Annotated in this window: 54 protein-coding genes and 3 tRNA genes (1 of these 57 only partly in view); 39 read left to right on the top strand and 18 right to left on the bottom strand. The window is 59.2% G+C overall.

Translation table 11 applies throughout. The annotated features are described in order from the left end of the window. Nucleotides 1-2165: the 3' portion of an esterase-like activity of phytase family protein gene (locus ACQZ5F_RS06965; protein ID WP_448739315.1), read on the top strand. Its footprint begins 34 nt before the window's first position; the window shows 2165 of its 2199 coding nt (coding positions 35-2199); its start codon lies off the left edge, out of view; its stop codon occupies nucleotides 2163-2165. Between the two features lie 191 nt (nucleotides 2166-2356). Here the strand turns inward: ACQZ5F_RS06965 and ACQZ5F_RS06960 are convergent, their stop codons facing one another. Both ACQZ5F_RS06960 and ACQZ5F_RS06955 read right to left on the bottom strand, forming a co-directional pair. Then, a complete protein-coding gene (locus ACQZ5F_RS06960; RefSeq protein ID WP_156393987.1) occupies nucleotides 2357-2494 on the bottom strand; it encodes a hypothetical protein in 138 nt (45 codons plus the stop codon). A gap of 320 nt (nucleotides 2495-2814) precedes the next feature. Beyond that, a tRNA-Val gene (locus tag ACQZ5F_RS06955) sits at nucleotides 2815-2890 on the bottom strand. Nucleotides 2891-3110: 220 nt separating this feature from the next. Here ACQZ5F_RS06955 and ACQZ5F_RS06950 point away from each other — a divergent pair. The 20 genes from ACQZ5F_RS06950 (at nucleotide 3111) to ACQZ5F_RS06855 (ending at nucleotide 20489) form a co-directional block, all read left to right on the top strand. After that, nucleotides 3111-3248 carry a hypothetical protein gene (locus tag ACQZ5F_RS06950; RefSeq protein WP_156316040.1) on the top strand — a complete coding sequence of 46 codons (138 nt, stop codon included), beginning with the start codon at nucleotides 3111-3113 and terminating at the stop codon, nucleotides 3246-3248. Nucleotides 3249-3336: 88 nt separating this feature from the next. Further along, nucleotides 3337-3413 (top strand) — tRNA-Asp (locus tag ACQZ5F_RS06945). Between the two features lie 42 nt (nucleotides 3414-3455). Beyond that, nucleotides 3456-3532: transfer RNA gene (locus tag ACQZ5F_RS06940), tRNA-Asp, on the top strand. A gap of 436 nt (nucleotides 3533-3968) precedes the next feature. Then, a complete protein-coding gene (locus ACQZ5F_RS06935; protein ID WP_046800315.1) occupies nucleotides 3969-4334 on the top strand; it encodes an NADH-quinone oxidoreductase subunit A in 366 nt (121 codons plus the stop codon). Further along, nucleotides 4325-4909, top strand: coding sequence for a NuoB/complex I 20 kDa subunit family protein (locus tag ACQZ5F_RS06930; RefSeq protein WP_003512655.1), 585 nt, complete (start codon nucleotides 4325-4327; stop codon nucleotides 4907-4909). Before ACQZ5F_RS06935 ends, ACQZ5F_RS06930 begins: the two co-directional genes overlap by 10 nt. 20 nt (nucleotides 4910-4929) lie before the next feature. Beyond that, nucleotides 4930-5532, top strand: a complete 603-nt coding sequence (locus ACQZ5F_RS06925) for an NADH-quinone oxidoreductase subunit C (protein ID WP_046800314.1) — start codon at nucleotides 4930-4932, stop codon at nucleotides 5530-5532. Then, nucleotides 5529-5957 carry a GFA family protein gene (locus ACQZ5F_RS06920; protein WP_046800313.1) on the top strand — a complete coding sequence of 143 codons (429 nt, stop codon included), beginning with the start codon at nucleotides 5529-5531 and terminating at the stop codon, nucleotides 5955-5957. The genes ACQZ5F_RS06925 and ACQZ5F_RS06920 overlap by 4 nt, the downstream gene beginning before the upstream one ends. 1 nt (nucleotide 5958) lies before the next feature. Beyond that, complete coding sequence (locus tag ACQZ5F_RS06915) at nucleotides 5959-7149, top strand: NADH-quinone oxidoreductase subunit D (protein ID WP_020012326.1); 1191 nt, start codon at nucleotides 5959-5961, stop codon at nucleotides 7147-7149. Then, on the top strand, nucleotides 7149-7409 hold the full coding sequence (locus ACQZ5F_RS06910; RefSeq protein ID WP_046800312.1) for a hypothetical protein: 261 nt from the start codon (nucleotides 7149-7151) through the stop codon (nucleotides 7407-7409). Before ACQZ5F_RS06915 ends, ACQZ5F_RS06910 begins: the two co-directional genes overlap by 1 nt. Nucleotides 7410-7425: 16 nt before the next feature. Next, nucleotides 7426-8523, top strand: a complete 1098-nt coding sequence (locus ACQZ5F_RS06905; protein ID WP_225339915.1) for an NADH-quinone oxidoreductase subunit E — start codon at nucleotides 7426-7428, stop codon at nucleotides 8521-8523. 10 nt (nucleotides 8524-8533) lie between these two features. Next, nucleotides 8534-9838 (top strand): NADH-quinone oxidoreductase subunit NuoF, encoded by a 1305-nt coding sequence (gene nuoF, locus ACQZ5F_RS06900; RefSeq protein ID WP_046800311.1) that lies wholly within the window; start codon nucleotides 8534-8536, stop codon nucleotides 9836-9838. 150 nt (nucleotides 9839-9988) lie between these two features. Continuing rightward, nucleotides 9989-12070: an NADH-quinone oxidoreductase subunit NuoG gene (gene nuoG / locus ACQZ5F_RS06895; protein ID WP_052818539.1), complete on the top strand. Its 2082-nt coding sequence runs from the start codon at nucleotides 9989-9991 to the stop codon at nucleotides 12068-12070. A gap of 13 nt (nucleotides 12071-12083) precedes the next feature. Continuing rightward, complete coding sequence (nuoH, locus tag ACQZ5F_RS06890) at nucleotides 12084-13130, top strand: NADH-quinone oxidoreductase subunit NuoH (protein WP_046800309.1); 1047 nt, start codon at nucleotides 12084-12086, stop codon at nucleotides 13128-13130. A gap of 36 nt (nucleotides 13131-13166) precedes the next feature. Next, the gene (nuoI, locus tag ACQZ5F_RS06885) at nucleotides 13167-13658 is read left to right on the top strand and encodes an NADH-quinone oxidoreductase subunit NuoI (RefSeq protein WP_003512679.1); all 492 of its coding nucleotides are present in this window, start codon (nucleotides 13167-13169) and stop codon (nucleotides 13656-13658) included. A gap of 136 nt (nucleotides 13659-13794) precedes the next feature. Continuing rightward, nucleotides 13795-14409 (top strand): NADH-quinone oxidoreductase subunit J, encoded by a 615-nt coding sequence (locus ACQZ5F_RS06880; RefSeq protein WP_052818538.1) that lies wholly within the window; start codon nucleotides 13795-13797, stop codon nucleotides 14407-14409. Nucleotides 14410-14436: 27 nt separating this feature from the next. After that, nucleotides 14437-14745 (top strand): NADH-quinone oxidoreductase subunit NuoK, encoded by a 309-nt coding sequence (gene nuoK, locus ACQZ5F_RS06875; protein ID WP_003521516.1) that lies wholly within the window; start codon nucleotides 14437-14439, stop codon nucleotides 14743-14745. A gap of 7 nt (nucleotides 14746-14752) precedes the next feature. After that, on the top strand, nucleotides 14753-16750 hold the full coding sequence (nuoL, locus tag ACQZ5F_RS06870) for an NADH-quinone oxidoreductase subunit L (protein ID WP_052818537.1): 1998 nt from the start codon (nucleotides 14753-14755) through the stop codon (nucleotides 16748-16750). After that, entirely contained in the window at nucleotides 16750-18261 is a 1512-nt protein-coding gene (locus ACQZ5F_RS06865) for an NADH-quinone oxidoreductase subunit M (protein ID WP_046800306.1), read from the top strand. Before nuoL ends, ACQZ5F_RS06865 begins: the two co-directional genes overlap by 1 nt. 18 nt (nucleotides 18262-18279) lie before the next feature. Then, nucleotides 18280-19722: an NADH-quinone oxidoreductase subunit NuoN gene (gene nuoN, locus ACQZ5F_RS06860; protein ID WP_052818609.1), complete on the top strand. Its 1443-nt coding sequence runs from the start codon at nucleotides 18280-18282 to the stop codon at nucleotides 19720-19722. Between the two features lie 26 nt (nucleotides 19723-19748). Further along, a complete protein-coding gene (locus ACQZ5F_RS06855) occupies nucleotides 19749-20489 on the top strand; it encodes a biotin--[acetyl-CoA-carboxylase] ligase (protein ID WP_052818608.1) in 741 nt (246 codons plus the stop codon). Between the two features lie 35 nt (nucleotides 20490-20524). On the opposite strand, the gene ACQZ5F_RS06850 is transcribed toward ACQZ5F_RS06855, so the two are convergent. Then, on the bottom strand, nucleotides 20525-20737 hold the full coding sequence (locus tag ACQZ5F_RS06850) for a hypothetical protein (protein ID WP_225244328.1): 213 nt from the start codon (nucleotides 20735-20737) through the stop codon (nucleotides 20525-20527). A 59-nt stretch (nucleotides 20738-20796) separates the two neighbouring features. Here ACQZ5F_RS06850 and ACQZ5F_RS06845 point away from each other — a divergent pair, with 59 nt between their 5' ends. The 6 genes from ACQZ5F_RS06845 (at nucleotide 20797) to dnaE (ending at nucleotide 31184) form a co-directional block, all read left to right on the top strand. Further along, the gene (locus ACQZ5F_RS06845) at nucleotides 20797-22464 is read left to right on the top strand and encodes a ribonuclease J (protein ID WP_448731083.1); all 1668 of its coding nucleotides are present in this window, start codon (nucleotides 20797-20799) and stop codon (nucleotides 22462-22464) included. Between the two features lie 264 nt (nucleotides 22465-22728). Continuing rightward, nucleotides 22729-23034 (top strand): DUF1467 family protein, encoded by a 306-nt coding sequence (locus ACQZ5F_RS06840; RefSeq protein WP_052818535.1) that lies wholly within the window; start codon nucleotides 22729-22731, stop codon nucleotides 23032-23034. Nucleotides 23035-23736: 702 nt separating this feature from the next. Further along, the gene (gene proS, locus ACQZ5F_RS06835) at nucleotides 23737-25059 is read left to right on the top strand and encodes a proline--tRNA ligase (RefSeq protein WP_046800376.1); all 1323 of its coding nucleotides are present in this window, start codon (nucleotides 23737-23739) and stop codon (nucleotides 25057-25059) included. Between the two features lie 127 nt (nucleotides 25060-25186). Further along, on the top strand, nucleotides 25187-26494 hold the full coding sequence (locus ACQZ5F_RS06830; protein WP_046800303.1) for a lipoprotein-releasing ABC transporter permease subunit: 1308 nt from the start codon (nucleotides 25187-25189) through the stop codon (nucleotides 26492-26494). Between the two features lie 15 nt (nucleotides 26495-26509). Continuing rightward, a complete protein-coding gene (locus tag ACQZ5F_RS06825; RefSeq protein ID WP_052818533.1) occupies nucleotides 26510-27193 on the top strand; it encodes an ABC transporter ATP-binding protein in 684 nt (227 codons plus the stop codon). A 487-nt stretch (nucleotides 27194-27680) separates the two neighbouring features. After that, complete coding sequence (gene dnaE, locus ACQZ5F_RS06820) at nucleotides 27681-31184, top strand: DNA polymerase III subunit alpha (protein ID WP_225339914.1); 3504 nt, start codon at nucleotides 27681-27683, stop codon at nucleotides 31182-31184. Between the two features lie 23 nt (nucleotides 31185-31207). Here the strand turns inward: dnaE and ACQZ5F_RS06815 are convergent, their stop codons facing one another. The 3 genes from ACQZ5F_RS06815 to ACQZ5F_RS06805 form a co-directional block, all read right to left on the bottom strand. Further along, nucleotides 31208-32446, bottom strand: coding sequence for a L,D-transpeptidase family protein (locus tag ACQZ5F_RS06815; protein ID WP_448731082.1), 1239 nt, complete (start codon nucleotides 32444-32446; stop codon nucleotides 31208-31210). A gap of 171 nt (nucleotides 32447-32617) precedes the next feature. Continuing rightward, nucleotides 32618-33901 (bottom strand): DNA polymerase IV, encoded by a 1284-nt coding sequence (locus ACQZ5F_RS06810; RefSeq protein WP_225339912.1) that lies wholly within the window; start codon nucleotides 33899-33901, stop codon nucleotides 32618-32620. Nucleotides 33902-33969: 68 nt separating this feature from the next. Beyond that, nucleotides 33970-34278 (bottom strand): DUF3572 domain-containing protein, encoded by a 309-nt coding sequence (locus ACQZ5F_RS06805; protein ID WP_225339911.1) that lies wholly within the window; start codon nucleotides 34276-34278, stop codon nucleotides 33970-33972. 131 nt (nucleotides 34279-34409) lie between these two features. Between ACQZ5F_RS06805 and ACQZ5F_RS06800 the strand changes: the two genes are divergently transcribed. Then, the gene (locus ACQZ5F_RS06800) at nucleotides 34410-34781 is read left to right on the top strand and encodes a response regulator (RefSeq protein ID WP_003496409.1); all 372 of its coding nucleotides are present in this window, start codon (nucleotides 34410-34412) and stop codon (nucleotides 34779-34781) included. Nucleotides 34782-34799: 18 nt separating this feature from the next. Next, entirely contained in the window at nucleotides 34800-36170 is a 1371-nt protein-coding gene (locus ACQZ5F_RS06795) for a PleD family two-component system response regulator (RefSeq protein WP_225339910.1), read from the top strand. Between the two features lie 832 nt (nucleotides 36171-37002). On the opposite strand, the gene rpmG is transcribed toward ACQZ5F_RS06795, so the two are convergent. The 6 genes from rpmG to topA form a co-directional block, all read right to left on the bottom strand. Then, nucleotides 37003-37170, bottom strand: a complete 168-nt coding sequence (gene rpmG / locus ACQZ5F_RS06790) for a 50S ribosomal protein L33 (protein WP_003496403.1) — start codon at nucleotides 37168-37170, stop codon at nucleotides 37003-37005. Nucleotides 37171-37259: 89 nt separating this feature from the next. Next, on the bottom strand, nucleotides 37260-38423 hold the full coding sequence (locus tag ACQZ5F_RS06785) for an MFS transporter (protein ID WP_162249009.1): 1164 nt from the start codon (nucleotides 38421-38423) through the stop codon (nucleotides 37260-37262). 17 nt (nucleotides 38424-38440) lie between these two features. Next, a complete protein-coding gene (locus ACQZ5F_RS06780; RefSeq protein ID WP_225339909.1) occupies nucleotides 38441-39109 on the bottom strand; it encodes an NUDIX hydrolase in 669 nt (222 codons plus the stop codon). A 20-nt stretch (nucleotides 39110-39129) separates the two neighbouring features. Further along, nucleotides 39130-39573 carry a DUF983 domain-containing protein gene (locus tag ACQZ5F_RS06775; RefSeq protein WP_046800295.1) on the bottom strand — a complete coding sequence of 148 codons (444 nt, stop codon included), beginning with the start codon at nucleotides 39571-39573 and terminating at the stop codon, nucleotides 39130-39132. A gap of 45 nt (nucleotides 39574-39618) precedes the next feature. After that, on the bottom strand, nucleotides 39619-41973 hold the full coding sequence (rnr, locus tag ACQZ5F_RS06770) for a ribonuclease R (RefSeq protein ID WP_448731081.1): 2355 nt from the start codon (nucleotides 41971-41973) through the stop codon (nucleotides 39619-39621). Further along, entirely contained in the window at nucleotides 41970-44648 is a 2679-nt protein-coding gene (topA, locus tag ACQZ5F_RS06765) for a type I DNA topoisomerase (RefSeq protein ID WP_225339907.1), read from the bottom strand. The genes rnr and topA overlap by 4 nt, the downstream gene beginning before the upstream one ends. Nucleotides 44649-44907: 259 nt before the next feature. Between topA and ACQZ5F_RS06760 the strand changes: the two genes are divergently transcribed. Continuing rightward, on the top strand, nucleotides 44908-45138 hold the full coding sequence (locus tag ACQZ5F_RS06760) for a hypothetical protein (protein WP_046800292.1): 231 nt from the start codon (nucleotides 44908-44910) through the stop codon (nucleotides 45136-45138). On the opposite strand, the gene dprA is transcribed toward ACQZ5F_RS06760, so the two are convergent. Genes dprA through ACQZ5F_RS06740 form a run of 4 tightly spaced genes read right to left on the bottom strand, consistent with a single transcriptional unit; the run spans nucleotide 45094 to nucleotide 49151 of the window. Next, nucleotides 45094-46233: a DNA-processing protein DprA gene (gene dprA, locus ACQZ5F_RS06755; RefSeq protein ID WP_225339906.1), complete on the bottom strand. Its 1140-nt coding sequence runs from the start codon at nucleotides 46231-46233 to the stop codon at nucleotides 45094-45096. The genes ACQZ5F_RS06760 and dprA overlap by 45 nt on opposite strands. Before the next feature lie 21 nt (nucleotides 46234-46254). Beyond that, a complete protein-coding gene (gene plsY / locus ACQZ5F_RS06750; RefSeq protein WP_225339905.1) occupies nucleotides 46255-46872 on the bottom strand; it encodes a glycerol-3-phosphate 1-O-acyltransferase PlsY in 618 nt (205 codons plus the stop codon). Between the two features lie 48 nt (nucleotides 46873-46920). Next, a complete protein-coding gene (locus ACQZ5F_RS06745) occupies nucleotides 46921-48213 on the bottom strand; it encodes a dihydroorotase (RefSeq protein WP_448731080.1) in 1293 nt (430 codons plus the stop codon). Then, on the bottom strand, nucleotides 48210-49151 hold the full coding sequence (locus ACQZ5F_RS06740; RefSeq protein WP_003502441.1) for an aspartate carbamoyltransferase catalytic subunit: 942 nt from the start codon (nucleotides 49149-49151) through the stop codon (nucleotides 48210-48212). Before ACQZ5F_RS06740 ends, ACQZ5F_RS06745 begins: the two co-directional genes overlap by 4 nt. A gap of 261 nt (nucleotides 49152-49412) precedes the next feature. On the opposite strand from ACQZ5F_RS06740, the gene ACQZ5F_RS06735 reads away from it, so the two are divergent. From ACQZ5F_RS06735 to ACQZ5F_RS06700, 8 genes are all read left to right on the top strand, one after another. After that, the gene (locus ACQZ5F_RS06735) at nucleotides 49413-49535 is read left to right on the top strand and encodes a hypothetical protein (RefSeq protein ID WP_263647295.1); all 123 of its coding nucleotides are present in this window, start codon (nucleotides 49413-49415) and stop codon (nucleotides 49533-49535) included. A 136-nt stretch (nucleotides 49536-49671) separates the two neighbouring features. Continuing rightward, complete coding sequence (locus tag ACQZ5F_RS06730; protein ID WP_046800287.1) at nucleotides 49672-51324, top strand: acyl-CoA dehydrogenase family protein; 1653 nt, start codon at nucleotides 49672-49674, stop codon at nucleotides 51322-51324. Nucleotides 51325-51461: 137 nt separating this feature from the next. Beyond that, on the top strand, nucleotides 51462-52073 hold the full coding sequence (locus ACQZ5F_RS06725; protein WP_225339903.1) for a GNAT family N-acetyltransferase: 612 nt from the start codon (nucleotides 51462-51464) through the stop codon (nucleotides 52071-52073). A 63-nt stretch (nucleotides 52074-52136) separates the two neighbouring features. Beyond that, complete coding sequence (locus ACQZ5F_RS06720; RefSeq protein ID WP_052818522.1) at nucleotides 52137-52433, top strand: type II toxin-antitoxin system ParD family antitoxin; 297 nt, start codon at nucleotides 52137-52139, stop codon at nucleotides 52431-52433. Next, nucleotides 52430-52810 carry a type II toxin-antitoxin system RelE/ParE family toxin gene (locus ACQZ5F_RS06715; protein ID WP_225339902.1) on the top strand — a complete coding sequence of 127 codons (381 nt, stop codon included), beginning with the start codon at nucleotides 52430-52432 and terminating at the stop codon, nucleotides 52808-52810. Before ACQZ5F_RS06720 ends, ACQZ5F_RS06715 begins: the two co-directional genes overlap by 4 nt. 158 nt (nucleotides 52811-52968) lie before the next feature. After that, a complete protein-coding gene (locus ACQZ5F_RS06710) occupies nucleotides 52969-53613 on the top strand; it encodes a TetR/AcrR family transcriptional regulator (protein WP_046800284.1) in 645 nt (214 codons plus the stop codon). Nucleotides 53614-53863: 250 nt separating this feature from the next. Further along, nucleotides 53864-54025 carry a hypothetical protein gene (locus ACQZ5F_RS06705; protein WP_156393988.1) on the top strand — a complete coding sequence of 54 codons (162 nt, stop codon included), beginning with the start codon at nucleotides 53864-53866 and terminating at the stop codon, nucleotides 54023-54025. Beyond that, nucleotides 54022-54339: a DUF6105 family protein gene (locus tag ACQZ5F_RS06700; RefSeq protein WP_046800283.1), complete on the top strand. Its 318-nt coding sequence runs from the start codon at nucleotides 54022-54024 to the stop codon at nucleotides 54337-54339. The genes ACQZ5F_RS06705 and ACQZ5F_RS06700 overlap by 4 nt, the downstream gene beginning before the upstream one ends. Here ACQZ5F_RS06700 and ruvX read toward each other — a convergent pair. After that, nucleotides 54291-54770 (bottom strand): Holliday junction resolvase RuvX, encoded by a 480-nt coding sequence (gene ruvX, locus ACQZ5F_RS06695; protein WP_225339901.1) that lies wholly within the window; start codon nucleotides 54768-54770, stop codon nucleotides 54291-54293. The two genes, ACQZ5F_RS06700 and ruvX, sit on opposite strands and share 49 nt — an antisense overlap. Before the next feature lie 14 nt (nucleotides 54771-54784). Further along, nucleotides 54785-55087 carry an alkylphosphonate utilization protein gene (locus ACQZ5F_RS06690; RefSeq protein WP_052818518.1) on the bottom strand — a complete coding sequence of 101 codons (303 nt, stop codon included), beginning with the start codon at nucleotides 55085-55087 and terminating at the stop codon, nucleotides 54785-54787. Between the two features lie 189 nt (nucleotides 55088-55276). Between ACQZ5F_RS06690 and ACQZ5F_RS06685 the strand changes: the two genes are divergently transcribed. Further along, nucleotides 55277-55981, top strand: coding sequence for a metal-dependent hydrolase (locus ACQZ5F_RS06685; RefSeq protein WP_052818517.1), 705 nt, complete (start codon nucleotides 55277-55279; stop codon nucleotides 55979-55981). Nucleotides 55982-56040: the final 59 nt, after the last annotated feature.

Genomic DNA, 56040 nt, shown 5'->3' with positions numbered 1-56040 from the left:
CCGCGCTGCTGACATCCGCAGCCTTCCCGGCCGTTGCCGAGCCGGTTTTCAACCGTATCGCATCTTTCCCGGTGGCGAAAAACCTGCCTGCGGACAAGGATGCCAAGTCCGTCACGTCGGCTGAAATCGTCACCGCCAGCGAAGACGGCATGACGCTGATCTATTCGGACAGCCCGCTTGGCGGCATCGGCTTCATCGACATCACCGACGCCAAGGCCCCCAAGGCCGGCGGTGCTTTGCTGCTCGAAGGCGAGCCGACCTCGGTCGCCGTTGCCGGCGTCAAGGTTCTCGCCGGCGTCAACACCTCTGAAAGCTTCGTCAAGCCATCAGGCAAGCTGGTAACGGTCGATATCGCCACCAAGAAGATCGAGGCAAGCTGTGATCTCGGTGGCCAGCCCGATTCGGTTGCCGTCTCTCCGGACAAGACCTTCGCCGCCATCGCGATCGAGAACGAGCGCGACGAAGAGGTGAACGAAGGCGCCCTGCCGCAGATGCCGGCCGGTTATCTGGTGACGGTCGCTCTGAAGAACGGCGTTGCAGACTGCGCGACACTGAAGAAGATCGACGTGACCGGTCTTGCCGAAATCGCCCCGGAAGATCCGGAGCCGGAATTCGTTTCGATCAACGCCAATGGCGAGATCGCGCTCACGCTGCAGGAAAACAACCATATCGTTATCATCGACGGCAAGACCGGCACGGTGAAGACGCATTTCTCCGCCGGCAAGGTCGATCTTGAAGGTATCGACACCAAGAGCGACGGCCAGCTGAAGTTCACCGACAAGCAGGAAGGCCGCAAGCGCGAGCCGGACGCCGTGAAGTGGGCGGACAATGACCGTCTCGTCATCGCCAATGAAGGCGACTGGCAGGGCGGTTCGCGCGGCTTCACCATCTTCGACAAGACCGGCAAGCTTCTCTATGAAGCTGGCTCTTCGCTTGAGCATGCGGTTGCGGCCATCGGCCACTATCCGGAAAAGCGCTCCAAGGCCAAGGGCATTGAGCCGGAAGGTCTGGAAGCGGCAACATTCGGCGACCAGAAATATTTCTTCGTGCTTGCCGAGCGCGCCTCTGTCGTCGCTGTCTACAAGGACACCGGCAAGGAGCCGGAACTGACCCAGCTCCTGCCTTCGGGCGTTTCGCCGGAAGGCGCAGTCGCCATCCCGTCGCGTAATCTTCTTGTCACGGCGAACGAGGTGGATCTGGTCGAAGACGGCGGCGTTCGCTCGCACGTCATGCTTTATGAGCGCGCTGAAGGCGAAGCAGCCTATCCGCAGCTGGTTTCCGCCACCGTCGACGGCGCACCGATCGGCTGGGGCGCTCTTTCCGGCCTGGTCGGCGATGCCGAGAAGCCTGGCATTCTCTATGCCGTTTCCGACTCGGTTTATGGCAACCAGCCGTCGATCTACACCATCGACGCAACGAAGAAGCCCGCCACCATCACCAGCGTCCTGCGCGTCAAGCGTGATGGTATCGCCGCCCAGAAACTCGATATCGAAGGCATCACGCTGGACGGCAAGGGCGGCTTCTGGCTCGCTTCTGAAGGCGACAGCGCCAAGCTCGTTCCGCATGCGCTCTACAACGTCAACGCCAAGGGTGAAATCAAGGCTGAGATCGCGCTGCCGAAGGAACTGCTTGCCGGCGATACCCGCTTCGGTTTCGAAGGCGTGACCATGATCGGCAAGGGCGACGACGCGACGCTGTGGATGGCCGTGCAGCGTGAATGGGGCACGGACGAGAAGGGCTTCGTCAAGCTCGTCTCCTACAACCCGAAGTCCAAGGAATGGGGCGCCGTGCGTTACCCGCTCGACAAGACCGAGGCGGGCTGGGTCGGCCTTTCTGAAATCACCGCACAGGGCGAATATGTCTATATCGTCGAGCGTGACAACCAGATCGGCGACAAGGCCAAGATCAAGAAGCTCTACCGCGTTGCGATCGCAGACCTGAAGCCGGGCAAGATCGGTGGCGAACTGCCGCTGGTGGCCAAGCAGGAAGCGCATGACTTCCTGCCCGACCTCAAGGCCCAGACCAACGGTTATGTCGTTGACAAGCTGGAAGGCTTCACCTTCGACAAGGCAGGAACGGCCTATGCCGTGACCGACAATGACGGCGTCGACGATTCGTCCGGCGAAACGCTGTTTTTCACCGTCAATCTGAAGGCGATCAACTGATCGCCGCAGATGGTGCCACAAATGAGAAAAAGCCGGGCATAGCCCGGCTTTTTTATGCGGCAGAGGTAACCCGCCTGTTTGGTGCGATATCTCACAATGCAGGCTGTTAAGCTGACATTGCCGCTTCGGCATCGGTCATCGGTGATTTGTCGGGGGACATGGTGCAAAAGCCGAGGACCGGTCGCAAGGGATCATCGCCCCATGGAATTCTTGCTTTTGGGAGTATTGTCTTTTTCCGAGTCCTGCTGGACCCAGCGGAAAAAAATATAAACGGGCAGCGCAATGAGCGCGAGTGTTACAAACGCGTCGACCATGGTTTCATCCATCATTTCTACCGCTCATCATGAAACGGCTTGAAAACAATGCCTGAAATCCATTTAAAAAGTCTGAATCTGCTTGTTTTCCGGTATGTTGCAGGGTGGAACACAGTCCAGCCGGGGCTGTCGTAATATGAAGCAGCAGTGCCGATTTGGCATGGACGCAAATAGGAAAAAGCGATTCCGCCTGTCCAGAAGCTCAGCCCGGTTCCGCTAAATCGCATTGGCGAGGGTAGGGGGATGATTCTCGATGCCGGAAATTAACGGCACACAAAAGCGCGATCCGGAAAGCGCCCGTCTTAAACTGCACGAAGATTTGGTGATTTGAAGAATGGTGGGCGATGAGAGACTCGAACTCCCGACATCCTCGGTGTAAACGAGGCGCTCTACCAACTGAGCTAATCGCCCTTCGCGTGCTTCGGATCATGTCCGCCGCGTCGGTGGCCGTGATGTATTCGGATCGGAAAAAAACCGCAAGGGCTTTTGTGAAGTTTTTTTGTTTTTTTTGCCGACGGCTTTTTGCTTCTTCGGAGGTTGGTGGCGAAAAGCCGGGAACTGTGGGCTTTCCGGTGAAAAACGAATCCCCAGCTGCCTCAAGCGACATGCGGAAAACCAGCCCGAGGCGCCCATGGCTGTGGACAAGTTTTTTGTTTTCGTTGGGAAAAGCCCGCAGAACAAGGCATTTGCGCCAGCACCCGTCAAAGGCTTCTCAGTTTTTCCCGATCAAAATGCAGAAGCTTATTCTTTTGTCGTGAAACCTGCTTGACACCCCCGCACGAACGCCGTAGTTAGCCGCTCAACGAACAGCCGAGGCTGGTTCGTACGGCGGGACAAGGTCCTGTCCGTCAGGAGATGCGGGTGTAGCTCAGTTGGTTAGAGTGCCGGCCTGTCACGCCGGAGGTCGCGGGTTCGAGCCCCGTCACTCGCGCCATCCTGTTCCTCGGAAATAAACGCAGATGAATATCTGCGATGCGCGGGTGTAGCTCAGTCGGTTAGAGTGCCGGCCTGTCACGCCGGAGGTCGCGGGTTCGAGCCCCGTCACTCGCGCCATTTCTTTTCCTGAAATGACTCCTGAAAAAAGCCAACCGAAGCGCCAGCCGGGCGCCTTGGCATTGGCGATTTCGCCGCCTGATTCCGACCCGCGCAAGCATGATTTTTCCTGCCCTTTTCAGTCAAGTTTCGATTTCTGAAAATCGTCACTTCGTTGCCTTTTTGACATAAAATTCGTGTGACTTTTTTGCGGTTGCGTCCTTCAATCGATTATTATTGTATTTGAGGGGCTTAGGTCGGAATTGTGGCCCAAATTTGCGTCAGTTCCGGCAATATTGTTGCCAATCAATGCGGCAGGTGTCTTGAAATGGTGCCTAAACTCTTGCAGAGAGGGCGCGGCTGCGCTAACCACTTTGGCGTTGCAACATATTTGTGCGCCTTGAGACTTATCAGTCGCAAAGGCAGGTCCGGCACCCGGCCGGGCAAGGAAGAGACCATGACTGAACTCCTCAGTTCCTACATTCCGATCGCAATATTCATCGGTATCGCTCTTGTCATTGGCCTGGCGCTTCTCATTGCGCCGTTTGCTGTCGCTTACAAGGCGCCGGACCCAGAAAAGCTTTCCGCTTTCGAGTGCGGTTTCAATGCCTTCGATGATGCCCGCATGAAGTTCGATATCCGCTTTTACCTGGTGTCGATCCTCTTTATCATCTTCGATCTGGAAGTGGCCTTCCTGTTCCCCTGGGCGGTGTCCTTCGGTGATATGGGCTGGTTCGGTTTCTGGTCGATGATGGTGTTCCTTGGCGTCCTCACCATCGGCTTTATCTATGAGTGGAAGAAGGGAGCGCTGGAATGGGCATGAGCCAGAACAACAGCACGCTCGTTGCGCCGCAGCCGAAGGGGATCATCGATCCCGCGACCGGCAAGCCGGTTGGCAGCAACGATGCCTACTTCACGGAAATCAATGACGAACTGGCCGACAAGGGCTTCCTCGTCACCTCGACCGACGAGCTGATCACCTGGGCCCGTACCGGCTCCCTGATGTGGATGCAGTTCGGTCTCGCCTGCTGCGCCGTCGAAGGCCTGATGCAGGCTTCCGGTCCGCGTTATGACATGGAGCGCTTCGGTGTCGCCCCGCGCGCTTCGCCGCGCCAGTCTGACGTGATGATCGTTGCCGGCACGCTGACCAACAAGATGGCGCCGGCGCTGCGCAAGGTCTATGACCAGATGCCTGAGCCGCGTTACGTCATCTCCATGGGCTCCTGCGCCAATGGCGGCGGTTATTACCACTATTCCTACGCAGTCGTGCGCGGTTGCGACCGCGTCGTGCCGGTGGATATTTACGTTCCGGGCTGTCCCCCCACGGCGGAAGCGCTGCTTTACGGCGTCCTTCTGCTGCAGAAGAAGATCCGGCGTACCGGTACGATCGAGCGCTAAGGGCAAAGGACGGATAGATAATGAGCGAAGCTCTCAACGATCTTGCTGCTTACGTTAAGGAAGCGCGCGGTTCTCTCGTGGTATCTGCCGATATCGCCTATGGCGAGTTGACGCTGAACACGACCACTGAAAGCGTGATCGCGCTTTTGACCTTCCTGCGCGACGACGTGCAGTGCGGTTTCGTCAACATCATCGATATTTGCGGCGTTGACTGGCCGCAGCGCGAGAAGCGTTTCGATGTCGTCTACCATCTTCTTTCGCCGCGCCAGAACCTGCGCGTGCGCATCAAGCTGCAGGTGGCGGAAGACGAAGGCGTTCCTTCATCGACCTCCGTCTACATGGGCGCGGAATGGTTCGAGCGCGAAGCCTGGGATATGTATGGCATTCCTTTCGAGGGCCATAAGGACCTGCGTCGCATCCTCACCGACTATGGTTTCGAAGGCCATCCGCTGCGCAAGGATTTTCCGGTTACCGGCTTTGTTGAAGTGCGTTACGATGACGTTCTGAAACGGGTTCTTTATGAGCCGGTCGAACTGAAGCAGGAATTCCGTAACTTCGACTTCCTTTCCCCTTGGGAAGGAACCGAATATGTTCTCCCGGGTGACGAAAAGGCCAAGCAATGAGCCAAGCCCCCGCGACAGAGCATGGACAATGTCTTTGCGGCGCCGTTGGCTTCAATGCCGGCATTGGCGCCCGCGAATTCGGCGTTTGCCATTGCTCCATGTGCCGCCGCTGGTCCGGCGGTGCGTTCATGGCTGTCGAATGCGTTGATATCGCTTTCGAAAACGAAGAGAATCTCGGCGTCTATTCCTCGTCGGAATGGGGCGAGCGCTGTTTCTGCAAGACCTGCGGCAGCACGTTGATGTGGCGTTCCAAGGATGGCAAACATTTTGCAGTTTCGCTGCAGGCTTTCGACAACCCTTCCAGCTTCACCTTCGCGCAGCAGATTTTCACGGATGAGAAGCCTTCGAGCTACTCGTTCGCGCAAACCACGCAGAACATGACCGGCCCCGAATTCATCGCCATGATCACCTCGGCGGAGCACTAGAATGACTGAGCATAACGTCCGCAATTTCACGATCAACTTTGGTCCGGAACATCCGTCCGCGCACGGCGTGCTGCGTCTGGTTCTGGAACTGGACGGCGAAATCGTCGAGCGCGTCGATCCGCATATCGGTCTTTTGCATCGCGGCACCGAAAAGCTGATCGAGACCAAGACCTATCTTCAGGCCGTTCCCTATTTCGACCGTCTCGACTATGTCGCGCCGATGAACCAGGAACATGCTTTCGCGCTCGCCGTTGAAAAGCTGCTCGGTCTCGAAATCCCGATGCGCGGCCAGCTGATCCGCGTGCTTTATTCGGAAATCGGCCGCATCCTGTCGCACATCATGAACGTCACGACGCAGGCCATGGACGTTGGCGCGATGACGCCGCCGGTCTGGGGTTTCGAAGAACGCGAAAAGCTGATGGTGTTCTATGAGCGTGCCTGCGGCGCCCGCATGCACTCTGCTTATGTTCGTCCGGGCGGCGTGCATCAGGACCTGCCGCCGGAGCTGGTGGACGATATCGGCAAATGGTGCGATCCGTTCCTCACCGTTCTCGACAATATCGAGGGCCTGCTGACCGATAACCGCATCTACAAGCAGCGTAACGTCGATATTGGCGTCGTCTCGCTCGAAGATGCCTTTGCCTGGGGCTTTACGGGCGTGATGGTGCGCGGTTCCGGTGCTGCCTGGGATTTGCGTCGTTCGCAGCCTTACGAGTGCTATTCCGATCTGGAATTCGACATCCCCGTCGGCAAGAACGGCGACTGCTATGACCGTTACCTGATCCGCATGCAGGAAATGCGCGAATCGGTAAAGATCATGAAGCAGTGCGTCGATCTTCTGTCCGGCAAGCACCGCATCGGCCCGGTTTCCTCGCTTGACGGCAAGGTGGTTCCGCCCAAGCGCGGCGAGATGAAGCGCTCGATGGAAGCGCTGATCCACCATTTCAAGCTTTACACCGAAGGTTACCACGTTCCCGCCGGCGAAGTTTACGCCGCCGTCGAAGCGCCGAAGGGCGAGTTCGGCGTCTATGTGGTCGCGGACGGTTCCAACAAGCCCTACCGCTGCAAGATCCGCGCTCCGGGTTACGCACACCTGCAGGCCATGGATTTCCTGTGCAAGGGCCATCAGCTTGCTGACGTTACAGCCGTTCTCGGCTCCCTCGACATCGTGTTCGGGGAGGTCGACCGCTGATGCGTCTGCCGCTGGCCATATTGGCTTTTCTTGCTGCGATGTCTGCCCCCGTTCTCGCCCAGACGGCGACGGGCGAGGGTGGCGTGTCGCTGTCAAGCGGCGGCGGTTCTACCATCAAGCAGCTTCTGTCGTCTGGATACGAGATCAAGGCCTCGGTTCCGAACGGCAGCAAGTTCATTGTGTTCATGCAAAAAGACAAGGCGGCTTACGCCTGCGAATTCGTCACGGTGGCGAGATCGCGTTGTGAGACGTTAAACTGAAAAGGCGTGAGGAAGTATGTCCGTTCGTCGACTAGCCGAAGATCAGTTCCAGCCCGTGGCGTTTGCCTTCAATGCGGAAAATACCGCGTGGGCGGAAAAGACGATTCTGAAATATCCTGAGGGACGCCAGCAATCGGCGGTTATCCCGCTGCTCATGCGTGCGCAGGAGCAGGACGGCTGGGTTACCCGCGCCGCCATCGAAAAGATCGCCGACATGCTGGATATGGCCTATATCCGCGTCATGGAAGTGGCGACCTTCTATACGCAGTTCCAGCTTAAGCCGGTCGGCACACGCGCCCATGTTCAGGTCTGCGGCACCACGCCCTGCATGCTGCGCGGCTCCGAAGCGCTGATGGATGTCTGCCGCAAGAAGATCCATCACGATCCGCTGCACACCAATGAGAGCGGCACGCTGTCGTGGGAAGAAGTGGAATGTCAGGGCGCCTGCGTCAACGCGCCGATGGTCATCATCTTCAAGGATGCCTATGAGGACCTGACGCCCGAGCGCCTGGAAGAGATCATCGACACGTTCGAGGCGGGCAAGGGCGACACCGTCAAGACCGGCCCGCAGATCGACCGACACGAGTCGGTTCCGGTCGGTGGATTGACGACGCTGACGGAAGAGATCAAGCCGGATCGCTCCAATCTCGACAAGCCGGCCGAAGTGGCGGCGGATGCCGCACCGGTTCCGCCGGCCAACGCCGCAAAGCCGAAGACCGATGCGCCGGAAACCGATCCGAAGCTGAAGACACCGGCAAACGAGCCGAAGGCTGCTGAAGCCAATGTGAAGGCCGCCGAAAAGGAAGCTTCGGGATCTGCGAAGCCGTCGCTCGATTCCAAGGATCGCCCGGCCGGCATCGAAAAGCCCGCAACGCCTGATGACCTGAAGCTCATTTCCGGCGTCGGTCCGAAGATCGAAGGCACGCTGCACGAGCTCGGCATCTTCACCTTCGCGCAGGTCGCCGACTGGAAAAAGGCCGAATGCGACTGGGTCGATGGTTATCTGAATTTCAAGGGCCGCATCGAACGCGACGAGTGGATCAAGCAGGCTGGGGCGCTCGCCAAGGGTGGCGAAGCCGAGTATATCAGGGTCTTCGGCAAGAAGCCGCGGTAAGAGGTGAAGCATGTTAAAAGATCAGGATCGCATCTTTACCAATCTCTACGGCCTCAAGGATAAATCCCTGAAGGGCGTGAGAGCGCGCGGCCATTGGGACGGCACCAAGCAGATCATCGAAAAGGGCCGTGACTGGATCATCAACGAGATGAAGGCGTCCGGCCTTCGCGGTCGCGGCGGCGCAGGCTTCCCGACCGGTCTCAAGTGGTCCTTCATGCCGAAGGAAAATGACGGCCGTCCGCATTATCTCGTCGTCAACGCCGACGAATCCGAGCCCGGTACCTGCAAGGACCGCGAAATCCTGCGCAACGATCCGCATACGCTGATCGAAGGCTGCGTGATCGCCGGTTTCGCCATGGGCGCGCATACCGCCTATATCTATGTTCGCGGCGAATATATGCGCGAGCGTGAGGCGCTGCAGGCGGCCATCGACGAATGTTACGATGCCGGCCTGCTCGGCAAGAACAACAAGAACGGCTGGGATTTCGACATCTACGTCCATCACGGCGCGGGTGCCTATATCTGCGGCGAAGAGACGGCTCTGCTTGAAAGCCTTGAAGGCAAGAAGGGCCAGCCGCGCCTTAAACCCCCGTTCCCGGCCAATATGGGCCTCTATGGCTGCCCGACGACCGTCAACAACGTTGAATCGATCGCTGTTGCGCCGACCATCCTGCGCCGAGGTGCTGCATGGTTCTCGTCCATCGGTCGTCCGAACAATGTCGGCACCAAGCTGTTCATGGTCTCCGGCCATGTCGAGCGTCCCTGCACCTTCGAAGACGCGCTGGGCCTGTCCTTCCGCGAGCTGATCGAAACCCATTGCGGCGGCATTCGCGGCGGCTGGGACAATCTGCTCGGCGTCATCCCCGGCGGCGCATCCTGCCCCATCGTTCGCGGTGAGGACATGAAGGACGCCATCATGGACTTCGACGGCATGCGCGAAGTGAAGTCTTCCTTCGGCACCGGCGGCATGATCGTCATGGACAAGTCCACCGACGTCATCAAGGCGATTGCCCGCATCGCGGCCTTCTTCAAGCATGAAAGCTGCGGCCAGTGCACGCCGTGCCGTGAAGGTACCGGCTGGATGTGGCGCGTGCTGGAACGCATGGTCAAGGGCAATGCCCAGAAGCGCGAAATCGACATGCTGTTCGAAGTGACGAAGCAGATCGAAGGCCACACCATCTGTGCGCTCGGCGACGCCGCCGCATGGCCGGTACAGGCGCTGATCCGCAATTTCCGTCCGGAAATCGAAAAGCGCATCGACCAATATACCTACAGGGCCATGGATGATGGCGCTGTTCTGGAAGCCGCTGAATAAGCATCAAAGGCTTCGAGCGGAGCCGGAAATATCCGGCCCCGCAACACCATGAAACGTCTGGCAAACCTTCTGGATGCCGGGCGCGATTAAGGATTTGTTGCGGACCGTGTGAGACATGGGACGAACAGGCAACAGGACGTAAGTAGGACCATGGCAAAGCTCAAGGTTGACGGTAAAGAGATCGAGGTTCCGGATCATTTCACGCTGTTGCAGGCGTGCGAGGAGGCTGGTGCCGAAGTTCCGCGCTTTTGTTTTCATGAGCGCTTGTCGGTCGCGGGTAACTGCCGCATGTGTCTCATCGAGGTAAAGGGCGGACCGCCCAAGCCTGCCGCCTCCTGCGCCATGGGCGTGCGCGACGTTCGCGGTGGCCCGAACGGCGAATTGCCTGAGGTTTTCACCAACACGCCGATGGTCAAGAAGGCCCGCGAAGGCGTGATGGAATTCCTGCTCATCAACCACCCGCTGGATTGCCCGATCTGCGACCAGGGCGGTGAATGCGACCTGCAGGACCAGGCTATGGCCTTCGGTATCGCCGGTTCGCGTTACGCGGAAAACAAGCGCGCGGTTGAAGACAAATATATCGGCCCGCTCGTCAAGACGGTCATGAACCGCTGCATCCACTGCACGCGCTGCGTCCGTTTCACCACGGAAGTTGCCGGCATAGCCGAACTCGGCCTCATCGGCCGCGGCGAGGATGCCGAAATCACCACCTATCTCGAGCAGGCGATGACCTCGGAGCTGCAGGGCAACGTTGTTGACCTCTGCCCGGTCGGCGCGCTCACCTCCAAGCCTTTCGCCTTCACCGCCCGTCCGTGGGAACTGAACAAGACCGAAACCATCGACGTGATGGATGCGCTCGGTTCGGCCATCCGCGTCGATACCCGTGGCCGCGAAGTCATGCGCGTCATGCCGCGCGTCAACGAAGCGATCAATGAAGAGTGGATTTCCGACAAGAGCCGCTTCATCTGGGATGGTCTGAAGACGCAGCGCCTCGACCGGCCTTACGTCCGCAAGGATGGCCGTCTGCAGCCGGCAAGCTGGGGCGAAGCCTTCGGCGCGATCAAGCAGGCTGTTGCCGCAACGTCGGGCAACAAGATCGGCGCAATCGCCGGTGACCTGGCTTCCGTTGAAGAAATGTTCGCGCTGAAGTCGCTTCTCGCGTCGCTCGGTTCGGCCAATGTCGATTGCCGTCAGGATGGCGCAGCGCTCGATCCTTCGCTCGGCCGCGCCAGCTACATCTTCAATTCCACGATCGAAGGCATCGAGCAGGCGGACGCACTGCTGATCGTTGGCGCGAACCCGCGTTTCGAAGCGGCTGTCCTCAACGCCCGCATCCGCAAGCGCTGGCGTCGCGGCGGTTTCCCGATCGGCGTGATCGGCGAAGCTGGTGAACTGCGCTACAATTATGAATATCTCGGCTCGGGTGCTGAAACGCTCTCCGATCTGGCCAATGGCTCGCACAGCTTCGTTGACAAGCTGAAATCCGCCAAGAACCCGCTGATCATCATCGGCCAGGGCGCTCTTGCGCGCGCCGATGGTGCAGCCGTGCTCGCTGCTGCTGCAAAGCTTGCCGTGTCGGTTGGTGCTGTCACCGAAGAGTGGAACGGTTTCTCTGTTCTGCACACCGCAGCTGCCCGCGTCGGCGGTCTCGATATCGGCTTCGTGCCGGGCGAGGGCGGTGTTGCCGCCGCTGAAATGGTCGCGTCCATGGATGTTCTGTTCCTGCTCGGCGCTGATGAACTCGACCTCTCGAACAAGGGTGCCAAGTTCACCGTCTATATCGGCAGCCATGGCGATCTGGGCGCGATGAACGCCGACGTTATCCTTCCGGGTGCGGCCTATACCGAAAAGTCCGGTATCTGGGTCAACACCGAAGGCCGCGTGCAGCTGGGCAACCGCGCCGGTTTCGCACCGGGCGAAGCCCGTGAAGACTGGGCGATCCTGCGTGCGCTTTCCGACGTTCTCGGCAAGAAGCTGCCGTTCGATTCGCTGTCGGCGCTGCGCGGTCAGCTTTATGTCGCGCATCCGCATCTGGCGGAAACCGACGAGATCGCCGCCGGCAACGGTAAGGATATCGAGGCTTTGGCCGGCAAGACCGGCTCGCTCAACAAGTCGGCGTTTGCTTCGCCGGTAAAAGACTTTTATTTGACGAACCCGATTGCGCGCGCATCCGCCGTCATGGCCGAGTGCTCCGCATTGGCCCGCAACAATTTCCAGGCTGCGGCAGAGTAAGGGTAGGGGATTTATGGAACAGTTTTTCTGGAGCTACGTCTGGCCCGCGCTGATCATGGTCGGCCAGTCCCTGCTGCTTCTCGTTTGCCTTCTGGTGGCCATCGCCTTCCTGCTGCTCGCCGACCGCAAGGTCTGGGCAGCCGTGCAGCTGCGCCGTGGTCCAAACGTCGTTGGTCCCTTCGGTCTCTTCCAGTCCTTCGCCGACCTTTTGAAGTTCATCCTCAAGGAACCGGTCATTCCGGCCGGCGCCAACAAGGCGGTCTTCCTTCTGGCGCCGCTGGTTGCCGTGACGCTGGCGCTCGCCACCTACGCGGTCATCCCCTTTGCGGATGGCTGGGTCGTCGCCAATATCAATGTCGGCATTCTCTATATCTTCGCGATTTCCTCGCTTGAAGTGTACGGCATCATCATGGGCGGCTGGGCTTCGAACTCGAAGTATCCCTTCCTCGGCGCGCTGCGTTCGGCGGCGCAGATGGTGTCCTATGAGGTGTCGATCGGTCTGGTCATCGTCACCGTTCTGCTTTGCGTTGGCTCGCTGAACCTGACGGACATCGTGCTTGCCCAGAAGACCGGCCTCGGCACCATGCTCGGCCTGCCTGCCTCGTTCCTTGACTGGCACTGGCTGTCGCTGTTCCCGATGTTCATCGTGTTCTTCATTTCGGGCCTTGCCGAAACCAACCGTCCGCCCTTCGACCTTCCGGAAGCGGAATCGGAACTGGTTGCCGGTCACATGGTCGAATATGGCTCCACGCCTTACATGATGTTCATGCTCGGTGAATATGCTGCGATCGTTTTGATCTGCTGCCTGACGACGATCCTGTTCATGGGCGGCTGGCTGCCGATCGTGGATGTGTGGTTCCTCAACTGGGTTCCGGGCATTGTCTGGTTCGCATTGAAGGGCTGCATGGTCTTCTTCATGATCGCGCTCACCAAGGCCTTCGTTCCGCGTTACCGTTATGACCAGCTCATGCGTCTCGGCTGGAAAGTGTTCCTGCCGCTGTCGCTCGCCATGGTCGTTATTGTTGCATTCGTATTGAAGCTGACGGGGTGGGCCGGTTGATGTCCGTACTCCTCGCTCAGAAATCTGGAGTTTGAGATGGCAAGCCTTTCCCAAGCCGTCAATTCACTGTTCCTCAAGGAGTTCGTCGGTGCGATCTTCCTGACGATGCGCCACTTCTTCAAGCAGAAGGCGACGGTGAACTATCCTTTCGAAAAGGGTCCGGTCTCTCCGCGCTTCCGTGGTGAGCACGCTCTGCGCCGTTATCCGAACGGTGAAGAACGCTGCATCGCCTGCAAGCTGTGTGAAGCGATCTGTCCCGCTCAGGCGATCACCATCGAAGCCGGCCCGCGCCGCAATGACGGCACCCGCCGCACGGTGCGTTACGATATCGACATGGTGAAGTGCATTTATTGCGGCTTCTGCCAGGAAGCCTGCCCGGTCGACGCCATCGTCGAGGGTCCGAACTTCGAATTCGCGACGGAGACCCGCGAGGAGCTTTATTTCGACAAGCAGAGGCTTCTCGACAATGGCGACCGCTGGGAGCGTGAAATCGCGCGCAACCTCGCACTGGATGCACCTTACCGTTAAGGTGCAACCGTCTTTCCGGGGGAGACCCCGGAAAGCGATGAAAAGTAAAATGCCTGCGCGGTTTTCGCCGGCGGGGACGAAACGGGTGAGGGGGCTTGAAGCCATCTTCTCCCGATGAGGACAAGAAGGCACCAAGATGGGTCTGCACGCTGTATTCTTTTATATATTCGCTTTCGTCGCCGTGGCGTCTGCGTTCATGGTCATCGCATCGAAGAACCCTGTTCATTCGGTGCTCTTCCTGATTTTGACCTTCTTCAACGCAGCCGCGCTGTTCCTGCTGACGGGGGCCGAATTCCTCGCCATGATCCTGCTGGTGGTCTATGTCGGCGCGGTCGCGGTGCTCTTCCTCTTCGTCGTCATGATGCTGGATGTGGATTTTGCCGAGCTGCGCTCCGGTGTGCTGCAATATGCCCCGGTCGGCGCGCTCATCGGTGTCATTCTGGCGGCTGAGCTGATCGTTGTGGTCGGCGGCAGCGTGCTGAACCCGGTTGCGGCAAAATCGATCACCATGCCGATCCCACCGGCGGCGGAGCGCACCAATACGGCTGCACTCGGCGATGTGCTCTATACCAATTACGTCTACTTCTTCCAGCTCGCCGGTCTCGTGCTGCTGGTGGCCATGATCGGCGCCATCGTGCTGACCCTGCGTCATCGCACCGACATCAAGCGGCAGGATATCTCCACGCAGGTCGGCCGCGACCCGAAGACCGCCGTCACCACGGTCAAGGTCAAGCCGGGCCAGGGCATCTGAAGGCGAACGGATCCAAGGAAACAGAATATGGAAATCGGTCTTTCCCACTACCTGACGGTCAGCGCCATCCTCTTCACGATTGGCGTCTTCGGCATCTTCCTCAATCGGAAGAACGTCATCGTCATCCTCATGTCGATCGAGCTTATCCTTCTGGCGGTCAACATCAACATGGTGGCCTTCTCGGCCTTCCTGAACGATATTGTCGGCCAGGTCTTCGCTTTGTTCATTCTGACCGTCGCAGCTGCCGAAGCGGCCATCGGTCTTGCAATACTCGTTGTCTTCTACCGCAACCGCGGATCGATCGCCGTTGAAGACGTCAATATGATGAAGGGCTGATAAGGCTATGATCTACAAGGCTATCGTCTTTCTTCCACTGATCGGCTTCCTGATCGCCGGCCTGTTCGGCCGCTCGATCGGCGCCAAGGCGTCGGAATATGTCACCACCGGTCTGATGATCGTGGTCGCCATCCTGTCGTGGATCGTCTTCTTCACCGTCGCGCTTGCCCATGGTGAGCCGGGCGAGGTGATCAAGGTTACTGTCTTGCGCTGGATCCAGTCCGGCGGCATCGACGTCGAATGGGCGTTCCGCATCGATACGCTGACGGCCGTCATGTTCGTCGTCGTCAACACGGTCTCGACGCTGGTGCACCTCTATTCGATCGGATACATGCACCACGATCCGCATCGTCCTCGTTTCTTCGCCTATCTGTCGCTCTTCACCTTCGCGATGCTGATGCTGGTGACCTCCGATAACCTGCTGCAGATGTTCTTCGGCTGGGAAGGCGTGGGTCTGGCGTCCTATCTGCTGATCGGCTTCTGGTTCAAGAAACCATCGGCCTCTGCTGCCGCCATGAAGGCCTTCATCGTCAACCGCGTCGGTGACTTCGGCTTCATCCTTGGCATATCAGGCGTCTTCGTGCTGTTCGGCTCGATCAATCTCGAAACCGTCTTCGCCGCCGCCAGCACCTATCTGCCGGCAGAAGGTGCCGCCTCGACGGACACCGTGATCAACCTCTTCGGCATGCAGCTCGACAAGGCCAACGCCATCACCGGCGTCTGCCTGCTGCTGTTCATGGGCGCCATGGGTAAATCGGCGCAGTTCCTGCTGCACACCTGGTTGCCGGACGCGATGGAAGGCCCCACCCCGGTGTCGGCCCTTATTCACGCCGCAACCATGGTCACCGCCGGCGTCTTCCTCGTCGCCCGCATGTCGCCGCTGTTTGAATTGTCGCCGGATGCGCTGACCGTCGTGACGCTGATCGGCGCGATCACCGCTTTCTTCGCGGCGACCGTCGGTCTTGTGCAGAACGATATCAAGCGCGTTATCGCCTATTCGACCTGCTCGCAGCTCGGTTACATGTTCGTGGCGCTCGGCGTCGGCGCTTATGGCGCTGCCGTGTTCCACCTCTTCACGCACGCCTTCTTCAAGGCCCTGTTGTTCTTGTGCGCCGGCTCGGTCATCCATGCCGTCGATGGCGAGCAGGACATGCGTTACATGGGTGGCCTGCGCAAGCACATCCCCATCACCTTCTGGACCATGACCGTCGGCACGCTTGCGCTGACCGGCGTCGGTATTCCGGGCACGATGATCGGCTTTGCCGGCTTCTTCTCGAAGGACGTCATCATCGAATCCGCTTACGCGTCCCATTCGGTGCTATCAGGTTTCGCCTTCACGCTTCTGGTCATCGCCGCGCTGTTCACCAGCTTCTATTCCTGGCGTCTGGCCTTCATGACCTTCTTCGGCAAGCCGCGCGCTTCGGCCGACGTCATGCACCATGTGCATGAATCGCCGATGGTCATGCTGATCCCGCTCTTCATCCTCACCATCGGCGCGATCTTTGCCGGTGTGGCCTTCGAAGGTTATTTCTTCGGCCATGAATATGCCGAGTTCTGGAAGGGCGCGCTCTTTACGCTTCCGGAAAACGAAATCCTCGAGGAATTCCACCACGTTCCGCTGTGGGTCAAGTGGAGCCCGTTCTTCGCCATGGCCCTTGGTTTCGTGACCGCCTGGTACATGTATATCAAGTCGCCCGAGACGCCGAAGCGTCTGGCCGAGACCCATCGCGGCCTCTACCAGTTCCTTCTCAACAAGTGGTACTTCGACGAACTCTACGACTTCCTCTTCGTTCGTTCCGCAAAGGCGCTTGGCCGCTTCCTGTGGAAGAAGGGCGACGTTGCCGTCATCGACCACTATGGACCGAACGGAATTGCAGCGCGTGTGGTTGACGTGACCAACCGCATGGTCCGCCTGCAATCCGGTTACCTCTATCATTATGCCTTTGCGATGCTGATCGGCATCGCGGCGCTTGTCACCTGGATGATGCTCGGGAGTGCCCTCTGATGACCGATTGGCCCATTCTTTCAACGGTCACCTTTCTGCCGCTCGTCGGCGTGGTGCTCCTGCTCTTGACCAATGAGAACGGCCCCTATGGTCGCCGCAACATTCTCAATGTCTCGCTGCTGACGACCGTTTTCACCTTCCTGGTGTCGCTGTTCATCTGGATCGGTTTCGACAATTCGAATCCCGGTTTCCAGATGGTCGAAAAACACGCCTGGTTCGGCAACATCGCCGCCTACCATCTGGGCGTCGACGGCATCTCCATGCTGTTCGTCATCCTCACCACCTTCCTCATGCCGTTTTGCGTGCTGGCAAGCTGGGAATCGATCGAGAAGCGCGTCAAGGAATACATGATCGCCTTCCTGCTTCTGGAAGTCGTCATGATCGGCGTCTTCGTGGCGCTGGATACGGTTCTTTTCTACGTCTTCTTCGAAGCGACGCTGATCCCGATGTTCATCATCATCGGCGTCTGGGGCGGCAAGGATCGCGTCTACGCATCCTACAAGTTCTTCCTCTACACGCTGCTCGGTTCGGTTCTGACCATGCTCGCCATCATGGCCATGTACTGGCAGGCCGGTACGACGGACATGACCGAACTCTTGAAATACGGCTTCCCGGCCGGCATGCAGACCTGGCTATGGCTTGCCTGTTTTGCGGCCTTCTCGGTCAAGATGCCGATGTGGCCGGTGCATACCTGGTTGCCCGACGCCCACGTTCAGGCGCCGACCGCTGGTTCCGTCATTCTTGCCGGCGTCATGCTGAAGCTTGGCGGTTACGGTTTCATCCGCTTCTCGCTGTCGATGTTCCCCTTGGCCTCGGATTATTTCGCACCCTTCGTCTTCACGCTGTCGGTTCTCGCCATCATCTACACCTCGCTGGTGGCGATGATGCAGGACGACATCAAGAAGCTGATCGCCTATTCCTCCGTCGCCCACATGGGTTACGTGACCATGGGCATCTTCGCCGCCAACGTGCAGGGCGTGCAGGGCGCGATCTTCCAGATGCTGTCGCACGGTATCGTATCTGGCGCGCTCTTCCTCTGCGTCGGCGTTGTCTATGACCGGCTGCACACCCGCGAGATTTCCGCCTATGGTGGTCTCGTCAACAACATGCCGAAATATGCGGTCGCCTTCATGATTTTCACCATGGCCAATGTCGGTTTGCCCGGCACCTCCGGCTTCGTTGGCGAATTCCTGACGTTGGTCGGCGTCTTCCGCGCCAACACGCTGGTCGCACTGTTTGCGGCAACCGGCGTCATCCTCTCGGCCGCCTATGCGCTGTGGCTTTACCGCCGCGTGATCTTCGGTGCGCTGGAGAAGGAAAGCCTGAAGGCGATGCTCGATCTGTCGACCCGCGAAAAGGTCATCCTTTATCCGCTGGTTGCGCTGACGATCTTCTTCGGTGTTTATCCGGCACCGGTGTTCGATGCGACAGCCGCATCGGTCGATCTTCTGGTAAACAACTATTCGGCTGCATTGCAGGCGGCGCAAAATGTTGCGCTCACTATGAATTGACGACAGGACCCGTTGGACATGACCGCTGAAATCCTCTTTGCCAGTCTGCACATCGCGACGCCCGAGCTGATCCTTGCGGTCGGCGCGCTGGCGCTGCTCATGATTGGCGTCTTCTCGGGCGACAAGTCGACAACGACGGTCACCGGCCTTGCCGTTGCCCTCCTGCTCGTCGTCGGTCTCTGGATCATTTTCGCCCCGGCGTCGGGCGTTGCCTTCGGCGGTGTATACATCGCCGATTCCTTCGGTAACTTCATGAAGGTGCTGGCGCTGATCGGTTCCATCACCGCCATGATCCTCGCTGTCGGCCAGGGCCGCTTCGAGCCGATCGGCCGTTTCGAATATCCGGTGCTGCTGGTTCTCGCGACGCTGGGCATCCTGCTGATGATCTCGGCCAACAACCTGATCTCGCTCTACATGGCGCTGGAACTGCAGTCGCTGGCGCTTTATGTCGTCTGCGCCATCAACCGCGAGAGCCTGCGCTCCACGGAAGCCGGCCTGAAGTACTTCGTTCTCGGCGCGCTCTCCTCCGGCATGCTGCTTTACGGCATGTCGCTGGTTTATGGGTTCACCGGCAATACCGGCTTTACCGAAATCGCCCAGGTTCTGGCGTCGGAAACCCGTTCGCTTGGTCTGGTTTTTGGTCTGGTCTTTGTTCTCGCCGGCCTCGCATTCAAGATTTCGGCCGTGCCGTTCCACATGTGGACGCCGGACGTTTATGAAGGCGCGCCGACCCCGGTCACCGCCTTTCTTTCGGCGGCACCCAAGATCGGCGCCATGGCGATCTTCGTGCGCATCGTCGTTGAAGCTTTCCAGCCGGTCTTTGCCGACTGGCAGCAGATCGTCGTCTTCATCTCCATCGCTTCGATGCTGCTCGGCTCGTTTGCCGCGATCGGCCAGAAGAACATCAAGCGCCTGATGGCCTATTCCTCCATCGGTCACATGGGTTATGCACTGGTCGGTCTTGCCGCCGGCACGCAGGCAGGCATTTCGGGCGTCATCCTCTACATGACCATCTACATGGTCATGACGCTCGGCACTTTCGCCTGCATTCTCTCCATGCGCCGCAAGGAAATCGGCAATGTCGAAAATGTCGAGGACCTGGCCGGGCTTTCGTCCACCAACCCGTTCATGGCGGTGGTTCTGACGATCCTGATGTTCTCGCTTGCCGGCATTCCGCCGCTCGCCGGCTTCTTCGGCAAATATTACGTCTTCCTTGCAGCCATCGAAGCCAAGCTCTATCCGCTCGCCGTCATCGGCGTGATCGGCTCGGTTGTCGGCGCTTATTATTATATCCGCATCGTCAAGGTCATGTGGTTCGATGAAGCCAAGGGTAGCTTCGAGCGTCCGGCGGGCGAGCTGAAGGTGGTTTATGCGCTTTCGGGTCTGTTTGTTGTCGCTTTCGTCGTCTTCGGCGGTGCGCTTGGCAACGCGGTCACGGTTGCAGCAAAGACGTTCTTTTGATCGACACGCCGCAGCATACGGGCCGGATGTCCATCGATGACTTCCGGCACGAGGCGATGGTGGAAACGCCATCGACCAACATAGAATGTTTCGCCCGTGCAAGGGCGGGTGATGGCGGCAATCTGTGGATTACCGCCATCCGCCAGACCGGTGGGCGCGGGCGTCGCGGTCGGCCCTGGGTTTCCGAACCCGGTAATCTATATGCGTCTCTTCTTCTCATCGATCCTGCGCCGATGGACCGTATCGGCTCTTTGCCGCTTGCCTTTGCGCTGGCTGTCTATCGCGCCATCCGGGCGGTCCTGCCGACAGGCGGCGCGCCGCTTGAGATCAAATGGCCGAACGACGTGCTGATTGGCCGTCAGAAGACCTGCGGCATTTTGATGGAAGCGGAACTCCTGCCGGATGGGCGGCGGGCAATCGTCATCGGCATCGGTATCAATATCGCCCATAAGCCGGACAATCCGCTTTATCCCGTCACCATGCTGTCCGAACACGGCTCTTCCTGCTCTCCCGACGAACTTTTCGCCCATCTGTTCCGCGAGACGGCCGATGTGCTGCGAGACTGGGATGAGGGCAGGGGTGTGGCCGGTGTCATGGCCGGCTGGCGGGCGGCGGCCTGCGGCATCGGCGAACATATCACGGTCAACTTCCCCGATCGCTCGATCGGCGGGCGTTTCGTCGGAATTGATGATAATGGTTATTTGCTGCTGGATGAGGATGAGGGCGCAAGGCGTTCCATTGCCGCCGGCGATGTGTTTTTCGGATGAGAGCATTTCCAGTAAAAGTGCGTAGCGGTTTTACGTCAGGAAAATGCGTAAAAACAAAAAGGTAGGGCATTTTCGCGTTTCGGAGAAAAGCGAAAATGCTCGAGGTGAACGGTGCGGACCAAGGACCCGCGCCGAACCGGATCCCACAGGTTGGAGTTTTCCTGCAGCTCAAAAAAAGCAGGATGGCAGACCGGCTCCGCATCGGCCCGGTCGATCAGATGGTTTAACAGGCCCGATGCTGCAAACATGCGCGGGGCGCGGCAAAGTGCCGTCGTCCACGCGCGCACGCGAATGGATAAGAAAAACAATGGCTAAACAGGACGAACTGGTCTTCCTGCCGCTTGGCGGCGTCGGTGAAATCGGCATGAATCTGGCGCTTTACGGCTACGGTCCGGCAAGCAAGCGTGAATGGATCATGGTGGATTGCGGCGTGACCTTTGCCGGTCTCGATCTGCCGGGCGTCGATCTGGTGCTGCCCGACATCACCTATATCGCCGAACAGAAGAAAAACCTCAAAGGCATCATCATCACCCACGCCCATGAGGACCATTACGGCGCGCTGAACGATCTGTGGCCGGGCATCAACGTGCCGGTCTATGCCTCGGGTTTCACCGCCGGCATGCTGGAAGCCAAGCGCGCCTATGAGGGCAGCCGCGCCGAAATTCCGATCACGCCCTTTAAGGCTGGCGACCGCATCAATGTCGGTCCGTTCGAAATCGAAGCCGTCGGCGTCAACCACTCCATCCCGGAGCCGATGTCGCTGGTCATCCGCACACCGCTCGGCAACGTCATCCATACCGGCGACTGGAAAATCGATGAAGCGCCGTCGCTCGGTCCGTTGACGGATGAAGCCCGCTTCCGCGCCATCGGTGAAGAGGGTGTTCTGGCGCTGATGTGCGACAGTACCAACTCCGTCCGTGATGGCGTTTCGCCCTCCGAACACGAGGTTTCCGAAGGCCTGCGGCAGATCATTGAGAATGCTGAAGGCCGAGTGGCCGTTACCACCTTCTCCTCCAATGTCGGGCGTATCCGCTCGATTGCGCAGGCCGCAGAGGCCGCGGGCCGTGAGGTGCTGCTGCTTGGCTCGTCGCTGAAGCGCGTCGTCAACGTCTCGCAGGACCTCGGCATCATGGAAGGCATCAAGCCATTCCTTGCCGAAGATGAATATGGCTATATTCCGCGCGACAAGGTGGTGCTGATCCTGACCGGTTCGCAGGGTGAGCCGCGTGCCGCCCTTGCCAAACTCTCGCGTGACGAGATGCGCAATGTGGCGCTCGCTTCCGGTGACACGGTGGTGTTTTCGTCTCGCGCCATTCCCGGCAATGAAAAGGCCATCATCGACATCAAGAACGGCCTGATCGAGCAGGGTGTCCATATCATCACCGACAACGAAGCGCTGGTCCATGTTTCCGGCCATCCGCGCCGCAACGAACTTCTGAAGATGTATGAATGGACGAAGCCGCAGATCGTTGTGCCCGTCCATGGCGAGGCGGCGCATCTGGTGGCGCAGAAGGAACTTGCCGAACAGGCCGGCATTTCGCAGGTGCCGAAGGTGCGCAACGGCAATGTTCTGCGTCTGGCCCCCGGTCCTGCGGAAGTCATCGATGATGCGCCGCATGGCCGCGTCTTCAAGGACGGCAATCTCATTGGCGACATGGACGAGATGGGCATCAGCAACCGCCGCAAACTCTCCTTCGCCGGTCACGTCTCCGTCAATGTCGTGCTGGATAGCCGTTACGACTTCCTCGGTGATCCCGATGTCGTGCCTTTCGGCCTGCCGGAATTCGATGACGAGGGCGAGGACATGGAGGACACGCTTTATGACGCCGTTCTCGGCGCTGTGGAGAGCATTCCCCGCGCCCGCCGCAAGGATCTGGAACTGCTGCGCGAAGCGGTGCGCCGCGCCGTTCGCGCCGCCGCCAACCAGACCTGGGGCAAGAAGCCGATCGTAACGGTTTTCGTCACAAAGGTTTGAGCGGGGAGGCAAGAGCTTTCGGGTGACCGTATCATCCGCACCCTGTCACCCCGGACTAGATCCGGGGTCCAACGGGAGCCCTCGATCGCTTGAAGACTCGTCTCACGGCGCAGACGCGGCATGGCTGGGATGTTGGATCGAGTCCGGCATGACGGAGGATAGGTCGTTCGCCTTGGTCCACGGTCTGAAAGCGCCTGCTCAAAGCACGGTTCTGTTCTTCCTTCCAAGGCTTTTTGCGGAGAAGTGATTCCGCTTTACGGATGAATGCGTTACAAGAAGCCAATTGTGCAGGAGGATCACATGCCGCTTCTTTCGGTCTTCGCCGTTTATTTCATCGTCTGGTGGACGGTGCTTTTTGTTGTGTTGCCGATTGGACTTCGCACCCAGGCGGAAGACGGCGACGTGGCGCTTGGCACCATCGCCAGCGCGCCATCCCGCTTCCGAGGCGGCCGCATCGTTCTGTGGACAACACTGATATCTGCCCTGATCTGTGGTGTGTGGTACGGCGGATCCTGGTGGTTCGGCTTCAGCCTCGACGATCTCCCGAGAATTGTTCCCGTTTACGACTGAAGTCTCGAAGCTTCATTCCACTGAGTTCGTGACCTGGAAAACGTCACTCCGTTACGTTTACAACGTATCGAGTGCATTCCACCTCAAAACCGGGATGACTGAAAATACGGCAGCTCTGTCCGTGTCGCCGCAAGGCGTATCTGAGGGTGTCATATGGATGTCATCTCTGTCGTGCACACAGCATAAGCGTATTGGGCGGCTGATTCACCGTCACAATTTTACCGGAATAGCCCGCCGGGGCATTGTCGTGTGCTGAGATCAAAAAAAAACAAGGCCTTTCAGCCTTGTTTTTCAGGTTTCGCGTGATCTGTAACCGTTGCCGGGGCAGCGACGAGCGCGCCTAAGATCTGATCCTCCCAAGACTGACCGCGAAAATGACAAGAATTTAAACTTCTTGCCTCTTTTGTAAGCTAAAGCTAGCTCAATCACCCATGCTTGTCATCTCATTTTTTGCATATTTGTTACAGTCGGCAAAAAATTCTCTGTGGTGCAATTTGTCGCACCGGATCAAGAATAATATTCCGGTCAAAGCGTTTTGACGCGAATTAGCTATCTCGAAAATGCCACGAAATCGCCTTCAACCCTCTTTTCATGGCGGGTTTTCTTCTTGGCGGGAAACGGCTATATCCGGCGCCAATATCCCTTTATTCGGGGCGATTCCCGCGCCTTTGCGCGCCGTCGTCCACATCAATGGAAGCCGTCATGCGTCTCAGCCGTTATTTCATGCCCATCCTGAAGGAAAATCCCAAGGAAGCGGAGATCGTCTCCCACCGCCTGATGTTGCGTGCGGGCATGATCCGGCAGCAATCGGCTGGCATTTATTCCTGGCTGCCGCTCGGCAAGCGCGTGCTGGACAAGGTCAATAGGATCATCCGCCAGGAGCAGGACCGTTCCGGCGCCATCGAGCTTCTGATGCCGACCCTGCAGACCGCCGAGCTCTGGCAAGAAAGCGGCCGTTACGATGATTACGGCAAGGAAATGCTGCGCATCAAGGACCGCCAGGACCGTCAGATGCTCTACGGCCCCACCAATGAGGAGATGATCACCGACATCTTCCGTTCCTACGTGAAGTCCTACAAGAACCTGCCGCTGAACCTTTATCATATCCAGCTGAAGTTCCGCGACGAGGTGCGTCCGCGTTTCGGCACCATGCGTTCGCGTGAGTTCCTGATGAAGGACGCCTATTCCTTCGACTTGACCAAGGAAGACGCGATCCACTCCTACAACAAGATGTTCGTGGCTTACCTGCGCACCTTCGAGCGCCTTGGCCTGCGCGCCATTCCCATGCGCGCCGATACCGGCCCGATCGGCGGCAATCACAGCCACGAATTTATCATTCTGGCCGATACCGGCGAATCCGAGGTCTTCTGCCACAAGAGCTTCCTCGACCGTGCCATTCCGGCTGAAAATACCGATTTCGACGATGTCGCAGCCCTTCAGGGTGTATTCGACGAGTGGACGGCCGATTATGCCGCCACCTCCGAAATGCATGACGAAGCAGCCTATGATGCCATTCCCGATGGTGAGCGTCTTTCCGCACGCGGTATCGAAGTTGGCCACATCTTCTATTTCGGCACCAAATATTCCGAGCCGATGGGCGCGAAAGTGCAGGGCAAGGACGGCAAGGAACACCCTGTCCACATGGGTTCCTATGGCATTGGCCCGACACGCCTTGTTCCCGCCATCATTGAAGCATCGCATGATGAGAACGGAATCATCTGGCCGGCCTCGGTCGCGCCTTTTGATGTTGTCATTATCAACATGAAGGCTGGCGATGCGGCCTGTGATGCGGCTTGCGAAAAGCTGTATTATCAGCTCTCCAACGCCGGCAAGGATGTTCTTTACGACGATACCGACGACCGCGCGGGCCAGAAATTCGCCACCGCCGATCTGATCGGTGTGCCGATGCAGATCATCGTCGGCCCGCGTTCTGTTGCGAACGGCGAAGTCGAAGTGAAGGACCGCAAGACCGGCGAACGTGAAACCGTCACAATCGAGGCGGCAATGAACAAGGCGCTTGGCTAAGCGCGAACGGAAAGATGGGAGCGGCCTTCATGCGAAGACCGCTCCGGTTTTATGGCGCAGGCGCCGCTACGATTGGGACCGATCTTTGGAAAAGACCGATCTTGCAAATTGAGATCAGGGAGACGACATGGCAAAAGCCGATGCTGACAAGGGTGCGGCTCCTTCCGCCCGGGAAAAGACCGCCCGGCCTTTTTCCGCTTTCGAACGCATGGTGGCATGGCGCTATCTGCGGTCGCGGCGCAAGGAAGCGTTCATTTCCGTCATCGCCGGTTTTTCTTTTGTCGGCATCATGCTGGGCGTTGCAACGCTCATCATCGTCATGGCTGTCATGAATGGTTTCCGTACCGAGCTGATTTCGCGCATTCTCGGCATTAACGGCCATATGATCGTCCAGCCGATCGACCAGCCCTTCAATAATTATGATGAGCTGGCGAAGAAGTTTTCCGCCGTGCCGGGCGTCACCATGGCCCTGCCGCTGGTGGAAGGCCAGACCTTGGCCTCCGGCCGCGGCGGCGCAGGCTCCGGCGCGCTGGTGCGTGGCGTGCGCCAGGAGGATATCGACAAGATCAAGGAAGTCGCCAGCAACATCAAGACCGGCGATCTCGTCGGCTTCATGGCAGGCGATGGCGTTCTGGTCGGCTCCAGGCTTGCGGCGCAGCTTGGCGTGACGGCGGGAGATGACATCACCCTCATTTCGCCGGAAGGCGACGTGACGCCGATGGGCGTCAATCCGCGCGTCAAATCCTACAAGATCTCAGGCGTCTTCGAGATCGGCATGTCGGAATATGATGCGTCGATGATCTATATGCCGCTGTCCGAAGCCCAGCTTTATTTCAATGCCGACGGCATCGTGCAATCCATCGAGCTTTATGTCAGCCGCCCTGATGACGTTGACGGCATCCGGCCGCTGGTGGAGCAGGCGGCAGAACGGCAGATTTATATCACCGACTGGCGACAGCGGAACCAGACCTTCTTTTCCGCCCTGCAGGTGGAACGAAACGTGATGTTCATGATCCTGACGCTCATCGTTCTGGTGGCGGCGCTGAACATCATTTCCGGCCTCATCATGCTGGTGAAGGACAAGGGCAGCGATATCGCCATTCTGCGCACCATGGGGGCCAGTTCCGGCGCGGTCATGCGCATCTTCTTCATGACCGGGGCGGCCATCGGCACGGTCGGCACCTTTGCCGGGGTGGCGCTGGGCGTCATCGTCTGCCTCAATGTGGAATCCATCCGGCAGTTCTTTTCCTGGATATCCGGCACGGTTCTGTTTGACCCGCAGCTTTATTTCCTCAGCCAGTTGCCGGCCGAAATGGATTTGAGCGAGACCATCACCGTCGTCATCATGGCGCTGACGCTTTCTTTCCTGGCAACGATCTTCCCAGCATGGCGGGCCTCCAAGCTCGATCCGGTGCAGGCCCTGCGTTACGAATAAGGACCGCTTCGCAATATGGCAAAAAAAACAGTGCTGCGGCTTACCGGCGTGGAACGGACCTATGGTCAGGGTGAAACGTCGCTTTCCATTCTGCGCAAGGCCGATTTTGAATTGAGAAGCGGTGAGATGGTGGCGCTCGTCGCCCCCTCCGGTACCGGAAAATCCACACTGCTTCATCTGGCGGGGCTTCTGGAACATCCTGATGCGGGTGAGGTTTTCATCAACGGCGCGCCATGCAACGGGCTTCCGGATGAAACCCGCACGGCGATCCGTCGCAGCGATATCGGCTTCGTTTATCAGTTCCATCACCTGCTGCCGGAGTTTTCGGCGGTGGAAAATGTAATGATGCCGCAGCTCATCGCCGGTCTGACGCAGGCTGAGGCGCGCAAGCGCGCGAGCGCCCTGCTGGATTACATGCGCGTCGGCCATCGCGGCGAACATCGCCCGGCCGAACTTTCCGGCGGCGAGCAGCAGCGTGTGGCGATCGCGCGCGCGGTTGCCAATGCGCCGCTTCTGCTGCTTGCGGATGAGCCGACCGGCAACCTCGATCCCGAGACCGCGCATTATGTTTTCGATGCGCTGGAGGCCCTGGTGCGCCAGTCCGGCCTTGCGGCGATGATCGCCACACATAACCACGACCTCGCTGCCCGCATGGACCGACGGGTAACGCTTGCAGACGGCAAGATCGTCGACTTCTGATCGTGACGGCATAAGGCGACCGTCGCGAAGCCTTGTGCGATCTGCTCCGAAGCGGTGAGTCTCTTCGCCCTTGCGTCTTCGGGAAGACCCGCTCGTCCTTCCACAGTTGAATTTTTGAGAACCCGGAGGTGTTTTTTCCTTCGGGTTTTTTTGCTTTGGAGTCAGGGGCTTGCCGATCATGCGAGCGGAACCGCAGCTGATTCTGCGGCGTTAACAAGAGGAATACCAGCAAAACCCTGTTGACAATCGAACAAAATGAGAACAAAGTTGGAACATAACGAGTAAGGAGAGACCAATGACTGATTTCATCCGTGACGTTGCCGCTTTCGCTTCCATCGCTGTCTTTGTTGCCAGCTTTTCGGTGATCCTCACTGCCCTGTGAAGGAAACACCGGCGCAGAAGCCTGTATGGAGGCCGCAAGGCTGTAGACTTTAAGCGCCGGAAATCGGAAAATCGCCCCCTCGATTCAGAATGACAGGACGACGATATGGGCGATACGGTTGTGCGTGGAGAAAACTCTGACGAAACGCTGAAAACGCCTGGTTTCGTCCATCTGCGGGTTCATTCCGCTTACTCCCTGCTTGAGGGGGCGTTACCCCTCAAGAAAATCATGTCCAAGGCCGTCGCGGACGGCCAGCCGGCAATTGCCATCACCGATACCAACAATCTTTTCGTTGCGCTGGAGTTTTCCGAAAAAGCGCGCGACGAAGGTTTGCAGCCGATCATCGGTTGTCAGGTGTCGATCGACATGCAGGATGCGGCGGAGGACCGCCGCAATCATAACAGTCATCTTGCAAAACTCCCCGCCATCGTGCTTCTGGCCGCCAATGCCGAAGGTTACGAGCGACTGGTGGACCTGATCAGCCGCGCCTATCTGGAAGGCGAGGGTAGCGGCGGACATTCCGTGCATATTACCCGCGCATGGCTGGAAGAAGCCTCCAATGCCGGGCTCATCGCGCTGACGGGCGCCACTGGCGGTCCTGTCGATATGGCGCTGAAGGAAGGCCATGCCGCACAGGCCAAAGAGCGCCTGCTGGCGCTGAAGTCGCTCTTCGGTGACAGGCTCTATATCGAATTGCAGCGCCAGTCCGGTTATGACCGCTCCCATGAGCGACGCATTATCGGCCTTGCTTATGACAATGATATTCCGCTGGTCGCTACCAACGAGGCTTTTTTCCCTTCCAAGGCCGATTATGAGGCGCATGACGCACTGATGGCGGTGGCCCATAATGCCATCGTTTCCGATGACAGCCGCTTCCGCCTGACCCCCGATCATTATCTGAAAAGCCGGCAGGAGATGACGGCGCTGTTTGCCGACATTCCCGAAGCGCTGGAAAACACTATCGAGATTGCGCTCCGCTGCTCTTATGTCCTGAAGAAGCGCGGACCCATCCTGCCGCGTTTCACCGGCGCCAGCGAAGACCCGGAAGCGGCGGAACATGCCGAAACCGAGGAGCTTCGCCGCCAGGCGGTGGAGGGGCTGGATCAGCGGCTTGCCGCGCTCGGCATGTCGCCCGGCTATACGGAACAGGATTATCGCGAGAGACTGGATTTCGAACTCGGCGTCATCTCGCGCATGAAGTTCCCCGGTTACTTCCTGATCGTTGCCGACTTCATCAAATGGGCCAAGCAGCAGGATATTCCGGTCGGCCCTGGCCGTGGTTCGGGCGCCGGCTCGCTTGTGGCTTATGCACTGACCATTACCGATGTCGATCCGTTGCGTTTCTCATTGCTGTTCGAGCGATTCCTCAATCCCGAACGTGTATCGATGCCTGACTTCGATATCGACTTCTGCCAGGACCGGCGCGAAGAGGTGATCCGCTACGTGCAGCGCAAATATGGCCGCGAACAGGTGGCGCAGATCATCACCTTCGGTTCGCTGCAGGCGCGCGCGGCGTTGCGCGATGTCGGCCGCGTGCTGGAAATGCCCTATGGGCAGGTGGACAAGATCTGCAAGCTGGTGCCCAACAACCCGGCCAATCCGACACCGCTGTCAAAGGCCATCGAGGAAGAGCCGCGCCTGCAGGAAGAGGCGGACAAGGAACCCGTCGTCGCTCGCCTCCTGGATATCGCCCAGAAGATCGAGGGGCTTTATCGCCACGCTTCCACCCACGCCGCCGGTATCGTCATCGGCGACCGGCCGCTGTCGAAGCTGGTGCCGATGTATCGCGATCCGCGGTCCGATATGCCGGTTACCCAGTTCAACATGAAATGGGTGGAAAGCGCCGGTCTCGTCAAATTCGACTTCCTCGGCCTGAAGACGCTGACGGTATTGAAGGTCGCCGTGGATTTCGTCGCCAAGCGCGGCATCAAGGTCGATCTTGCCGCCATTCCGCTGGAGGACACGAAAACCTACGAGATGTTGTCGCGCGGCGAGACCATCGGCGTGTTCCAGGTGGAAAGTGCGGGCATGCGCAAGGCGCTGATCGGCATGCGCCCGGACTGCATCGAGGATATCATCGCGCTGGTGGCGCTTTATCGTCCGGGCCCGATGGAAAACATCCCGGTCTATAATGCCCGCAAACATGGCGAGGAGGAGCTGGAGTCCATCCATCCGACCATCGACCATCTCCTGAAGGAAACGCAGGGTGTTATCGTCTATCAGGAACAGGTGATGCAGATCGCCCAGGTCCTGTCAGGTTATTCGCTTGGCGAAGCCGATCTTCTGCGCCGCGCCATGGGCAAGAAGATCAAGGAGGAGATGGACCAGCAGCGCGAGCGTTTTGTCGATGGCGCCATCAGGAACGGCGTGTCGAAACCGCAGGCCAACACCATCTTCGACCTTCTGGCGAAGTTCGCCAATTACGGCTTCAACAAGAGCCACGCCGCCGCCTACGCCATCGTGTCCTACCAGACCGCCTATATGAAGGCGCATTATCCGGTGGAGTTCCTGGCGGCGTCCATGACGCTCGATATGGCGAACACGGAAAAGCTCAACGATTTTCGGCAGGATGCCGGCCGCCTCGGCATCGAGGTCGTCGCGCCTTCGGTACAGACGTCTTTCCGCCAGTTCGAGACCGGTGAAAACCGCATCTATTATTCGCTGGCCGCCATCAAGGGCGTCGGCGAGGGCGCGGTCGAACATATCGTCGAAGTGCGCGGCGACAAGCCGTTCACGAGCCTTGAGGATTTCTGCCTGCGTATCGATCCCAAACAGATCAACCGGCGTGTTCTGGAAAGTCTTATCAATGCCGGCGGCTTCGACTGTTTCGGCCGCGATCGCGCCGAACTGATTGGCGGGCTCGACCGTATCATCGGTTATGCGCAGATGGCGCAGAACAACCGCACCATCGGCCAGTCGGACATGTTCGGTTCAGGTGGTGGAAACGGCCCGGAAAAGCTGGTGCTGCCGGCCTTCCAGCCGTGGCTCGCCTCGGAAAAGCTGTTGCGTGAATATCAGGTGCTCGGGTTCTACCTCACGGCCCATCCGCTCGACACCTATCGCCCCGTGCTGGAAAAGTTGCGCGTGCAGAATTTCGCGGATTTTTCGGCGGCGGTGAAGCAGGGTGCGACCGCCGGGCGTCTGGCTGGCACCGTCACCGGCAAGCAGGAGCGCAAGACCCGCACCGGCAACAAGATGGGTATCGTCACCTTCTCGGATGCGTCAGGGCAATATGAGGCGGTGCTGTTTTCCGAAGGGCTCGCTCAGTTCCGTGATCTGCTCGAGGTCGGCAAATCGCTTGTCATCACCGTGCAGGCGGAAGAACGTCCGGAAGGCATCGGTCTGCGCATCCAGACGGCTCAGTCGCTGGAGGAGAAGTCGGTGCAGATGCAGAAGGCTCTGCGCGTCTATGTGCGCGATTCCGGCCCACTGAAAACCGTCGCCCGCCACCTCAACACCAAGGGTGACGGGTCGGTCTATTTCATCGTCATCAAGGATGAAGGCAGCCGCGAAATCGAAGTGGAACTGACGGAGAAATACCGCATTTCACCAGAAATCGCCGCAGCACTTCGCGCCGCTCCCGGCGTCGTTGATGTGGAACTGGTTTAAGAGTTCAGACGCTCACGCGTTCCTCAAACCGGCCCTTCCTTCGTCACGGTAATGAAATCCGTCCCGGTTCCTGTCTCCATCTGGTGACTGAGGTCGGAAACGGTGATCGAGCTGCCGGTTGAAAGCTCCTGTTCAATGCGGGAGCGAATGTCTGTCGGTATGTCGAGACGGCCAAGCACGGCACTCAATTGATCGAAGCCGCCCGGCGCTTCGGCAATGGTAATGCCAAGTCGCTTTCGGGCTGCGTTGGGCAGATGGTTTTCGAGCGTCACGCCGTTCCACTCGGCGGTTCCGGCTGCGCGATCCAAGGTAACAGCCTCGAAGAAATGGGTTCCGAGCGCAACTTCGGGATCCCTGATGTCGATGGGCGCCTCAAATAGCGGTTTGAAATCCTGCCGCACCATGATCTGGCCATTCGGTGGGTGGTTTTCGCTGGCGGATTCGTAAAGCGCCGTCACGAAGGCGTCGGTCAGAAGCGGCCCGGTGGTTTTTAATCCCTTCCAGCGCTTGAAACCGTTCACGGCGCTCACCGTCATCTCCCCGGCATAACCATCCGCTGAGCCGGCGTCGAAGCCAAGACGGGTCAATACGGCCTGAATATCCATCACCTTTTCCCGCTCGCCGCGCCGGGTGATGAGTATGCGCAGGGGCGAGGCGGCCTTGGCCTTCACCGCCGGTTTAAGCGCCTGCGTCTTTTCATTGATGGCGACTTCGACGGTGCCCAAAGCCGCATCGAAGGTCGCCGGGCGCAGTTCCACATCCGATAAAAGCAGCTTGCCGTCATCAGCATCGTCACGTGGTTCAAACAACGCCGGATGCTGCACGAAACGCAGTGAAACCGGGCGGTCGGTGATGATGACATGCACGCCGGCCTGGGTGTCGCCAAAAAGTGACTTGGCGAATTTCGAAGGCAGGCGCACGCAGCCATGCGAAGCTGCATAGTTCGGCACCTTGCCTTCGTGCAGCGCAATGCCGGACCATGTCAGCCGCTGCATGAAAGGCATGGGTGCGGCCGAATAGATATTCGACTCGTGGTATTTACGTTTTTCCAGAATGGAGAATATGCCGCTCGGCGTCTCGTGCCCGGCCTTGCCGGTGGAGACTTTCGAGGTGGCTATGATTTCGCCGTTTTCGTAAAGCGAAAGCGACTGGTCGCTTTTCGAAACGAGGATCTGCAGCGACCTGTTATCGGCGGCAAGTGCCGGGAAGGCAAGAATGCTGGCCGACAGCATGCCGGTCAGAAGACGGAGGCGGAGGGACATGACGCAATACACCACATGCACAAAACTTGCTCCACTCAACCACGCGAAGTTTAATGAAGCTTAAGGACGGTGCGGCTGCAACATCACTAATTTGTGTAAAATCTAAAATACATTGGCATCAAGTGGTGCAAGGGGCCCGATGCGCGGTTCCCAAGGCCCACGATCAAACCGCTATTTGCGTGTGCCAAACGTGTAGCCGGTCTCGACGCTGCCTTTGCCGAACTTGTCGCGCAGCTTGTCCATCGCCGCTTCCGCCGCCGCTCGCCGCCCGGCCTGCCTGTCGACGAGATCAGGAGGATCGGCAAGGCCCGCATCGCGCAGATCGCTGACGCCGATGCCGAGCAGGCGGAATTTCGTGCCGTCGGTTTCCTTCTCCAACATCGAGAGACCGGTGCGGAAAATCCGGTCGGCAAGCTGGGTGGGGTCATCAAGCTTGCGGTTGCGGGTACGGATTTTAAAGTCGGCCGTCTTCATCTTCAGCACCACGGTCTGGCCGGCAATGCCGTTCTTCTTCAACCGCCATGCGACCTTTTCGGAAAGCGAGCGCAGGATCGGCACCAGATCCTCATGGCGGGAAATGTCGTTGAAGAAGGTCGTCTCGGAAGACACGCTTTTGACCGGATCGTTATTGTGTACATGCCGCTCGTCAATGCCGCGCGAAAGCCTGAAGAGCCGTTGCCCCATCACGCCGTAACGGCGCATCAGATCGCCTTCTTCCATTTCCTGCAGCTGTGCGATCATGCGGATGCCGTCCGCCTCCAGCGTCGCAGCAAAGGCTCTGCCGACGCCCCAGATTGTGGTTACGGGCCGCGTCGCCAGAAAGACAAGCGCTTCTGCCTCGCCAATCACCGAAAAACCGCGCGGCTTGTTGAGGTCGGATGCAACCTTGGCCAGAAACTTGCAGTAGGAAAGCCCGGCCGAGACGGTTACGCCGACTTCCTTTTCCACGCGCTTTGCAAATTTCGCCAGCACGCGCGCTGGCGGGTCATGATGCAGCCTCTCTGTGCCGGCGAGATCAAGAAAAGCTTCATCAATGGAAAGCGGCTGCACAAGCGGCGTCAATTCCTGCATCATCGCGCGGATTTCGCGCCCGACACGGGCATATTTCTCCATGTCGGGCTTGATGACCACCGCATCCGGGCAGGCTTCCAGCGCTTTGAACATCGGCATGGCGGAACGCACGCCCTGAATGCGGGCAATATAGCAGGCGGTCGAAACCACGCCCCGCTTGCCACCGCCGACGATGACCGGCTTGTCGGCCAGCTCCGGATTGTCGCGCTTTTCAACGGATGCATAGAAGGCGTCACAATCGATATGGGCGATGCTGAGATCGTAAAGCTCGTCATGATAGACGAGACGCGGGCTGCCGCAGGCGCGGCAACGCCTCAAACCCGCTGGCTGGCCAGCCAGGCAGTCGCGGCAGAAACCGGGATCATAGCGGTGCGACGTGGACATGGGGCGAAAACAAAACCAGAACATCGCCGACCTTACTCCGGCGGTGGCCGCGGCTCAAGGGGTGACCGTCAATACTCCCCTGAATCCAGTCCCGGGCCGGAAAAATGACGCCAGGCGGCGGCCACCGTTTCGGGTGAGGTGTCGGTTGCCGCACAAAACGCCATGAGGTCCGGCTCGTGGCTCATCAGAAAATCGGTGAGGCCCGCCAGAAAGCCGGGATCGTTGACGGCCTGACGCAGCATGTTGGCCTGCAAGCCGCTCAGCGCCAGGAAACGCGCCAGCATGTCCGGTTCGTTTGCCAGCCAGCCAAGTATGGCGGCCGCCGTTTCTTGCGGATCTTTGCCGGCATTGCCTTTGTTTTTCGTATCGCGCAGCATTTCTTCCCCGAAGTTACCTATTTTGAAACCAAATCCCTCTAGCCTTGCGCAACAAATGGACGATGGAATCGGTTCTCTGGCAACTTATATGTCTGGATGAAGGTTTCAAAGCGAAACGGGGACTGCCCACCATGCCCAAACAGGTCATGATAGTCGAAGACAACGAGCTGAACATGAAGCTCTTTCGCGACCTGATCGAGGCGTCTGGTTATACGACGATCCAGACGCGCAACGGCATGGAAGCGCTGGACCTTGCCCGCAAGCACCGGCCGGACCTCATCCTCATGGATATTCAGCTGCCGGAAGTGTCGGGGCTGGAGGTGACGAAATGGCTGAAGGAAGATGACGAGCTGCACGTCATCCCGGTCATCGCCGTCACGGCCTTTGCTATGAAGGGCGATGAGGAACGGATTCGTCAGGGTGGATGTGAAGCCTACGTATCAAAGCCGATTTCCGTCCCGAAATTCATCGAAATCATCAAGACTTATCTGGGCGACGCCTAAGGCGGCTGGGGAACGGTTATGACGGCGAGAGTTCTGGTTGTTGACGACATTCCTGCCAATGTGAAGCTTCTCGAGGCGCGGCTTGTGGCGGAATATTTCGATGTCGTCACCGCCGAGGATGGTTTTAAGGCGCTGGCGATCTGCGACGAGGAGCAGGTCGATATTATCCTGCTCGACATCATGATGCCGGGCATGGATGGTTTCGAGGTCTGCGAGAAGCTGAAGGCCAACCCGAAGACGGCGCATATTCCCGTCGTCATGGTCACTGCGCTCGATCAACCTTCCGACCGGGTGCGCGGCCTGAAAGCCGGCGCCGATGATTTTCTGACCAAGCCGGTCAACGACCTTCAACTGATTGCCCGTGTCAAAAGCCTCGTGCGTCTGAAGGCTGTCAGTGACGAATTGCGGCTGCGCGCTGAAACCGCAAGGCAGATCGGCATCGAAGAGATGCTGCGCGCCGACGGCCTGATGCAGACGCCCGGCCGCGTGCTGGTCGCGGATGGCCGCGCAAGTTCGCAGGAACGGATCGTCAGGGCGCTGAAGCCGATCGCCGAGGTCGATGCCGTCACCGATCCGCAGGCGGCGCTGCTGAAAGCGGCGAGCAGCTCTTTCGAGCTTGTCATCGTCAATTCCAATTTCGAGGATTACGATCCGCTGCGATTGTGTTCACAGCTTCGCTCGCTGGAGCGCACCCGTTTCCTGCCGCTGCTTCTGGTGGCGGAGCAGGGGGCGGACGATATGGTGGCGCGTGCGCTCGATCTCGGCGTCAATGACTATATTCTGCGCCCGATCGATCCCAACGAACTTGTGGCCCGCTCACTGACACAGATAAGGCGCAAGCGTTACAACGAACACCTGCGGCTCAACCTGCAGCACACGATGGAACTTGCCATTGTCGACGCGTTGACCGGCCTCAACAATCGCCGTTATCTCGACAATCATCTCAAGATACTCTTTGACCGTGCCGCCGTGCGGGGTCGCCCGATTTCCATCTGCATGACCGACATAGACCGGTTCAAGCTGGTCAATGACACCTACGGCCACGATGTGGGCGATGAAGTGCTGCGCGAATTTGCAGCGCGCATCCGCAGCACGGTGCGCGGCGCTGATCTTGCCTGCCGTTACGGTGGCGAAGAATTCGTCGTGGTCATGCCCGACACGCCGATGGAGCTTGCCACGAGCGTCGCCGAGCGTCTGCGGGCGATCGTCGAAGACAAGCCTTTCTACGTTCGCTCCATCGACCGTGAACTGAGCATCACCGCCTCTCTTGGTATCGCCACCAGCAGCGGCGCTTTCGGGATGCCGGACGAGCTATTGAAACAGGCCGACCGGGCGCTCTATGAGGCGAAACACGCCGGGCGCAACCGGGTGGTGGCTGCCGCCGCCTGAAAGCGGTCCGCATGCGTCTGACGCTGAAAACCATGTCGTCTTTTCGGGTTTATCGTCGTTCGAGGTGCTGAAAAGTCACCTTGGGAGGCTCAAGCCCCTGACCTCGCCTGTATTTTATCTTATTGCAATGAATAGGCGAAATTCTGCGGCTTTAATACAGTTCAAGTTGAAAAATATATTGAATTCAATCTCGCAGGAAACTATAGTGTGCCAGCGTTGTATATTTAACCATGTTTTCCGGGTTATGTATCGCTGGCTTAAGAATTTGTTGATTTTTATTTTACTTCTGCGCACACTCATTATCGAGAATAACAGTTCTTCCGGCGGTTTTTCCGTCTTGTGATGATGGAATGATGGCGGCTCATGCCGCTGCGGTTTCGCTCGTCAGGGGCTGGTATTGCGTATTTCGAATGCCCCATGATGCTCAGGTCCGCCGCATCTCCTGAATCGTGGGGTCGGTCGGCTGACGATGTCCGAATCGGTTCCTCGTGCCGTAATCACATCGTTGGCCGACCGCCTTATCCCGAAAAGCTTGTCTGACTGAGAAACAGGTTTACCCAGCGGCCCTGTGTTGTGGCTCCACGCCGTTAACGGCCACGCATCTATGGCGGAGGAGGGGTGAAGCGCAGGATCGCGGCGCGAGAAGCTTTGCCGGATTTGAGGAGCCTCTCGGCTGCCTTCCACATCTCCACATTACGCATTTTCCTGACGCCAAAGCGTCACGCATTTTCGCGGGGAATGTCTTTGCCATCCACACCAACAAAGACCCGTCCATACAAACAAAAAACGCGCCCATTGGGCGCGCTTTTGCCGGAGAACCCGATCAAGAAAATTACTTGATCTTGGTTTCCTTGAATTCAACGTGCTTGCGTACAACCGGGTCGTACTTCGTCTTCGTCATCTTGTCCGTGAACGTACGGCTGTTCTTGGTGGTGACGTAGAAGGTACCGGTGTCGGCTGTCGACAGCAGCTTGATCTTGATTGTTGTAGCTTTCGCCATGGTCGTCCTGCCTTTAAACAAAAGAGAAGCCGCAGGCGCTTCTCACCTCGGCTAAATCTGGCGCGAAACTACGTATCGCGCCTGAAAAGTCAAGTCTGTTTTGCCCGGAAAACAAAACGGAACCCATAAAGCACCACGTAAAGCCCGAAAAATACGGCAAGCGCCCAGGCGAAACCGTCAGTGCCCGCGACATCCATGGAAATGCCGACGGCCTGCGGTCCCGCAATCGTACCCATGGCGTAACAGAAGATAAAGGCGGCATTGGCGGAGACCAGATCCGCGCCCTTTAGCCGTGATCCAAGGTGAGTGAGGCCGACGGTATACATGCCGGAGACAAGGCCGCCCCAGAACAGCAGGAGGGCCGCCACGAGGATCCAGCTGTCCACCAGCAGGGGCAGCGCCAGCGTGCCGCAAACGCCCGCAAAGGCCATCAGCGCCAGCATGGTGCGCCGATCCTTCATGCGGTCCGACAACAGGCCGATCGGTATCTGGAAGACCATGTTGCCAATGCCCATCACGGTCAGCAGCAGTGCGGCCTGCGATTCGTTGAAGCCTTCACGCGTGGCATAGATGGGAAAGAGCGACAGGCCACCGGCCTGCACCGAACCGAACACGAAAGCCGCCGCCGACGCCATCGGCACCAGCCAGACATAACGGGCGAAATGGTGGTTGGGCCGCTCGTCCAGCTCCGGACTTTCACCGCGCGCCATGAAGATCGGGATCGCGGCCAGAAGGATGATCGCCGCTCCGACGATAAACGGCAGGATGCCCTCGCTGCCGACCACGGAAAACAGTAACGGGCCGACCGCAAAGCCGACCGCAAGGCCGGTGGCGTAGATGCCGAGCACCATGCCGCGTTTTTTCGGCGGTGCGGTCATGTTGATCCAGTATTCGGACAGGATGAACAGCGTCGTGGTGGCGCCGTGGAAAACGATTCGCAGTGGAAACCACATCCAGAAGGCGTCGGCGAAATAAAAGCCGAACGCGCTCACCGCTGAAATAACCACCGCAAACAGCATGGTTCGCGCCACGCCGAAATCATGGGCGATCTTGGAGGTCAGGGGGGCGGCCATCATCGCCGCGACGCCGGCCATCGCCGAATTCACCCCGATCATGGTGGAGGAGATGCCACGCTTTTCAAGGATGATCGACAGGAGCGGCAGGCCAAGACCGATGGCGACACCGACCGCACTGATGGCGGAAATCGCAGCGATCAGTGAGGGCCAGTGAATGGCGTCCGCTTCGCATTTCATTTGTGACATGACGGCCTTTATACAAACTCTCGAATGAAGCGGCCGTGGCGCGTGACATAGAGCCGCGCGGGGCTTTCAAAGGGCAATGACGGATCACCTATCATGAATTTTGTGACATCTTCGAGAACCGTGCGCGTGATTTTCGGCATGTTCAGACCGGAAAGGCCTGTCATGTCAAGCCATTGCACATCGTGCAATTCTTCGGAATCCCGGATTAGCCGGGTATCCAGCCGCAATTCGTCGGCATAACAGCAAAAGAATCGTGTGTCGTAGCGCCTGATATTGCCGGGCGGGGTGATGGCGCGTGCCACATAGCGGAAACAGGAAAGGTCCGGACCATCAGCATTCAGCCCCATATCCACGCCGGTTTCCTCGACAAGCTCGCGCGCAGCGGCAAGCGCCAGCGCCCTCGCGCCTGCAACGCTCAGGCGGCGCGAGGCCGAGGCGGTGAGGCGTTCGAGGACCGCGGGGTGCAGGTCGCCGGAAAAGGGAAGCGCGTGGTCGCGTGGATCACGTTTGCCGCCGGGAAAGACGTAAGCGCCGGGCATGAAGACATGGGCATGGCTGCGCTGGCCCATCAATACGCGGATTGTCGGGCCGGAACGGTCGAGCAGAATGATGGAGGCGGCATCCCGCGGCCGCAGGGGCGGGCTCGCAACCTCGGCACTCTTGCGGGGTTCGGTCACGCGCACGTCGCCGCCTGTCGTCAGTGGGAGGAGCCGTCTATCTGCACTGTCGGCTGCTTTCCGTCAAAGCCATGCATGCGCAGAGCCCATTGCAGGCCGATGACGCCGCCCTTGATCGGTTGCAGCGTCAGGAGTGCAGCCAGAATGGTGATCGGCACCCAGATGGCGAAATGCACCCACATGGGAACAGAGAACACCATATCCGTCATCATGAAGCCGCCAACGGCGATATGGCCGATAATGACGATGGAAATATAAGGCGGCAGGTCGTCGGACCGATGGTGGTGCATTTCCGCGCCGCAGGCGGCGCAATTGTCCACCGGCTTCAGAAAGGCACGAAACAGGCGGCCACCGCCGCAGGCCGGGCAGCGGTTCGCCATGCCGCGCATGATCGAACGGCCAAGCGGCCGCTCCGCGCTATTGTCTCCGAAGGTGACCGTTTCCGAGCCCTGATGTGCACTCATCCTTAAGTCCTTCTTCCGTTCTTTCAACCGCCTGCCGCGGTGTTGTTAACGTCGTCCTCTGGGCGGCCTCGTTCCCGGCCTGGCGCCGGGACGCGATGTCCGCCGGCCCGCCTTGTGGAACGACCGCGAGCCGACCGGCATCTTGCGCCCGGGGCTCAGCATTTCGAAACGCAGCGCACCCGCCAGAGGTACTGCTTCCGCAAGCCGTACCTGAACCGTGTCGCCAAGCTGGTAACCGAGACCGGTCTTTTCCCCCGTCAGAGCCTGATGGGCTTCATCATAGAGGAAATAGTCGGTTCCGAGTGTAGATATAGGAACAAAGCCATCAGCGCCAAACTGCGGCAGCGCGACAAATAGTCCCGCCTTGGTGACACCGGAGACGCGGCCGTCGAATTCTTCACCCACCCGTTCGGACAAATGATGTGCGATCAGCCGGTTGATGGTGTCGCGCTCGGCCGCCATGGCACGCCGCTCGAAGGTCGAGATTTCGGCGGCGATATCGTCGAGCGTCGCCTCTTCCTGTGGGGTGATGCCGCCTTCGCCGAGCCCCAGCGACCCCACCAGCGCCCGATGGACGATCAGGTCGGCATAACGGCGGATCGGCGAGGTGAAATGCGCGTATTTCATCAGGTTGAGGCCGAAATGGCCGATATTCTCGGGGCTGTAGATCGCCTGGCTCTGGCTTCGCAGCACCATTTCATTGACCATGATCTGATGCGGCGTATCGAGGGCGCGCGCCAGAATGCCATTGAAGGAATTGGCGCGCATGGCCACGCCCTTGGCCATGGAAATGCCGATGGTGCCGAGGAATTCGCGCAGCACCTCCTGTTTGGAGAGCGTCGGTGCGTCGTGTACGCGATAGACCAGCGGCTGCTTTTTCTTTTCCAGCGTCTCGGCGGCGGCGACATTCGCCTGGATCATCATTTCCTCGATCAGCTTATGCGCATCGAGACGTTCGGGAATGACAACCTTGTCCACCGTGCCGTCGGGCCTGAGCTGAATCTTGCGCTCGGGCATGTCGAGTTCCAGCGGCTGGCGGCGGTCACGGCCACGCTTCATCACTTCGTATGCGTGCCACAATGGCTTCAGGATCGGCTCCAGCAGCGTCCCGGTCTTGTCGTCCGGGCGGCCGTCGATCGCTGCCTGCGCCTGCTGGTAGGAGAGCTTGGCGGCACTCTTCATCATGATGCGATGGAAAGTATGGCCCGCCTTGCGGCCTTCCTTGGAGAAGGTCATCCGCACCGCAAGCGCGGGACGGTCGACGCCTTCCTTGAGCGAGCAGAGATCGTTAGAGATACGCTCCGGCAGCATCGGCACGACACGATCAGGGAAATAGACCGAGTTGCCGCGCTTCAAAGCCTCGCGGTCGAGCGGAGCGCCTGATCGCACATACCAGGAGACATCGGCGATGGCGACTGTGACGATGACACCATCCGGATTGTCGGGCGAGGGGTCCGGTTCGGCATAGACCGCATCGTCATGGTCCTTGGCGTCGGCCGGATCGATGGTGATGAGCGGCAGGTCGCGCCAGTCCTCGCGGTGCGACATGGTCGCGGGTCTGGCGGCATCCGCTTCAGCTAGCACATTCGGCGGGAAAATATGCGGAATACCATGGGAATGGATGGCGATCATCGAGATCGCCTTTTCCGAGGCGACCGAGCCGACGACGGAGAGAACCTTGGCCCGTGTCAGGCCGTAACGGCCGCTGTTGCGCGAGGTTTCCACCTCGATCAGGTCGCCGTCCCTGGCATCGCCGACGCCATCAGGGTCGATCACCATTTCTTCGCCGCGCCGGTCGATCGGCATCAGCCGTCCGCCGCCGCCTTCCGTCTGCTTGAACACGCCGAGCAGCGCGTTCTGGCGACGATCAATCAGTTTTACGACGCGGGCCGTATATGCCGGGCCGACGCTGTCTTTCGAGGGGAAGATTTTTGCCAGAATACGGTCACCGAGACCGGCTGCCGGGGCCTTCTTGCCGCGATCCTGCGAAGACTGGCGGATGAGCACGGCAGGTGCAGCACCCATATCCTCCGGCCATTCCGCCGGACGGCCGATCAATTCGCCGTCCTTGTCGCGGGTGGTGATGTCGAGAACCGTCACAGGTGGCAGACCGCCCGGCCGCGTCAGCGATTTGCGGCTCTTGTGCACCATGCCATCGACTTCAAGTTCCTTCAGCAGCGCTTTCAGAACAATACGGTTTTCACCCTTCAGCCCGAAAGCCTTGGCGATTTCACGCTTGGAAGCCTGCTGCGGATGGTCCGCGATGAATTTCAGCAGCACTTCGCGGGAAGGCACCTCGCCATGGATGATGCCTTCACCTTCACTCACCCGTTTGCCGCGCCCGGTGCGTCCGAAACCGTCGCTGGCGGAACCCTGTCTCTGACGCGGCGCCTTGCTCACTCTGCTGCCTTCTTGGGTTTGGCCGCTGCCTTCGGCTTGGCGGCCGCTTTGCTCTTTGTTGCCGCCTTGGCCTTGGTGGCTTTCGGCTTCGCCGCCGCATCGCCATCGGCCTTCTTGGCGGCAGGCTTCTTGCCCTTGGCAGGCTTGCCGCCGGTGCCGGTCTTGGCGATGCGCTCGGCGATCAACACCAGCGCCTCTTCCAGCGTCACCGAGGTCGGATCCTGACCCTTCGGAATGGTGGCGTTGACCTTGCCCCAGTTGACGTAAGCGCCATAACGCCCGTCGCGAACAGTGATAGCGCCGCCATCGGGGTGGTCGCCCAGTTCCTTCAGAGCCGCAGGCGTGCCGCTGCGGCCGGGACCCTTGCTCTGCTTTTCGGCAATGACGGTGACGGCCCGGTTGAGGCCGATCGAGAACACATCCTCGATGCTTTCGAGGTTCGCATAGGAACCGTCATGCAAAAGGAACGGCCCATAGCGGCCAAGTCCGGCAGATATCATCTTGCCGGTTTCCGGATGTTTGCCAATATCGCGCGGCAGGTTGATGAGCGCCAGCGCCTTTTCATGGTCGATATCCTCCGGCTTCCAACCCTTGGGCAGGGAGGAACGCTTGGCCTCCTTGCCGTCGCCGCGCTGGATATAGGGTCCGAAACGGCCCGACCGCAACGTCAGCTCTTCACCAGTCATCGGATCGGCGCCGAGAGCCTTCGGCTCGTTCGAGGCCGCAGCTTCGGCTTCCGAACCGTCGGAGGTGAGCTGGCGGGTGTAGTTGCATTCCGGATAGTTGGAGCAACCGACGAAAGCGCCGTATTTGCCGAGCTTCAGCGAGAGATTGCCGGTGCCGCAAACCTGACAGATGCGCGGATCCGAACCGTCCTCACGCTTGGGGAAGACCAGCGGCGCCAGAACCTCATTCAGCGCATCCAGCACGTTGGTGACGCGCAATTCCTTGGTATCTTCGATCTGCGCGAAGAAATCCTTCCAGAAATCGCGCAGCACCTGCTTCCAGTCCAGTTCGCCCGCGGAAATACGGTCGAGCTTTTCTTCCAGCGCGGCTGTGAAGTCATATTCGACATATTTGGAAAAGAAGCTTTCGAGGAAAGCCGTCACCAGCCGTCCGCGCGAATGCGGAATCAGCTTGCGCTTGTCGACGATGATATATTCACGGTCGCTCAGCGTCTTCAGCGTTGCCGCATAGGTGGAGGGGCGGCCGATGCCGAGTTCTTCCATCTTCTTGATGAGCGAGGCTTCCGAATAGCGCGGCGGCGGCTCGGTAAAGTGCTGGCTGGCATTGATCTTCTGCTTGGCGAGATTTTCGCGCGCATTGATCTGCGGCAGACGGCCTTCATCGTCACCGTCGTCGCTCTGCTCGCCATCTTCCTTCTGGTCGGTATAGGCGGCGATGAAACCGTCAAAACGGATCACCGATCCGACAGCGCGAAGCCCGGCCTGTTCCCCGTTCTTGTCCGCCAGAATTTCCACAGTGGTCCGCTCGATTTCGGCGGACGCCATCTGGCTGGCGATACCGCGCTTCCAGATCAGGTCGTAGAGACGCAGCTGATCGGCATCGAGATAACGCTTCACCTGGTCTGGCGTGCGATTGAAATCGGTCGGGCGGATGGCCTCGTGCGCTTCCTGGGCGTTCTTGGCCTTGGTGGAGTAGAAACGCGCCTTTTCCGGCACGTAGCGGTCGCCGAACTGCTCGCCGATGGCGCTGCGGGCAGCATCGATGGCTTCCGGGGCCATCTGCACACCGTCGGTACGCATATAGGTGATCAGACCAACGGTCTCGCCGCCGATGTCGATACCTTCATAAAGCTTCTGCGCCACCTGCATCGTCCGAGAAGCGCCAAAGCCCATGCGCGAAGACGCGGCCTGTTGCAGCGTCGAGGTGGTGAAGGGCGGGCCGGGATTACGCTTGACGGGCTTTGCCTCGACCGTGTCGACAACATAGGTCGCGCCTTCCAGCAGCACCTTCAGCCGGTTTGCATCTTCGCCGGTCTTGATCCCGCGGCTTTGCAGCCGCTTGCCGTCGGCCGAAACCAGCTTGGCTTCGAACTCGTCACCGCGCGGTGTCTTCAAAAGCGCGCTGATGTTCCAGTATTCCTCGGAGATGAAGCGTTCGATCTCGGACTCGCGGTCGCAGACGAGACGCAGCGCAACCGACTGGACGCGGCCGGCGGAACGAGCGCCCGGCAGCTTGCGCCACAGCACCGGCGACAGGTTGAAGCCGACGAGATAATCGAGTGCGCGGCGGGCGAGATAGGCATCTACCAGCGGCACGTCGATGTCGCGCGGGTTCGCCATGGCGTCCAGCACGGCCTTTTTGGTGATGGCGTTGAAGACCACGCGCTTCACCGGCTTGTCGCCGAGAACGCGCTTCTTCTTCAAAAGATCGAGAACGTGCCAGGAAATGGCTTCACCTTCGCGATCCGGGTCGGTTGCGAGAATGAGGCCGTCAGAGTCTTTTACCGCGTCGGCAATATCCTTCATGCGCTTGGCGGATGCGCTATCAACCTCCCAGGACATTTCGAAATCCTGGTCGGGCAGCACCGATCCGTCCTTGGCAGGAAGGTCTCTGACGTGGCCAAAGGATGCAAGAACCTTGTAGCCCGAACCAAGATACTTGTTGATCGTCTTGGCTTTGGCAGGAGATTCTACGACAACGACATTCATATTGTTTTTCTCTGGAACTGGTCCGTTAACATAGCCGGATCACGGAGGAAGGCCGCAACAAGGCTTCTTTATAATTCGACATGGACAGGTAATGCCCGCGGGTCAAGAGGCAAGCCCGATTTTATCGCTTCCGGGTTATTACAACCTATGGATAATCTATTGTTGTATTGCAATCTTTGGTAAATTGGTTATGATGACCAACATCATTTGAATCTACTTTATTGCTCTTCGTTTCAGACGAAATTCCCAGGATAAATATATGGTCCCGAACGCAACAAACAATAATGCCGACAACGAAGGGACCAGAGAGAACTTGGCATACATTCGCCAGATGCTGGCGGAGCTGCGGCAGGTCGCGAACCGTGAGGGCGCCGATATGCTGTGTTATCTGATCGAGATGGCCTATGTCGAAGTCGGCGATATCCAGAGCGGGCGGCGCAAGCTGTCAATCCGCGAGGAGCGAAACCCGTCCCCCGGCATGCCGGTTTAGTCGGCCGGCGATATCGAGTTCCAAAAGCACCATATGAACGGTGGCGGCGGAAAAACCCGTGTGGCGGATGATGTCGTCTGTTTCGACGGGCGAAGGGCCGAGTGCGGCGGCAATGATGCTGCGCTCATCGTCTCCGGGTGGTGACATTTCTTCTTCTGGTCGCGGTTCCTCGATCTTGCGGTCATAGGGCAATTGCGGCTCCATGAGTGGTCGCAGTGCTTCGAGAATGTCCTCCGCACCCGTGGTCAACATCGCGCCTTCCTTGATCAGCCGGTTGGTCCCTTCGCAGCGCGGGTCGAGCGGAGAGCCGGGTACGGCGAAAACCAGCCGACCCGCTTCACCGGCAAGCCGGGCTGTAATCAGCGAACCGGAACGCTCTGCCGCCTCCACGATGACAACGCCAAGCGAGACGCCTGATATCAGGCGGTTGCGGCGGGGAAAATCCCGGGCGCGCGGTTCCCATCCGAAGGGCATTTCGCTGATCGTCGCGCCGCCTTGATCATAGATATCTTGCAAAAGCCCGAAATTTTCCTGCGGGTAGGGTCGGTCGAGACCACCCGCCAGCATCGCCACCGTACCGCTTGCAAGGCTTGCCCGGTGTGCCGCCGCATCTATGCCGCGCGCCAACCCCGAAGCGATCGTATAACCGGCCCGGCCGCAATCGCGTGCCAGCATCGCGGCAAATTTCGCGCCGTTGATGGAGGCGTTGCGCGAGCCGACGATGCCGACGCAGGCTCTTGTTGCGGCGGTTGCCGATCCCTTCATGGCGACCAGCGGCGGCGCGCCATCCAGCTGCCGCAGGGCAGGTGGGTAATCCGGCTCGCCGATGCCGACAAACCGGGCGCCGAATCTTTCAGCCGTTTCGATTTCGCCTTCCGCCTCTGCCTGCGTGGCGATGCGTGGGCTGCGTGAGGAGCCGCCACGCCGCGAAAGCTCCGGCAGGGCATCCAGCGCCTTTTCAGCGCTGCCGAAATGATTGATGAGTTCGCGAAAGGTAACGGGGCCGATATTGTCGCTGCGGATCAACCGCAGCCAGGCGACCCGCTGCCGCGCGGAAAGCTCTATGCCCTGCCGTGTCGTTTCCTCATGCGGCATGGCGTATCCTCAAGATGGGGTTCAGCCCTTTTGACCGATCCTGCTTTCGGTGCCCGCCAGCAGGCGCGCGATATTCTCGCGGTGTTTCCACCATGAAATCACGCTCAGCAGCGTTACCAGCAACGCCGTCTTTTCAGGTCCAAGCACCCAGAGCGCTACAGGAATGATCAGCATGGCCAGAAGGGCCGACAGCGAGGAGTAGCGGGTGATGAAGGCAGTTGCGAGCCAGATCAGCGCGAAGGCCAGCATCATCAGCGGTGCGGCGCCCAGAAGCACGCCGATATAGACGGCCACGCCCTTGCCGCCCTTGAAGCCGAGCCACACCGGAAACAGATGGCCAAGAAAGGCGAAGAAACCGGCCACCAGCGAGGCTTCGTAACCCCACAGCGCATTGGCGACCAGCACCGCCGCCGTGCCCTTCAGCGCGTCGAGCAGCAGGGTGGCTGCGGCAAGTTTCTTGTTGCCGGTGCGCAGCACGTTGGTCGCGCCAATATTGCCCGAACCGATCTTGCGCACGTCGCCCAGCCCCGCCATGCGGGTGAGAATGAGACCGAAGGGGATGGAACCGAGCAGATAGCCGATCAGCGCCGCAAGCGCGAGCAGGGCAGGCGCCGTCTGCCAGTCAGTCAAAGCACTCATTCAAACGTCCCCTCTGTCGCGCCGTCAGCGTGATCTCTGTTGGTGATCTTATGCCAAGGAATGAACGGCTTTGCCAGCCACATAAGTGGCGACAGCGCGGCCGCTGAAACGGGCATCTTCGAACGGCGTATTCTTGGATTTCGACACCAGCTGGTCGCGCGCAACCAGCCATGGCTCGTCAAGATCGATCAGGGTGATATCGGCTTTCGCACCGACTTTAAGCGTTCCGGCGTCGAGACCGAATATCTTCGCCGGGCGGGTGGAAAGCGCATCGATAAGCCGCATCAGCGGAACCTCGCCGCTGTGGTGGAGACGCAGGGCCGCCGCCAGCATGGTTTCCAGCCCCACCGCGCCGCTTGCCGCATCCGAAAACGGCAGGCGCTTGGTGTCGACATCCTGCGGGTCGTGGGAGGAGACGATGATATCGATGGTGCCGTCCTTCAGCGCGTCCACCATGGCCTTGCGGTCGTCTTCGGCGCGCAGCGGCGGGGAAAGCTTGAAGAAGGTGCGGTATTCGCCGATATCGTTCTCGTTGAGCGTCAGGTGATTGATTGAGATGCCGCAGGTGGCTTTGACGCCCCGCTGCCGGGCAAGGCGGATCGCCTCTGCCGATTCCGGCACGGAAATCTTGGCGGCGTGGTAGATCGCCTGCGTCAGCCCGGCAATGCGCAGGTCGCGCTCCAGCGGAATGATCTCGGCTTCCTTGGGGACGCCCGAAAGACCGAGCCAGCTCGCGAAAAGCCCCTCATTCATGTCACCGCCGCCGATATATTTGTCACGGGTCTCAAGCGCGATGACAGCACCCAGTTCGCGCGCATAGGTCATGGCGCGGCGCAGCACCAGCGTATCGGAAAGCGCCTTGCGGCCATTGGTGAAGGCAACCGCACCGGCTTCCTTCAACATGCCGAATTCGGTCATTTCCTCGCCGTTGAGGCCCTTGGTCAAGGCCGCTGCCGGATGGACATTGACGAGCGCCTTGTCGCGCGCCGTCTTCTTCACATATTCGACCAGCGCGATATCATCGATAACAGGGTCTGTATCCGGCATGACGATGATGCTGGTAACGCCGCCGGCCGCTGCCGCGCGTGAGGCGGACTCGATCGTTTCGCGATGCTCGCCTCCGGGTTCGCCGACGAAGACGCGGGCATCCACCAGACCGGGAACCGCCAGCAGACCCTTGCAGTCACGCACCGTCGCGCCTTCCGGCACGCCCTGATTGTGAGCGTCCTTGCCTGCCGCCAGAATGGTGCCGTCCGCACCGATGATCACGCTGCCGGTCTCGTCGAGATCACGGGAGGGATCGACAATGCGGAGGTTTTTGAGAACGGTCACGGCACTCATACGCGCTCACCCTGATTTTGCGAGACAAGCAGGGTTTCCATCACGGCCATGCGCACGGCAACCCCCATTTCCACCTGACTTTCAATCACGCTCTGCGGACCGTCGGCCACTTCGGAGGCGATTTCCACGCCACGGTTCATCGGGCCGGGATGCATGACCAGCGCATCTTCCTTCGCCGCCTTCAGCTTTTCCGCATCCAGACCGTAATAATGGAAATATTCGCGCACCGAAGGCACGAAGGAGCCGGACATGCGCTCGCGCTGCAGGCGCAGCATCATCACCACATCGGCATTCTTCAGCCCTTCCTTCATGTCGTGGAAGACTTCCACGCTCATGTCGCGAATGCCGGAGGGAAGAAGCGTGGCGGGGGCGACGACGCGAACGCGCGCGCCCATCTGGTTGAGCAGGATGATGTTGGAGCGCGCAACGCGCGAATGCAGCACATCACCGCAGATCGCCACCGTGATGCCTGATAGTTCGCCCTTGGCGCGGCGGATGGTCAGCGCGTCGAGCAGCGCCTGCGTCGGGTGCTCATGCTGGCCGTCGCCGGCATTGACCACGGAGCAGGCAACCTTCTGCGCGAGAAGGGCTGCGGCACCGGCGGAAGAGTGGCGCACCACCAGCACGTCCGGGCGCATGGCGTTCAGCGTCATCGCCGTATCGATCAGCGTTTCGCCCTTCTTCACCGAGGAATTGCCGACCGACATGTTCATCACGTCCGCGCCAAGGCGCTTTCCGGCCAGCTCGAAGGAGGATTGCGTGCGCGTCGAGGCTTCGAAGAACAGGTTGATCTGTGTCAGGCCGCGGAGCGTCGAGGTCTTTTTCTCGCGCTGGCGGCTGATTTTCACCGCCTCGTCGGCCTTGTCGAGAAGCAGGGTGATATCCTGATGGGAAAGCCCCTTGATGCCAAGGAGATGGCGATGGGGGAAGAAGACCATGCGGTTTGCCTCCTGACGGGCGTCGCATTTTCCCGTGAAAATGCCCGGAACGCCCGAATGCTGATCCGTGCGCTGCCATTCGCCGTAAACACGCCTCAGGAGCGCCGCGGAATTCGGTCTTGCGCTCTATAGAGACTGCATGGTCACGGGGCAAGCGCCCGCAACCCCGGAAATGAAAACACGGCAATGTTTCCCCAGTCTCGACAGACGAGGGAACTGCGCAAACAGTGGTTCCGTCGTGACCCGGCGTCGGAGAATGCCGTGTTTCCTCAAGAGCGCCTGCTCGTCATCGGAGACTCAGCCGAAAACTTTCGGCTGCGCGGCACCGCCTCCGGCTTCCTGCTATTGCTCGGTCTTGCCGGAAACGTGTTTGGCATTCTCTAGGTCGGATAACTAAATCAGGTTACGCCTGAAAAATGCTGAAAGCGGGGGTTTAATCGTCTCAATCGCTTCCTGTGGGTGGAATTATGCAATATCACCCCACTATGCAATTCCAGTACAAAACAGCTAGAAGCAGCGGATGACCCAGAATTCCCGGACAGAAGAATCGCTCGCCGAACTGAACCAGCCAAGCCTCTGGTCCGGCATCAATGCCTATCGTTCCGATCCGCTGATCGTCGACCTCACCTCTGGTCTGTCACGTAACCTGAGGGACGAGTTCGACCAGCTCGGCCGCTACGTCACCTCGCATGAGGCGCAGGAACTGGCGCGCATGGCCAATCAGGGCGTGCCGCAGCTGCACACCCACGGCCCGCGCGGCGAACGTCTCGACCAGGTGGAGTTTCATCCTGCCTGGCACGCGCTGATGCGCCGTTCCATGTCGTCAGGCCTGCATTCAAGCGTCTGGGAAAATTCTCCCGATACGCGCGGCAATGAACACAAGGCCCGCGCGACGAAATTCTACCTGACGTCTCAGCTCGAGGCAGGGCATCTCTGCCCGCTGACCATGACAAGCGCTTCCGTCGCCGCCATCATGACATCGCCGCGGGTGCAGAAGGAGTGGATGCCGAAAATCCTGTCGCGCAAATATGATTCCGCGCAGAAACCGGCCCTGCAGAAAACCGCCGTCACCATCGGTATGGGCATGACGGAAAAGCAGGGCGGCACGGATGTTCGCGCCAACCGCACCACGGCCGAGCGGGTGGGCGAGGGCATCTACCGCCTGTCCGGCCATAAGTGGTTCCTCTCCGCGCCGATGAGCGACGGTTTCGTCATGCTGGCCCAGATGGGCGACGGTATGGGTTGCTTCCTCGTGCCGCGTTATCTGGAGGACGGTTCAAAGAACGGCCTTCATTTCCAGCGCCTCAAGGACAAACTCGGCAATCGCTCCAATGCGTCAGCCGAAGTCGAGTTCACCGATGCCTTCGGTTATCTGCTGGGCGATCCCGGAAGCGGTATCCGCACCATTCTCGACATGGTGACGCTGACGCGTCTCGATTGCGCGCTGGCATCGTCAGGCATGATGCGTGCCTCGCTCGCCGAAGCCGTGCATTTCGCCCGCGGACGCTCGGTCTTCGGCAAGATGCTGGTCAGCCAGCCGATCATGACCCGCGTTCTCGCCGACATGGCGCTGGATGTAGCTGCCGCGACAGCACTTTCCTTCCGGCTGGCGACGGCCTTCGATGCGGCCCGCAACAATCCGGCTGAAGCCGCTTATGCGCGGGTGATGACGCCGATCGTGAAATACTGGTGCTGCAAGATTGCGCCCGCCCTCATCTATGAGGCGATGGAGTGCCTCGGCGGCAATGGCTATGTCGAAGAACGGCCGATTGCCCGCCACTATCGTGAAGCGCCGGTCAATGCCATCTGGGAAGGCTCCGGCAACGTCATGGCGCTGGATGTGCTGCGGGTTCTCCAGCGTGGCAAGGACCTGTTCGATCTCGTCTTCCAGACGCTGGAACGGGACCTCGGGCCAGCCGGCAAGAAGACCACCGACGTGCTGCGCGCGGCGATCGCCCTTGCCGAACGCGACGAAGGAGCGGCCCGTCTCTTGGTGGAGCAGTTTGCGCTTGCTGCCGCTGCCGCCGAGCTTTGCCGCCTGGGTGCCGGCAAGATCGCCGATGCCTTCCTCGAAACCCGTCTTGCGGGTGGCTGGCGGCACACTTATGGCATGCTCGATTCCCGCTTCGATCCGAACTATATAATCGATCTCCTTTATCCGCCTGCGTCCTGATCGACGTATGCGGATGAAGATTTAGCAGTCCCGGCGGGAGGGGTCTCGGATTTGAAAAACAGCAATGGCGTCAGGCGTGTTCTGATCTGTCGTGACACTTTCGCGTGTCGATGCGCGGTAAGGGAAGGCGGCTGCCAATGCTGACCTTTCGCTCCGCCCGAACTGAGGACGAAGGCGCGCTTTACGCCATAAGCCTTGCCACCGGCGATGCCGGGCAGGATGCCACGCCGCTTTATAATGATGGCCGCATGGTCGGGCATATCTATTCCGTGCCCTATCTGCATCTTTGGCCCGATGCCGTTTTCGTGGCCGAGGACGAGGAGGGCGTCTGCGGCTACATCGTCGGCGCTCTCGATACGGCCTTGCACGAAGAGCGGCTGGAGCGGGAATGGTGGCCACATCTGCGTGCCCTTTACCCCGATCCCGGCGGCGACCAGCAGACATGGGACGCCGACGAGCGCCGCGCCCATTTCATCCACCATCCGCGCCGCACGCCAACCTGGCTTACCGATCCGTTTCCGGCCCATATCCACATGAACCTCTTGCCGCGCACGCAAGGCAAGGGCGGCGGCACCCGGCTTCTTTCCCGCTGGCTTGATATGGCCAGACAGAACAACGTCTACGGCATCCACCTCGGAGCCAGCGAACGCAACAATGCGGGCATGCGCTTCTGGGAAACGCGCGGCTTCAAACGTCTGGAGAGCCACGAAACGCCTGGTAGTGTCTGGTTTGGCATGGCGCTGGAGTGATATTGGCAGATTATGCCAATTGGTGTTATTGCTAGGCGCAAATGAAGTCCGCTGGAGGTTCCTATGCCAACGCGTAACGTCGTCCTGACACAGCATCACGAAGAGATCATAGACGGGCTCGTCAAATCTGGCCGCTATCAGAATGCGAGTGAGGTGCTACGGGAAGGCCTGCGGATGATAGAGCGTCGCGAGCGCCTTGAGACGGTCAAGCTTGAAGCGTTGAGGGCGGCCGCGCAACACGGCTTCACCGATATTGCCGAGGGACGTTTTGTGGACGTTGCAGATGATGGGCTTGATGACTTCATTTCCGCTTTGGGACGTAAAGCGCAAGCCCGTTTCGCCAAGCCAGACAGCGATTGACGATGTATCGTATGTCCGAGGCGGCGCAGTCGGATATATTGGAAATTCTCGTTTGGACACACGAGACTTTCGGACCGGCTGCAAGATTACGTTATGAGAAATTACTTGTGACTGCCCTGCGTGACGTTGCACTCGATCCGCTTCGTCCGGGAACGAATACTCGCCCCGAGTTGATCGGGAATGTGCGCAGCTACCACCTGCGTTATAGCCGGGAACGGGCTAGGAACGAGACCGGTCTTGTTCGAAATCCGAGACATTTTTTACTCTACCGTATGCTGAAACCCGGTCTGATTGGGGTCGGCCGCGTACTCCATGATTCGATGGAGGTCGAGCGCCATCTTCCGGCCGACTATGGCGATAACCCAATTGACGATTGACAGGACGTAGGAAGTCTTTGCCGTGTATGGACGCAGGGGGTGAGTATGGTTGACGTCATCCACAGGAACCTGCTTCCCATCCGCGGTGCCACATTGTTCTTCCCTTCATGCTTTGTTAACCCGTTGAGGAAGGCCTTTCAGAAAACGGGAAGACAACCATGCTGGCGACCGCAGAGGCGATTTCAGCCGACAGACCGGAAAAGCGCATCAAGGATCGCGCTGCGACTGAGAAGGCGATCTTCAACGCCGCGCGGTCGCTGCTTGCAGAGGAAGGCTTTCAGGGCTTTGGCATCAATGCGGTTGCCCGCCGTGCCGGCTGCGACAAGCAGCTGATCTATCGTTATTTCGGCGGCCTTGACGGTTTGATCGAGGCGATCGGCGAGGATCTCGGTTCCTGGGTGAAAGATCGTATCCCTGAAGACACCGGTGGGATGTTCCTTCTGACCTATGGCGACCTCATGGAAAAGCTTGCGCTTTATTTCATGGATGCGCTGCGCAGCGACCCGCTCGTCTGCAAGATCATCGCCTGGGAAGTGTCGGATGGCTCGCCGCAGGTCCGTCAGCTGGCCGAAGCCCGCGCCAAGTCGCTGGGCAAATGGCTGGAGCGCATGCGTGGTTCGCTGGCGGCTCCCAAGGGTGTGGATACCGCCGCCGTTAATGCCGTGCTGTTCGCCGCCATCCAGCACCTCGTCATTTCCGCTGCCACCAGCGGCCAGTTCGCCGGTGTACCGCTGAAATCCGAGCGGGATTGGGAGAAGATCACCACGGCCGTCAAAAGACTGGTGCGTGGCGTTTACGGCTGAAACCGCTGCCGGGGTGGGGGAGACCGCAATCCCGGCGCAAGCGCGGCATTAAAGAAAAATCAGCCATGTTCTTACCGGACCGGCAACCGCCGCGGCGTCTGACCGTTCACGCAGATACACGTTTTCCACATGCCGGCCGTTCGTCGTTAACCATAATGACAGCTTTCATTTGCGTCGTCATAGCTGCGGGTCCAGTGTGAGTTAACGAAATGTTAACCATGCGCAATGACTGCGCATAAGGGAGCCGCAAGTGAGCCGCTGGACAGCTTTGGGCGTCATGATGACGTTTTTTGTGATGCTGCCGTTGGATATCGACGCGCCGGCGCTGAACCTCTGCCTGATGGCAGCGGTGCGCTGGGCGGTGCTTGCCGGCGTTCCCGATACGGTTTTTGCGCGGGGGCAGGCGGCATGAAGTGGTTTCTGATCCTCTGGGCAGGCCCCGTCGCATTACTGGGCAGCTGGTACTGGCTTTCCTATTACGACATGAGCTTCGGCTTTTACATGCTGACGCGTCAGACCCATGATCTGGTATTCCAGATTTACGGCAATATTCTCGGCCTGCCGCCGGAAAGCCTGCCGCCGTTGGTGGCGCGCGCCATTGTGGTGGACAGCCTGATCGTGTTTGCCATCCTCGCTTTCCGCAAGAGGAAGCAGATTGCTGCCTGGTGGACGGGCCGTCAGTCGACCGCGCGGGCGAGTGCCGAAAGCCTGTCCAGCGCGCCTTGAAGGATGAAGCTTGCGGCGGCCGAATCGATGCGTTCGGCCCGCTTGGCGCGTGAGACATCCATCTCCAGAAGTGCACGCTCGGCCGCGACCGTTGAAAGTCGCTCATCCCAGAAAATAAACGGCAGGGCGGTTTTTTCACCCATGGTGCGCACAAAGGCGCGTGTTGCCTGCACGCGGGGGCCGGCCGAACCGTCCATGTTCATCGGCAACCCAATGATAAAGGCGGTTACCTTCTCCTTTTCGGCGAAGGCCAGCAGCACTTCGGCATCCCGTGTGAATTTCACCCGTTTGATGACGGGACGCGGCGTTGCGAAACGCCGCGACAGGTCCGACATGGCAAGCCCGATGGTCTTCGTGCCAAGGTCGAGGCCGGCAATCGCCTGTGCGGGCTGAAGGGTTTCCGCCAGTTCCTCGATGGTGAGTATCGCCATGTCGTGTGCTGCCTTTATCGTTTGCGGACGAATTCAGTGCGCAGCACCAGACCCTTGACCGCATCATGCCTGCAATCGATCTCTTCCGGATTTCCGGTGAGACGGATGGACTTGATGACGGTGCCCTGCTTGATGACCGTGCTGGTGCCCTTGACCTTCAAATCCTTGATCAGGGTTACGGAATCGCCATCTTCAAGCACATTGCCCGCCGCATCGCGCACTTCATTGGCGCGCGCCGCCTCTGCTGCCAATTCGGAAGCCGGCCGCCATTCGCCGGTTGCCTCGTCATACACGTAATCGTCATTATCTGCGGCCATTGTCGCCTCTCTGAAATATCGGTAGTGCGGTTCTTCAGGCTGTTTCCAGAGAACGTCCGTTTTCAACGGAAACGTGAGACCCGCTCTAGACCTTTGATTTTACGCATTTTCCAGACGTAAAACCGCTACGCACTTTTACTGGAAATGCTCTATGTCATACTACACCGGCAATACAAAGGAGAAGTTCCCATGAAAATCACCTGGCTCGGCCATTCCGCCTTCCGCCTCGAAAACGGTAGCGCGAAGATCCTCATCGATCCGTTCTTCACCGGCAATCCCGGTTTTGCCGGGCAGGATGGGAAGACGGCGGCCGAAGGCATCACTCATATTCTCCTGACCCACGGCCATGGCGACCATGTCGGCGATACCGTGCAGCTTGCCCGTGAGACGGGCGCGACTGTGCTGGCGAATGCTGATCTTGCCGCCTGGCTTTCCGCAAAGGGTGTCGCGAAGGTCGATATGGGCAATACCGGCGGCACGGTGCATTTCGATGGTTTTTCGGTCACCTTCACCAATGCGCTGCATTCCTCCGCCCAGATCACCGAAGATGGCGTCTCCCATTCGCTCGGCAACGCCAATGGCCTGATGCTGCATTTCGAGGATGGCCCGGCCGTCTATCACATGGGTGACACCGACATCTTCTCCGACATGAAGCTCATCAATGAACTGCACCAGCCGGATATCGGCCTTGTGCCGATCGGTGACCGCTTCACCATGGGCGGGGCGGTGGCTGCACTCGCCTGCCAGCGTTTCTTCAAGTTCCAGAACGTGCTTCCCTGCCACTACGGTTCCTTCCCGATCATCGACCAGACGCCGGAGAAATTCGTGGCCGGCATGGAAGGCTCTGAAGCCCGTGTTCACACGCCTAAGGCAGGCGATACGCTGTCCTTCTGACATTTTGCCTGCACATGTCGCGACTGCAAAACCGCCACACAGTTTGACGCGACATGCTT

The sequence above is a fragment of the Agrobacterium sp. 22-210-1 genome (assembly GCF_053522525.1).
The sequence above is the reverse complement of the archived record's forward strand: the minus strand, read 5'-3'. Positions and strand labels throughout refer to the sequence as shown.

Coding starts and splice junctions, on each gene's coding strand:
- ACQZ5F_RS06960 (WP_156393987.1), bottom strand. CDS start 2,494: ATGATGGATGAAACCATGGTCGACGCGTTTGTAACACTCGCGCTCATT.
- ACQZ5F_RS06950 (WP_156316040.1), top strand. CDS start 3,111: ATGGCTGTGGACAAGTTTTTTGTTTTCGTTGGGAAAAGCCCGCAGAAC.
- ACQZ5F_RS06935 (WP_046800315.1), top strand. CDS start 3,969: ATGACTGAACTCCTCAGTTCCTACATTCCGATCGCAATATTCATCGGT.
- ACQZ5F_RS06930 (WP_003512655.1), top strand. CDS start 4,325: ATGGGCATGAGCCAGAACAACAGCACGCTCGTTGCGCCGCAGCCGAAG.
- ACQZ5F_RS06925 (WP_046800314.1), top strand. CDS start 4,930: ATGAGCGAAGCTCTCAACGATCTTGCTGCTTACGTTAAGGAAGCGCGC.
- ACQZ5F_RS06920 (WP_046800313.1), top strand. CDS start 5,529: ATGAGCCAAGCCCCCGCGACAGAGCATGGACAATGTCTTTGCGGCGCC.
- ACQZ5F_RS06915 (WP_020012326.1), top strand. CDS start 5,959: ATGACTGAGCATAACGTCCGCAATTTCACGATCAACTTTGGTCCGGAA.
- ACQZ5F_RS06910 (WP_046800312.1), top strand. CDS start 7,149: ATGCGTCTGCCGCTGGCCATATTGGCTTTTCTTGCTGCGATGTCTGCC.
- ACQZ5F_RS06905 (WP_225339915.1), top strand. CDS start 7,426: ATGTCCGTTCGTCGACTAGCCGAAGATCAGTTCCAGCCCGTGGCGTTT.
- nuoF (WP_046800311.1), top strand. CDS start 8,534: ATGTTAAAAGATCAGGATCGCATCTTTACCAATCTCTACGGCCTCAAG.
- nuoG (WP_052818539.1), top strand. CDS start 9,989: ATGGCAAAGCTCAAGGTTGACGGTAAAGAGATCGAGGTTCCGGATCAT.
- nuoH (WP_046800309.1), top strand. CDS start 12,084: ATGGAACAGTTTTTCTGGAGCTACGTCTGGCCCGCGCTGATCATGGTC.
- nuoI (WP_003512679.1), top strand. CDS start 13,167: ATGGCAAGCCTTTCCCAAGCCGTCAATTCACTGTTCCTCAAGGAGTTC.
- ACQZ5F_RS06880 (WP_052818538.1), top strand. CDS start 13,795: ATGGGTCTGCACGCTGTATTCTTTTATATATTCGCTTTCGTCGCCGTG.
- nuoK (WP_003521516.1), top strand. CDS start 14,437: ATGGAAATCGGTCTTTCCCACTACCTGACGGTCAGCGCCATCCTCTTC.
- nuoL (WP_052818537.1), top strand. CDS start 14,753: ATGATCTACAAGGCTATCGTCTTTCTTCCACTGATCGGCTTCCTGATC.
- ACQZ5F_RS06865 (WP_046800306.1), top strand. CDS start 16,750: ATGACCGATTGGCCCATTCTTTCAACGGTCACCTTTCTGCCGCTCGTC.
- nuoN (WP_052818609.1), top strand. CDS start 18,280: ATGACCGCTGAAATCCTCTTTGCCAGTCTGCACATCGCGACGCCCGAG.
- ACQZ5F_RS06855 (WP_052818608.1), top strand. CDS start 19,749: ATGTCCATCGATGACTTCCGGCACGAGGCGATGGTGGAAACGCCATCG.
- ACQZ5F_RS06850 (WP_225244328.1), bottom strand. CDS start 20,737: ATGTTTGCAGCATCGGGCCTGTTAAACCATCTGATCGACCGGGCCGAT.
- ACQZ5F_RS06845 (WP_448731083.1), top strand. CDS start 20,797: ATGGCTAAACAGGACGAACTGGTCTTCCTGCCGCTTGGCGGCGTCGGT.
- ACQZ5F_RS06840 (WP_052818535.1), top strand. CDS start 22,729: ATGCGTTACAAGAAGCCAATTGTGCAGGAGGATCACATGCCGCTTCTT.
- proS (WP_046800376.1), top strand. CDS start 23,737: ATGCGTCTCAGCCGTTATTTCATGCCCATCCTGAAGGAAAATCCCAAG.
- ACQZ5F_RS06830 (WP_046800303.1), top strand. CDS start 25,187: ATGGCAAAAGCCGATGCTGACAAGGGTGCGGCTCCTTCCGCCCGGGAA.
- ACQZ5F_RS06825 (WP_052818533.1), top strand. CDS start 26,510: ATGGCAAAAAAAACAGTGCTGCGGCTTACCGGCGTGGAACGGACCTAT.
- dnaE (WP_225339914.1), top strand. CDS start 27,681: ATGGGCGATACGGTTGTGCGTGGAGAAAACTCTGACGAAACGCTGAAA.
- ACQZ5F_RS06815 (WP_448731082.1), bottom strand. CDS start 32,446: ATGTCCCTCCGCCTCCGTCTTCTGACCGGCATGCTGTCGGCCAGCATT.
- ACQZ5F_RS06810 (WP_225339912.1), bottom strand. CDS start 33,901: ATGTCCACGTCGCACCGCTATGATCCCGGTTTCTGCCGCGACTGCCTG.
- ACQZ5F_RS06805 (WP_225339911.1), bottom strand. CDS start 34,278: ATGCTGCGCGATACGAAAAACAAAGGCAATGCCGGCAAAGATCCGCAA.
- ACQZ5F_RS06800 (WP_003496409.1), top strand. CDS start 34,410: ATGCCCAAACAGGTCATGATAGTCGAAGACAACGAGCTGAACATGAAG.
- ACQZ5F_RS06795 (WP_225339910.1), top strand. CDS start 34,800: ATGACGGCGAGAGTTCTGGTTGTTGACGACATTCCTGCCAATGTGAAG.
- rpmG (WP_003496403.1), bottom strand. CDS start 37,170: ATGGCGAAAGCTACAACAATCAAGATCAAGCTGCTGTCGACAGCCGAC.
- ACQZ5F_RS06785 (WP_162249009.1), bottom strand. CDS start 38,423: ATGAAATGCGAAGCGGACGCCATTCACTGGCCCTCACTGATCGCTGCG.
- ACQZ5F_RS06775 (WP_046800295.1), bottom strand. CDS start 39,573: ATGAGTGCACATCAGGGCTCGGAAACGGTCACCTTCGGAGACAATAGC.
- topA (WP_225339907.1), bottom strand. CDS start 44,648: ATGAATGTCGTTGTCGTAGAATCTCCTGCCAAAGCCAAGACGATCAAC.
- ACQZ5F_RS06760 (WP_046800292.1), top strand. CDS start 44,908: ATGGTCCCGAACGCAACAAACAATAATGCCGACAACGAAGGGACCAGA.
- dprA (WP_225339906.1), bottom strand. CDS start 46,233: ATGCCGCATGAGGAAACGACACGGCAGGGCATAGAGCTTTCCGCGCGG.
- plsY (WP_225339905.1), bottom strand. CDS start 46,872: ATGAGTGCTTTGACTGACTGGCAGACGGCGCCTGCCCTGCTCGCGCTT.
- ACQZ5F_RS06745 (WP_448731080.1), bottom strand. CDS start 48,213: ATGAGTGCCGTGACCGTTCTCAAAAACCTCCGCATTGTCGATCCCTCC.
- ACQZ5F_RS06740 (WP_003502441.1), bottom strand. CDS start 49,151: ATGGTCTTCTTCCCCCATCGCCATCTCCTTGGCATCAAGGGGCTTTCC.
- ACQZ5F_RS06730 (WP_046800287.1), top strand. CDS start 49,672: ATGACCCAGAATTCCCGGACAGAAGAATCGCTCGCCGAACTGAACCAG.
- ACQZ5F_RS06725 (WP_225339903.1), top strand. CDS start 51,462: ATGCTGACCTTTCGCTCCGCCCGAACTGAGGACGAAGGCGCGCTTTAC.
- ACQZ5F_RS06720 (WP_052818522.1), top strand. CDS start 52,137: ATGCCAACGCGTAACGTCGTCCTGACACAGCATCACGAAGAGATCATA.
- ACQZ5F_RS06710 (WP_046800284.1), top strand. CDS start 52,969: ATGCTGGCGACCGCAGAGGCGATTTCAGCCGACAGACCGGAAAAGCGC.
- ACQZ5F_RS06700 (WP_046800283.1), top strand. CDS start 54,022: ATGAAGTGGTTTCTGATCCTCTGGGCAGGCCCCGTCGCATTACTGGGC.
- ruvX (WP_225339901.1), bottom strand. CDS start 54,770: ATGGCGATACTCACCATCGAGGAACTGGCGGAAACCCTTCAGCCCGCA.
- ACQZ5F_RS06690 (WP_052818518.1), bottom strand. CDS start 55,087: ATGGCCGCAGATAATGACGATTACGTGTATGACGAGGCAACCGGCGAA.
- ACQZ5F_RS06685 (WP_052818517.1), top strand. CDS start 55,277: ATGAAAATCACCTGGCTCGGCCATTCCGCCTTCCGCCTCGAAAACGGT.